Genomic DNA, 57,671 nt, shown 5'->3' on the forward strand with positions numbered 1-57,671 from the left:
CGAACGGCTGGCCTGGGAGCAGCCGCGCCGGCGCGGGCCACTGCGCGAGCAGCTCACCGAGTTCGCGCTGCGCGAGGCGGAGCAGGTGGGCATGACCGGGCTCGGGGCGCTGTCCGGGCACGGTCGAGCGCTGCTGTCCGGCGACGACGCGGCCGGTGCGCTGGCGCCGCTGCTGCCGGAGCCGGTCGACCACGTGCTGCTCCAGGCCGACCTGACCGCCGTCGCGCCGGGGCCGCTGACCAGCGAGCTCAACCGGTGGATGACGCTGGCCGCCGACGTCGAGTCGAAGGGCGGGGCGACCGTCTACCGGTTCAGCGACGAGTCGATCCGGCGGGCGCTCGACGCCGGGCAGGGCGCCGAAGAGCTGCTGGCCGCCCTCGCCCGCCACTCGGCCACGCCGGTGCCGCAGGCGTTGTCCTACCTGGTCGCCGACGTGGCGCGGCGCCACGGGCGGATCCGGGTGGGCACGGCCAGCGCCTACGTCCGCTGCGACGACCCGGCCCTGCTCGACCAGATCACCGCCGACCGCCGCTCGGCCGCGCTGCGGCTGCGCAGGCTCGCCCCGACGGTGATCGCCTCGCGCACGTCACGCGCGGCGCTGGTCGACTCGCTGCGGGCGATGGGCTACGCGCCGGTGGCGGAGTCGCTCGACGGCGACGTGATCATCTCGCAGCTCGACGGCAGGCGCACCGAGGGCATGCCCGCGGCCCGCCCGGCGCCGCCGGTCAACGGCCTCGACCCCGAGGTGGCGGTGGCGACCGTGCGGGCGCTGCGGGCCGGCGACGCCGCGCATCTGGCGCGCCGCGAGCCCGTCGACGCCCCGGCGGGCGCGGTCCCGCGCGGCCCGGCGACGACGACGATCTCGGCCCTGCAGGAGGCGATCAGGCAGGGCGAACGGGTGTGGATCGGCTACCTCGACTCGCAGGGCAACGCCACCTCCCGCATCCTGGAGCCCGCCCGGATGGAGGGCGGCTACCTCACCGCCTACGACGAGACGCGGGCGGCCGTGCACCGTTTCGCCCTGCACCGCATCACGGGAGTGGCCGGGCTGTCTTGACGCGCGGTCAAGATCGCGCGAGGTTGGGACCGTGAGCGAGCTGACGCTGGGCCGGCTGGCCGAGGAGTCGTGGGACAGGTTCGGCGACTACGACTCGATGTTCTACGAGGGGGTCTGGCATCGCAGCCACGCGCTCGCCGAGCGGGCGCGGCGGACCTGCGGCGGGTTCGTCGAGGCGGGGATCCGGCCCGGCGACCGGGTCGTGGTGATGATGGCCACCTCGCCCGAGGTGCCGATGGTCTACCAGGCGCTCTGGGCGGCCGGCGCGGTGGTGACGCCCGTGGTGTTCCTGGTGGGGGCGGAGGAGCTGCGGCACATCGTGACCGACAGCGGCGCCGTCGCGATCGTGACCTCGCCGGAGCTGCTGCCCACCGTCGAGGCGACCGGCCTGGCCGTGCGCACGTTCGTGGACACCGCCGAGCTGGAGCGGGCCGGCGAGCACGGCCCGGTGCCGCGCGACCCCACGGACCTGGCCGCGCTCATGTACACGGGCGGCACCACCGGCCGGGCCAAGGGCGTCATGCTCAGCCATCGCGGGCTCTGGCAGGTGGGCAGGGCGTCCTTCGAGCTGTCCCACCAGGAGGGGCTCGACCGGGCCATCGTCCCGGTGCCGCTGTCGCACGCGTACGGGCTGATCGTCTCGGTGGCCGGGATGCACGCGACGGAGCCGCAGCAGGCGGTGCTAATGCGCTGGTTCGACCCCAAGGCGTTCCTGTCGCTGGCCGCCGGGCAGCGGGTGCACTACGGCACGGTGGTGCCCGCGATGCTGCAGATGCTGCTGGCCGAGCCGCTGGAGGAGCATCCGCTGCCGGACCTGGCGTTCCTGACCTGCGGGGCGGCGCCGCTCGGGCGGGAGACACTGGAGGAGTTCGAGCGGCGGGTGCCCGGCACGCAGATCCTGGAGGGCTACGGCCTGACCGAGACCAGCGCGGTCACCTCGTTCAACCCGCCGGGCCGGCGGCGCGTCGGCAGCGTCGGGCTGCCGCTGCCCGGCTACGAGATCACGATCCGCGACTCCTCCGGCGAGGAGGTGGAGTGCGGCGACGTGGGCGAGATCTGCGTGCGGGGCGAGGCGCTGATGCTCGGCTACTGGGGCGAGCACGAGCCCGACGCGGAGGGCACCACGCTGGCGGGCGGCGAGCTGCGCACGGGCGACATCGGGTGCGTGGACGACGACGGCTACCTCTACGTCGTGGACCGGAAGAAGGACCTGATCATCCGGGGCGGCTTCAACGTGTTCCCGCGTGACGTCGAGGACGTGCTCAACCGGCATCCGGACGTCGTGATGTCGGGCGTCGTGGGCCGCCCGGACCCGCGGGTCGGCGAGGAGGTCGTGGCGTTCGTCCAGCTCAGGCCGGGTGCGACAGTGACGGCCGACGCGCTGGTCGGCTGGGCCCGGGAGCGGGTCGGGCGGGTGAGGTATCCGCGCGAGGTGACGTTCGTCGACGCGATCCCGGTCACCAGCGTGCTCAAGCTCGACCGCAAGGCGCTGCGGGCCAGACTCCGGTGACCTGTCGGGGTACGGGGCTTACGCGCATCGGGTGAGGCCATGGTCGTTCCGTGATAGATGTTGGGGATATGAGCCACGAGGACCCGCCCGGCGGCTACCCCTACCAGCCCTACGGCGCGCCCTACGGGGAGCAGCCACCGCCTCACCACGGCTACGGGCAGGATCATGGGTACGGTCCGCGCCCGTCCGGGCAGGGCCCGCAGGCCTCGGCCATCGTCGCCCTGGTGCTCAACCTGCTCGCGGTCGTCTCGTGCTGCAACCTGCTGGCCGTTCCCGGCTCGATCCTGGCCGGCCTGGCCATGGGCCGGGCGGGCACCGAGCCCGACAAGGCCCGCCGGCTGCTGGTGTGGAGCTGGGTGCTGTTCGGGACGGGCTTCGTGCTGACGATCGCCCTGTTCGTCTTCCTGGGCCTGATCGGCGCCTTCGACGATTGACGCGAGCTGATTGCCTGTTCGGGGACTGTTCCTGGCACCGGATGTGTTGGATAGGGGTCAGCCGTAGGAAGGAAAGTCCGTGAACGACGGCCCGCTCATCGTCCAGTCGGACAAGACCCTGCTTCTCGAAGTCGACCATGCCAGGGCCGACGAGTGCCGCAAGGCGATCGCGCCGTTCGCGGAGCTCGAGCGCGCCCCCGAGCACGTGCACACCTACCGCGTCACGCCGCTCGCGCTGTGGAACGCCCGCGCGGCGGGCCACGACGCCGAGCAGGTCGTCGACGCGTTGATCGGCTTCAGCCGCTATCCGGTGCCCCACGCGCTGCTCGTCGACATCGCCGAGACCATGGCCAGGTACGGCCGGCTCAGGTTGGAGAAGCACCCGGTCAGCGGCCTGGTCCTGACCTCCACCGACCGGGCCGTGCTGGAGGAGGTGCTGCGCTCCAAGAAGATCCAGCCGATGCTGGGCGAGCGCCTGGGCGCCGACTCGGTGATCGTGCACCCGAGCGACCGGGGCAACGTCAAGCAGGCGCTGCTCAAGCTCGGCTGGCCGGCCGAGGACCTGGCCGGCTACGTGGACGGCGAGCACCACCCGATCGAGCTGGCGCAGGAGGGCTGGTCGCTGCGGCCCTACCAGAAGGAGGCCGCCGACGCGTTCTGGCACGGCGGCTCCGGCGTGGTCGTGCTGCCCTGTGGCGCCGGCAAGACGATCGTCGGGGCGGCCGCGATGGCGCACGCCCAGGCCACCACGCTGATCCTGGTCACCAACACCGTCAGCGCCCACCAGTGGAAGCAGGAGCTGATCAAGCGGACCTCGCTCACCGAGGACGAGATCGGCGAGTACTCCGGCTCCAAGAAGGAGATCCGCCCCGTCACCATCGCCACCTACCAGGTGATGACGACCAGGCGCAAGGGCGTCTACAGCCATCTGGAGCTGTTCGACGCGCGCGACTGGGGGCTCGTCGTCTACGACGAGGTGCACCTGCTGCCCGCGCCGATCTTCCGGATGACGGCCGACCTGCAGGCGCGCAGGCGGGTCGGGCTCACGGCGACGCTGGTGCGCGAGGACGGCCGCGAGGGCGACGTGTTCTCGCTGATCGGTCCCAAGCGGTACGACGCGCCGTGGAAGGAGATGGAGCACCAGGGCTGGATCGCGCCGGCCGACTGCGTCGAGGTCCGGGTCACGCTCACCGACGAGGAGCGGCTCGCGTACGCGATGGCCGAGTCGGAGGAGCGCTACCGGTTCTGCTCCACGACGCCGTCCAAGACGCGCGTCACCGAGGCGTTGGTGCGCCGCCACCTGGGCGAGCAGGTGCTGGTCATCGGCCAGTACATCGACCAGCTCGACGAGCTGGGCGAGCACCTCAACGCGCCCGTCATCAAGGGCGAGACGCGGATCAAGGAGCGCGAGCGGCTCTACCAGGCCTTCCGCGACAAGGAGATCCAGGTGCTGGTCGTCTCCAAGGTGGCCAACTTCTCCATCGACCTGCCGGAGGCGTCGGTGGCCATCCAGGTGTCGGGCACGTTCGGCTCGCGCCAGGAGGAGGCCCAGCGGCTGGGCCGGGTGCTGCGGCCCAAGTCCGACGGCGGGGGCGCGCGCTTCTACACCGTGGTCAGCAGGGACACGGTGGACCAGGAATTCGCGGCGCACCGGCAGCGGTTCCTGGCCGAGCAGGGCTACGCGTACCAGATCATCGACGCGGACGACGTGCTCGACGGGGTGTGAGACAGGGTGTGAGCCGGGGCCTGCCGGACCCCGGGGCCCGGCCGCCCCGCTCCGAGCGGCCGGGCCCTGACGCCTGTCACGTCCAGGAGACTCCGCGGGCCGTCGACAATCGAACCACCCCCCTCACATCAGTGATTCCGCCGCCGCAACCGAAACCGCCTGCGACATACCCCCATGATCCGGCAATCCCACCTGCTATGCCCAAATTTCGCAGTTTTGTCAGGGATCTCCAAGGTTGGTCATTTTGCCAGAAGGCCGCCGACGAAGAGCACCCCCACGGCCACCACCCAGGCGGCCACGGCCGCCCCCATGACCCAGGCGAACACCCCCAGGTCCCGCCTGGCCCGCGGCACCAGCCACCCCCCGGCCGTGCAGCACGCCGCAAGCACCGCGAACAGCCCCGACACCGTCGAGACCGCGCCCAGCCGCCGCGAGCAGTCGGACGGCGCCTCCCCACCCGCGCAGAACGCCTCCAGCCCCCATCCGGCGAACACCGACAGCCCCCACAACGCGGCCAGCAGGAAGCTCGCGATCGTGGGGATGATCGGCGAGAAGCCCAGGCGGACACGTCCCACGGCCTTTCCCTACCCGGGGTAAATCCGGTGGAAGCCTGCCAGGGGCCCCACTAAACTGGCCGATTCGCTACCGGTTACCACCTCGTTCACTCCGCAGGGAGGCGCTTTCGCATGCCCGCACACCAGCTGGCACCCGACATACCCACCGACGTCCTCGCCGCCGAGCAGGCCCACCTGGCCGAGTCGCGCGCCGCGCTCCGGGCCATGCGCGCCCACGCCCAGTCGTTGTCCGCCGACGCCGCCGGCGACTGGGTCTCCCAGCAGATCCTCCAGTCGCTGCTCGACCAGCGGGTGGCCGCGCTGGCCGACCACCCCGACACGCCGCTGTTCTTCGGCCGCCTCGACCGCGCCGCAGGCGACGACCTGCCGGGCGTCATCTACGTCGGCCGCCGCCACGTGCACGACGGCAACAGCCGTCCCCTCGTCGTCGACTGGCGCGCCCCCGTGTCGCGGGCCTTCTACCAGGCCAGTCCGGCCGACCCGATGGACGTCGTACGGCGGCGCCGCTTCGGCTACCACGGCGGCGCGCTGACCGCGTTCGAGGACGAACCGCTCGCCGAGGGCGGCGAGATCGGGCCGTCCCGGATCCTCACCGAGGAGATCGAACGCCCCCGCACCGGCCCGATGCGCGACATCGTGGCCACGATCCAGCCTGACCAGGACGAGATCGTCCGCTCGACGGTGGGCCAGACCGTGTGCGTCCAGGGGGCTCCCGGCACCGGCAAGACCGCCGTCGGGCTGCACCGGGCCGCCTACCTGCTGTTCACCCACCGCGAGCGGCTGGCCCGCTCCGGCGTGATGATCGTCGGTCCCAACCGCGCGTTCCTGTCCTACATCTCCTCCGTGCTCCCCGCGCTCGGCGAGGTGAAGGTCGACCAGACGACGGTCGCCGGCCTGCTCGGCGAGCACGCCGCGCCCGAGGACCCGGCGGTGTCGACGGTCAAGGGCGACGCCCGGCTGGCCAAGGTGCTGGAACGGGCTCTTTGGCTGCACATCGTCAAGCCCGAGGAGGGGCTGGTCTACTCCAGGGGCGCCCACCGCTTCCGGGTGGCCGACTACGAGGTGCGCGAGATCGTCGCCTCCCTGCGCGGCACCACCCGCTACGGCCCCGGCCGGGCGGCACTGGCCCAGCGGCTGGCGCACCAGGTGCTGGTCCGGATGGAGCAGCGCGGCGACTCGCCCGACGACCGGGTGCAGGACTCCGTGGCCCGCTCCAAGCCGGTCAAGCAGCTCGTCGACTCTGTCTGGCCGAAGCTCGTGCCCGAGCAGGTGCTCTTCCGGCTGCTGTCCGACGCCGACTTCCTCGCCCGCGCGGCCAAGACGGACCTGTCCCCCGACGAGCAGCGGCTGCTGCTGTGGCCCAAACCGTACCGGGGGTGGAAGTCCGCGAAGTGGTCGGCGGCCGACGCGGCGCTCCTCGACGAGCTGGCCGACCTCATCGAGCGTCGGCCGTCGCTCGGCCACCTCGTCGTGGACGAGGCGCAGGACCTGTCGGAGATGCAGCTACGGGCGCTCGGCCGCCGCTGCCGCAACGGCTCCGCCACCGTGCTCGGCGACCTCGCCCAGGGCACCACGCCGTGGTCGGCCCGCTCGTGGCGGACCGTGCTGGAGCACCTGGGCCAGGACGGCGAGGTCACGGAGCTGACGCTGGGCTTCCGCGTGCCGCGCGAGGTGCTCGACTACGCCGCCCGCCTGCTGCCGTCGATCGCCCCCGACCTGGCCGCGCCCCGCTCCCTGCGCCCCGGCGCCGGCTCCCTGTCGGTACGCCAGGGCGGCGAGGTGACCACGGCCGTGCGCGAGGCGCTGGACCGTGAGGGATCCATCGGCCTGATCGTCCCGGACGCCATGGTGGCCGAGGTGTCCGGCGCGCTCGACGGCATCGCCCACGCCGTCCTCGGCCCCGACTCGGCCGAGGAGCACCGGCTGCTGGTCGTCCCGGCGAGCCTGGCCAAGGGTCTGGAGTACGACCACGTGATCGTGGTGGAGCCCGCCGACATCGTCGAGGCCGAGCCGCGCGGGCTGGCCCGGCTGTACGTGGTGCTGACCCGTGCGGTCACCACCCTCACGGTGCTGCACCACAAGCCGCTGCCGGCCCAGCTCACCGCCTGACGCCCAGCTCACCGCCTGACGCCGCGTTCAGCCCTCGGCGGCCGCGCCGATCGAGCGCAGGACCACGTCGGGCACCACGAGGTCCGCCCGGTCCTGGGTGGTGGCGACCAGATCGGCGTTGCGCTGGTCGGTCCCCATCACCCAGGCCACGGCCGCGTCGTGGTCCTTGCCGAACCTCTCGTGCCGGGCGATGAGGCGGCGCAGCCGCTCGCCGGAGTCGAGGGCGCAGAACCAGACCTCGTCCAGGCCGGCCCGCACCCGCTTCCAGTCGCCCTGGTCGAGCAGCAGGTAGTTGCCCTCCGTGACGACGAGCCGGGCGGCCCGGAACACCGGGATGCTGCCCGCGATCGGCTGTTCCAGGTCGCGCTCGAAGGCCGGGGCGTAGACCACCTCGTCCTCGTCCTCGCGCAGCCGGCGCAGCAGGGCCGCGTACCCCGCCGCGTCGAACGTGTCGGGCGCCCCCTTGCGGGCGCGCCGCCCGAGCCGGTCGAGCTCGACGTCGGCGAGGTGGAAGCCGTCCATCGGCACGTGGGCCACCCAGTCGGCGGCGTGCCCGGGCGGCGGCGCCTGCCGCAGCGCCGCGACCAGGTGCTCGGCCAGCGTGGACTTGCCCGCCCCGGGGCTCCCGGTGATGCCGAGCACGGCCCGCCCGCGGCCGGTGGCCAGGTGGCGGGCGCGGGCGGCCAGGTCGTCCAGGGTCATCGGGCGCGGCCCACCCGCAGGTGGCCGTCGATGAAGGCGCGGGCGTGGCGGGCCAGGTCCTCGCCGTCGGACCACAGGTTGCGCCAGATGGCCAGGTCGTTGGACAGGCCGCGCATCACGACCGCCGAGGAGAACGACTCGAACGTGATCGGCCCCGTGTAGCCGATGTCGCCCAGCGTGTGGAAGAACGCGGTGAAGTCGAGGTGCCCCGATCCGAGGTAGCCACGGTGGTTCTCGCCGACATAGACGTACCCTAGCCGGTCGCCGACCTCGTGCACCGGCCGGACGCGATCGTCCTCCTCGATCGAGGATGCCGGGCGCGGGCCCCTGGCCGCACGCGCGAGCCCACGGCGGGAACGTTGACCGTGAGCGTCGAGACCATCTCGCGGGCGCGGTCCCGCATCGCGCGCCGGTCCAGGAGGGCGACGGGGCCCGGCCTGCGGACGAGCTCGCGGTTGAGGAACAGGTTCTGCCACACGGTGAGGTCCTCGACGAGCGCGAGGTTCTGGTGGACGGTCTCGATGCCCGCCTCGCGGGCCTTCTCGGGCGAGTGGAACGCCCGCTCCTCGCCGTCGAAGAAGATCTGCCCGCGGTCCGGCCGGTGGATGCCGGAGACGCAGCGCACGAGGGTGGACCTGCCCGCCCCCGGCCCCGCCCCGGCACCCCCGTTCAGGGCACACCCGCTCCCGGCGCCCGCCCACAGCGGCCCCGCCCATGGCGCCCCCGCTGTCGGCGCCCCAGTTCTGGCGCGCCCGAATCTGGCTGCGCCCGTCCCGTCGTGGAGAACCGCCCGTACGGGGTCGGCGCTTCTAGGATGGCGGGAAAGACCACGCAAGGCCGCCAACGAAGGAGCAACGTCGTGCCCGCACCGCTGCCGCACGAACATCTGCCGTCGGTCCCCGCGCTCACCGTCGAGAGCGACGACATCATGGACGGGGAGAGGCTGGGAGACCTGCACGTCTTCAACGACTGGGGCATGACCGGCCAGAACCTCTCGCCCGCCCTGCGCTGGTCCGGCGCCCCGGAGGGCACCCGCGGCTACGCCGTCACCTGCTTCGACCCCGACGCGCCGACGGGCAGCGGATTCTGGCACTGGGTGCTGTTCGGCATCCCGGCCTCGGTCACCGAGCTGCCCACGGGCGCCGGCACCGCGCCGGAGTTCAAGGGGCTGCCGGAGGGCGCGGCCCACGCCCGCAACGACTACGGCGTCAAGGCCTACGGCGGCGCCGCTCCCCCGCCCGGCGACCCGCACCGCTACGTCTTCACGGTCCACGCCCTGGGCGTCGACGAGCTGGGCGTCGACACCGACGCCAGCCCGGCGGTGGTCGGCTTCAACATCACCGCCAACACCCTGGCCCGCGGCCACATCATCCCCCACTTCGGCGTCTGACCCCGCTCCACGGCCCGGCCCGCTCCCCGCCTCCCGGCGAGCGGGCCGCCCGCCGCGGCCCGCTTCCACCCGGCACCGCCAGGTGACCCGCCGCACGGTCCGCCTTCACGACCCAGTCCGCCTTCACGGCACAGCACCGCCGAACCCCACCCGCCGCACGGCCCAGTCCGCCTTCACGACCGCGAGCAGGCAGCCACACAACGAATCGGGCGACCCGGTGGTGCCGGGTCGCCCGATGGGTGCTGCAGGGTGCCTGGAAGGCGTCAGAAGTCCATGTCGCCGCCGCCGGGCATGGCGGGAGCGGCAGGGGTCTTCTCGGGCTTCTCGGCGATGACGGCCTCGGTGGTGAGGAAGAGCGCCGCGATGGAGGCGGCGTTCTGCAGCGCGGAGCGCGTCACCTTGGCCGGGTCGATGATGCCCGCCTCGAACATGTTGACGTAGTCGCCCGTGGCGGCGTTGAGGCCCTCGCCCGGAGTGAGGTTGCGGACCTTCTCCACCACGACGCCGCCCTCAAGGCCGGCGTTGACGGCGATCTGCTTCAGCGGCTCCTCCAGAGCCTTGCGCACGATCGCGGCACCGGTGGCCTCGTCGCCCGACAGCTCCAGCTTGTCGAACGCCTTGGCGCCGGCCTGCAGCAGCGCCACGCCACCGCCGGGGACGATGCCCTCCTCGACGGCCGCCTTGGCGTTGCGCACGGCGTCCTCGATGCGGTGCTTGCGCTCCTTGAGCTCGACCTCGGTCGCGGCGCCGGCCTTGATGACGGCGACACCACCGGCGAGCTTGGCCAGGCGCTCCTGGAGCTTCTCGCGGTCGTAGTCGGAGTCGGTGCGCTCGATCTCGGCGCGGATCTCGTTGACCCGGCCGGCGATGGCGTCGGGGTCGCCCGCGCCGTCGACGATCGTGGTCTCGTCCTTGGTGACGACGACCTTGCGGGCGCGGCCGAGCTGGTCGAGCGTGGTGCTCTCCAGCTTGAGGCCGAGCTCCTCGGCGATGACCTGGCCACCGGCGAGGATGGCGATGTCGCCGAGCATGGCCTTGCGACGGTCACCGAAGCCCGGGGCCTTGACGGCCACGGAGCGGAACAGGCCGCGGATCTTGTTGACGACCAGGGTCGCCAGGGCCTCGCCCTCGATGTCCTCGGCGATGATCAGGAGCGGCTTGCCGGACTGCACGACCTTGTCGAGCAGCGGCAGCAGGTCCTTGTTGGCCGAGATCTTGGAGTTGACGATCAGGATGTACGGGTCCTCGAGCACGGCCTCCATGCGGTCCGAGTCGGTGACGAAGTACATCGACGTCATGCCCTTGTCGAAGCGCATGCCCTCGGTGAGCTCGAGCTCCAGACCGAAGGTGTTGCTCTCCTCGACGGTGATGACGCCTTCCTTGCCGACCTTGTCCATCGCCTCGGCGATGAGCGAGCCGATCTCGGGGTCGGCGGCGGAGATGGAGGCGGTGGAGGCGATCTGCTCCTTGGTCTCCACGTCCTTGGCCAGCTTGGACAGCTCCTCGCTGACGCGCTCGACCGCGGCCTCGATGCCCTTCTTCAGGGCCATCGGGTTGGCGCCGGCGGCAACGTTGCGCAGCCCCTCGCGCACCAGCGCCTGGGCGAGCACGGTGGCGGTGGTGGTGCCGTCACCCGCGACGTCGTCCGTCTTCTTGGCGACTTCCTTGACCAGCTCGGCCCCGATCTTCTCCCACGGGTCCTCGAGCTCGATCTCCTTGGCGATGGACACACCGTCGTTGGTGATCGTGGGAGCGCCCCACTTCTTCTCCAGCACGACGTTGCGGCCCTTCGGCCCCAGGGTCACCTTGACGGCGTCGGCGAGCTGGTTCATACCGCGCTCGAGACCGCGCCGGGCGTCCTCGTCAAACGCAATCATCTTGGCTGCCATAAGGCTAGACCTCCCAGATACAGGGTGGCTTGGTAGTGGACCGAGCCGACGCCCGCGACGGCATGTGGGCCCGCGTCTCCGTTGGCGAACCCCATCGTCTCGATCCCCGTTGCTGGCACTCACGAACAGAGAGTGCCAACGAATTGTTTAGCACTCTACCCCGCCGAGTGCAAGCCAACTCCGCCCCTGCCCAGCTCAGACCAAGGGTTGTCCAGGACAGAACGGGACGATTACCCGAGAGGTCCCCGTGCGGCGGGCCTGCGAGAGGCCCGCCGCATCTCCGGTGGAGGGGGGAACGACAGGCCGCGCCGGACTGCGCTGCCGTACGGCCTGCCGATGCGCGCCAGTGAGGTGGATCAGACCGTGCGGACGGATTCCGCCTGCGGCCCCTTCTGGCCCTGTGTGATCTCGAACTCGACGCGCTGGCCCTGCTCCAGAGAGCGATAGCCGTCCATCATGATGGCCGAGTAATGAACGAATACATCCTTACCACCGTCTACCGCGATGAAGCCGTAGCCCTTGTCCGCGTTGAACCACTTGACGGTGCCCTGCGCCACTTCCGACTCCTCTTACTGGTCTCGCGGATCCCGCCCATTCCTCCGCGAGACCCGCAATCGTCACGACTTATGGTGAAATCAGGCGGACGATCGCCTCGACCATACCTGTGGCACGGCGTTTGGCAACAGTGTCAAAGAACGAACTGCGCAATTCATCCCAGTGGGCTCGTTCAAGTTTGAAATTCCCCAAAAAGCGGAAGGCGCCCACAAGGGGCGCCTTCTGGTGCTGCGTTGTGGCCGCGGCCTGCGATCCGGACGACCGCTTCAGCCGTCCGCGAACGGGATCGCGCCTCCCGCACCGGGATCGCGACCCGCACGCCGGCCGGGGCGCGAGTCCCGCATGCACGGGCCGGACGTCGGCCGGCCGGCTACGAACCGGCGAGCGGTCAGCCGCCCGCGACGGCCGGGATGATGGAGATCTGGACACCGTCGGGCGCCGGAGTGTCCAGCCCTTCGGCGAAACGGACGTCCTCTTCACCCACGTAAACGTTGACAAAACGGCGAATCTTGCCCGATTCATCCAAAATTCGCGCGCCGATCCCCGGGTAGTCGGAGTCGAGCTTCGCGAGAACGTCACGAAGAGTCGCGCCTTCGCCACTCACTTCCGCGTTTCCGCCGGTGTAGGTGCGCAGGATGGTCGGAATCCGTACCGAAACACTCATCTTTACCTCGCCTTTCCTGGTTGTCAGACAGCCGCGCGGAACGCGTCGAGAGAGGGCCGGATCACGGCCGTGGGCGCCGCGTCGCCGGACACCGCGTCGAGCGTCTTGAGCCCGTCGCCGGTGTTGAGCACCACGGTCTCCGCCTCGGGGTCGAGCCGCCCGCTCTCGACGAGCTTCTTCAGCACGCCGACGGTGACCCCGCCGGCCGTCTCGGCGAAGACACCCTCGGTCGAGGCGAGCAGCTTGATCGCGGCGACGATCTCGGCGTCGGTGACGTCCTCGACCGCCCCGCCGGTGCGGCGGGCGATGTCAAGCACGTACGGCCCGTCGGCGGGGTTGCCGATGGCCAGGGACTTGGCGATGGTGTCGGGCTTGACCGGCTGGACCACGTCGTGGCCCGCCTTGAAGGCGGCCGACACCGGCGAGCAGCCCTGCGCCTGCGCGCCGAAGACCTTGTACGGCCGGTCCTCGACCAGCCCCAGCGCGATCAGCTCCTTGAAGCCCTTGTCGATCTTCGTGAGCTGGGAACCGGAGGCGATCGGGATGACGATCTGCTCGGGCAGCCGCCAGCCGAGCTGCTCGGCGATCTCGTAGGCGAGCGTCTTGGAGCCCTCGGCGTAGTAGGGCCGCAGGTTGACGTTGACGAAGCCCCACTTGTCGCCCAGCGGGTCGCCGATCAGCTCCGAGCAGAACCGGTTGACCTCGTCGTAGGTGCCCTCGATGCCGATCAGCCTGCCGCCGAACACCCGCGCCATGGCGATCTTGGCCTGCTCCAGGTCGGCGGGGATGAACACGCACGCGTCCAGCCCCGCCCGCGCCGCGGCGGCCGTCACCGCACCGGCGAGGTTGCCCGTGGAGGAGCAGGACAGCGTGTGGAAGCCGAAGTTGCGGGCCGCCTCGACGGCGATGGCGACGACCCGGTCCTTGAAGGAGTGGGTCGGGTTGCCCGAGTCGTCCTTGACGTACAGGGACCTGATGCCCAGCGCCTTGCCGAGGTTGCCCGCCTTGACCAGCTTGGTCCAGCCCGGGTTCATGTTGGGCTTGGTGGCGACGTCGGCGGGGACGGGGAGCAGGGAGCGGTAGCGCCAGATGTTGGCCGGGCCCGACTCGATCTCCGCGCGGGTGACGTCGCCGAAGGAGTAGGCCGCCTCGAGCGGCCCGAAACACTCCAGACAGGCGAAGCTGGGGCCGAGGTCGTAGCGGGTGCCGCACTCGCGGCAGGACAGGGCGGTGGCAGGACCGAAGTCAAGCGACATGAAGCGAGGCCTTCCCTCATCTTCGCCCGCGGCCACCTTGACCGCAGACCGGAATTGGCACCTTGTCCCGGTCGGCCTCGCCAGGTCGCGAGTCTCAAGCCGGGAGGGTTGCCGGGGCTTCGCAGGGCCGGTCCCTCCACCCCTCTGGATGAGCAATATTCAGTTGTCGGATCGAACTCTACCCGGCGATGCCGGCCGGCTGACCAATCGTCTCACCATTCGAGACAGACGGTCTCACCGATAGTCCTCGCCGAGCGCCGCCTGGACGTACTTGCGCGCCTGGTGGATGCGCGACTTGGCGGTGCCGAGCGGGATGCCGAGCTGCTCGGCCACCTCGCTGTAGTCGAGCTGGACGATGTCGCGCAGCACCAGCGCCTGGGCCAGGTCGGGCTTGTCGGCCTCCAGCGCCTCCATGGCGTCGAGCAGGTCGAGCCGCGACCCGGCGATGACGCTGACCCGGCGCACGTCGGGCTTCTGCATGGGCAGCTCGTCGGAGCTCTGCTCGGCCGCCCGGCGCTTCAGCGACCGGTAGGTGGTGCGCGCGCAGTTGGCGGTCACGATGTGCAGCCACGTGCTGAACCTGGCGCGCCCCTCGAAGCGGCCGATGTTGCGGGCCACGGCGAGCAGGGTGTCCTGCGAGGCCTCCTCGGCGTCCTGCCGGTAGGGCAGGATCCGGCCGCAGTGCCGCATGACGTCGGGCTCGATCCGCCGCAGCAGCTCGCCGAGCGCGCGATGATCTCCGGCTGCGGCGGAACGTGCCAGTTCCTCGGTTAGCTCATCAAGCGCCATAGCTGGGATCCTATGGTTGGAGGGAGCGTAAATGAACAGCGTCCTGGTTGCGTCCAACAGAGGTCCCGTCTCCTTCACCGTCTCCGACGACGGTGTCCTCACCATGAAGCGCGGCGGCGGCGGCCTGGTCTCGGGGCTGTCCGGGGTGGGCAAGGACCTCGGCGTGCTGTGGGTGTGCGCCGCGCTGTCCGACGACGACCGCAGCGCGGTCCGCCAGGCGCCCGGCGGGCGGCTCGACCACGCCGGCTACGACACCGGCGCGCTGCGGATGCTCGACATCCCGGCGGCCACGTTCCACCGCGCCTACAACGCCGTCGCCAACTCGACCCTCTGGTTCGTCAACCACCTGCTCTACGACATCCCCAACACGCCGAGCTTCGGCTCGCGGTTCCAGCGCGAATGGGAGTCCTACCGCGACTACAACGGCGCGTTCGCTCTGGCGCTGGCCGAGGAGGCCGCCCACGAGGCGCGGGTGATGGTGCAGGACTACCACCTGACGCTGACCCCGGCGATGCTCCGGGCCGAGCGGCCCGACCTGCGCATCGCCCACTTCAGCCACACCCCCTGGGCCCCGCCCGAATACTTCTCGCTGCTGCCCGACGAGGTGGCCCGCGAGGTGCTGGAGGGCATCCTGGCCGCCGACCACGCGGGGTTCCTCACCGCGCGCTGGGCCCAGGCGTTCATGGACTGCTGCCGGGCGCTGCTGGGCGCCGACGTCGACGGCGCGGCACGGACGGTGACGCACGAGGGCCGCACCACCCGCGTCGGCGTGCACGCGCTGGGCGTGGACGGCGAGGCGCTGCGCCGGCGGGCCGGCGAGCCGGACGTCGAGTCGCACATGTCGGCGCTGCGCGAGCAGGTCGGCGACCGCCGGCTGATCGTCCGCATCGACCGCACCGAGCTGTCCAAGAACATCGTGCGCGGCCTGCTGTCCTACCGGGAGTTCCTGGCGGCGCACCCCGAATGGCACGGGCGGGTCGTGCACCTGGCCTTCGCCTACCCGAGCCGGCACGACCTGCCCGAATACCGCGAGTACACCGCGTCGGTGCAGCGCTGCGCCCAGGAGATCGAGCACGAGTACGCCACCGAGGACTGGGACCCGCTGATCCTCAACGTCGACGACGACTATCCCCGCTCGCTGGCCGCCTACCGGCTGGCCGACGTGCTGCTGGTCAACCCGATCCGCGATGGCATGAACCTCGTGGCCAAGGAGGGCCCGGTCCTGTCGCCGCGGGCCGCGCTGGTGCTGTCGCGCGAGGCCGGGGCGGCGGCCGAGCTGGGCGAGCACGCGCTCCTGGTCAACCCCTACGACGTCTGCGGCACCGCCGACGCGCTGCACCGGGCGCTGGTGATGCCCGACGACGAGCGCGCGCGCCGCCGGGAGCTGCTGGCCGCCGCGGCCACGGCCCTGCCTCCGCAGCGGTGGCTCGCGGAGCAGCTCGACGCCCTCAACTACGATCTGGGGTGATATTTCGCCATTCGCCATAGGGGTCGCCCGGATGTCCAGCACTGTGGAGCGCATCCGGCTCACCCGCGACCGGGCCACCTGGCTCGTCTACCTCCAGCTCGGCGTCTTCGCCACCTACCTGTACGGACTGAGCGCCGCCCTCCCCCTCCTCCGCCAGGACCTCGGCCTGTCCAACGCCGTCACCGGGCTGCACGGCACCGCCATGGCCGTCGGCACCGTGCTGGCCGGTCTCACCCTGCCCGCCCTGGCCCGCCGGCACGGCCGGCGCGCCGCCACCTGGGCCGGCCTGGCCGGCATGAACGCCGGCGTGCTGCTCGTCATGGTCCCCGCGCTGCCCGCCACCCTGCTGGGCTTCGCCCTGGCCGGCTGCTTCGGCTCGCTGGCGCTGTACGCCTCGATGGCGGCGCTGAGCGACCACCACGGCTCGGCGGGCCCCGCGGCGATCAGCGAAGCCAACGGGGTGGGCGTGGTGTTCGGCCTGGCGGCCTCGCTCGCGCTGAGCGTGGCGGCCCAGACGGTCCTCGGCTGGCGGGCGGCACTGCTGCTCACCCCGGTGCTGACCGTGGCGCTGGTGCTGGCCATGGGCCGGGTCTGGGTCCCCGTGACCGGCCGCGCCACGGCCCCCGCCGCTTCCGGGACGGCGACCCCGCGCCCCGGCTGGCGGTTCCACGTGGCCGGCGGGGTGCTGTTCTGCTGCGTGGCGCTGGAGTTCTGCTTCAACCTGTGGGCCGCCTCGCTCGTCAGCGTCAACACCGGGCTGAGCGCCGAGGCCGCCGCCACCGGCCTGACGGCGTTCACGGCGGGCCTGGCGGCCGGCAGGTTCGCCGGCGGGTGGCTGGCCCTCCGGCTGCCACCCGACCGGTTGTTCCTCGGGGCGCTGCTGCTGAGCGGAGCCGGCTGGCTGGTCTTCTGGCCGGCCACCCACCCGGTGCTCGCCTACGCCGGGCTGGCGCTGGCCGGGCTCGGCGTCTCCTTGCACTTCCCGCTGGCCCTGGCCGAGCTGATCGCCACCTCCGCCGGGCACCCCCACCGGGCCTCCGCGGCCGCTCCCATCTGCGCGGGAGCGGCCGTCGGGGTGGGACCGCTGGTACTGGGCGCGCTGGCCGACGGTTTCGGCACCCGCCAGGCGTTCCTCGTGGTGCCGGTGGCCATCGCCCTGGCCGTCGGCGGGGTGCTCACCGCCAGGTCGCGCGCTTGAGCACGCCCGACAGGCCGGGCGTGTCCCACTGGTCGACCACGAGCACCTTGGTCTGCGGCAGGAACCACTCCCGCTGGACGTACCTCGACTTCACCTTGCCGGTGGAGTAGGAGACGCAGGTGGCCTTCCACTCGCGGTAGTGGGCCTTGTGGCCGGGGCCGACCTGGCGCAGGCCCTTGACCGAGGCCCCGCCGAGGACCTGGCCCCACTTGCGGTTGTGCGGGCAGAGCTGCACGTCGGTGGCCGGGTAGTAGGGGTGCTCGGCGGTGTAGGGGTTGAACAGCTCCTGGCCGTGCTTGATGGCCTTGGGGCCGAGCACCCAGAAGCTGTCGCACTCGGGCTGCCCCCAGCCGCCCTTGGGCGAGACGCATCTGCCGGTGATGACCCGGATGTGGTCCCCCCTGCCGTACACCTTCCAGGAGGTCGGCAGGTGCAGGGTGAGACCGCCACGCAGGTGCAGCGGCTTGGTGGCGGCGGTGGGGGCGACGGTGGAGGCGGCGGCCGCGGCGGCGGGGACGGCGGGCACCAGGGCGGCCGTCGCGGCGAGGGCCGCGGCGGCGAAGGCTGTCTTCGGCATGCCGCGACCGTAGCGCCGGCCGGTTGCAGCGCGTTTAGGGACGGCTGACAGCCGAGGCCAGCTCCGAGAGCAGGGCGACGACGCCCTCCGGGCCGTCCACCACGATGTCGGCGCGTTCGGCGAGCAGCGTCACCTCGGCCGAGCCGCTGCACACGGTGACACCGGGCAGCCCGGAGTTCGCGACCGCGTCGAACGCCGCCAGGTCGCCGAGGTCGTCGCCGACGAACATCACCGACCTCGCGGCCCGTTCGGCCAGGAACAGGCCGAGCGCATGGCCCTTGTCCATGCCGGGCGGCCGGAGCTCCAGCACCATCCGGCCCGGCTCCAGCACCAGGTCGTGCTCGGCGGCCAGCTCGGCCAGCGGCTCGCGCAGCGCGGCCAGCGCGGCCTCGGGGTCGGCCGCTCGCCGGGTGTGCACGGCGACGGCCCGGCCCTTGTCCTCGACCGTGACGTCATGCAGGCCGAGCGAGGCGAGCAGCAGCGGCAGCTCGGCCTCGGCCCGGGGCACGCCGGCGGGGGGCGGCGGGGCGGAGATCCGGCCGCCCTCCCACCGTTCGAACCCGTAGTGGCCCAGCACCACCAGGCCGGGCACGTCGGCGAGGCCGGGCCCCAGCCGCACGGCGGTGGCGGCCGGGCGGCCGGTCACGACGGCCACCGCCGCCACGTGCGCGCCCAGCTCGGCCAGCACACCGGGCGCCTCGGGGTGGATCCTGGCGGAGGCGGGATCGGGCACGATCGGCGCCAGTGTGCCGTCGAAGTCGAGCCCGATCACGGCTCCGCCGGGATCCTTCAGGATGGCTTCCATTCCAGGGATGTTCTTCACGCGGCTGCACTACCCCACCGGTCAGGGGCGCATGCCCAGGCGGCGCGCGGCCCGGTCGCGCTGGCGGGTGGCACGCAGCCTGCGCAGCCGCTTGACCAGCATGGGGTCGTGCTCCAGCGCCTCGGGCCGGTCGATGAGTTCGCCGAGGAGCTGGTAGTAGCGGGTGGCGGAGAAGCCGAAGGTCTCCTTGATGGCGTGCTCCTTCGCGCCCGCGTGCCGCCACCAGTGGCGTTCGAAGGCGAGGAGCTCGAGGTCGCGTTCCGTGAGGGGCCGGGGCGATGGTTCATCGGGAGCATCGGGAGCATCGGCAGCACTGTCACCACTGTCACCGCTGATCGGTGCAGTGTCCATGGTTCCTCCTCGAAGGCCGCGCGCGACGATCACGACACGCGCGTGCGGCCCGTCGCCATCGTAATGTGCGGAGTGCGGCTGTTCACGGCGGATTGGGAGACGTACAGTCACTAAGTGTGACCTCAGTCATCACGCTTCTCACCGACTACGGGCTCGAGGACGGCTACGTGGCCGCCTGCCACGGGGTGATAGCCGGGATCGCGCCCGACGTCCGGGTGATCGACGTGTGCCACGCCGTCCCGTCAGGCGATGTCCGGCGGGGCGCCGCGATCCTCGCGCAGACCATCCCGTACCTGCCCAAGGGCGTGCACGTGGGCGCGGTGGACCCCGGCACGAGTGGGGCGAGGCGGGCGGTCGCGATCGAGGCGGGCGGGCGGGTGTTCATCGGGCCGGACAACGGCCTGCTGTCGTGGGCCGTGCACGCGGCCGGCGGTGCCGAGGCGGCGTACGAGATCAGCAACGAGGACTACTTCCTGCGACCCGTGTCGCCCACCTTCCACGGGCGCGACGTCTACGCTCCCGTCGCCGGGCGGTTGTGCGTCGGGCTCACCCCGGCCGACCTCGGTCCCGAGCGGCCGCCGTCGCGGCTGGTGTCGCTGCCGGAGCCGACGTCGCTGATGCGGGAGGACGCGGTGGAGGGGGAGGTCGTCTCGGTCGACCGCCACGGCAACACGCAGACGTCCATCACCGCGCGCGACCTGGAGGCGCTGGGCGTGCGGTTCGGCGACACGCTGGGGGTGTGGCTGGGCAGACGGCAGCTCTCGATGCCCTACCGGGAGACGTACGCCGCCGTGCCGCCGGGTGAGCTGGTGGCGTTCACCGACTCGGTGGGGCTGGTGGCGCTCGCGGTCAACTCGGGTGACGCGGCCCAACGGCTGGGCCTCCCCCCAGGCGCGCATATCCGGATTTGTCCGTCGCGCTAAGACGAACTCCACATAAGCCAATTACAGCTCGTATCGGACTGTTTACTGAAGCGTCGGACTACGGGCGTGAACGGCTGTCACAATCTCCGGCATCGGGTGGTCCCCTCCTGCCCCAGAGGTCGACATGTGTCAGATGTCCGTCGTGCTGCTCGCCCTCATGTCCACGGTCTCGCCGACCGTGCCGACCGTGCCCGCCGCCGCCGAGCGATGGCACGCCTCGCCGGCGCCGAGGCTCTTCCCCGCGGCCGTGCCCGGCACCAGCCCGTCCGGCGCCCGGGTGACCTACCTGCTGGCCGGCGCCCCCCGCGAGACGCCCTGCCGGCAGGCGTTCCGCCCTGCCGCCCTGCGCCTGCTGCGCGGGTGCGTGACCGTGCTGCGCGCCACGTACGCCGACAGCACGCAGACCTACGTCGTCACGGCCGCGGTCACCGTCCTGGCCGGCCCCGCCACGGCCGGGGTGACCGCCGGCATCCCGCCCGGCACGACCGTCGCGGTACGCGCGAAACGCACGCGGGCTCTCGTGCGGCCCCTGGCCGTCGCCGGCGGCCCCGCCGAGCGGTTCGGCTGGCGGCAGTGCTTCACCGGATTCGCCGTGGCCTCCGGTGACGGCCGCGTCGTGGCGACGTCGGCCGGGTACGCGGACGGCCGGCCGTACCGGCGGGGGTGGCCCGTCGTGCCCCGCCTCGCGCTCGGCGCGAGGCAGCTCGCCGAGGCGCTGCACCGGAACCTGGCGCGGTGATCGGCGTCAGGACGGGCCTGCTCGCCCTCTGCCTCACCGCGCCCCTGCTCCTGGCCGCGTCCCCGGCCCTGCCACCGGTCCCGCCCTCTGCCCCGCCACCTGCCCCGCCACCTGCCCCGCCACCGGGCGCGTCCCCCGCCGGGCCGGTCGGCACGGCGCACCGGCGCCCGGCGGACGCCGGGACGCGCGGTCCCGCCGCCCGCCCCGGCGCGCTCGACGGGCAGTGGCAGCTCTCCGCACTGCGGGTGCCCGAGGCATGGCGGCTCAGCACCGGCGAGGGCGTGCTGGTCGCCGTCCTCGACACCGGCGTGAACGGCCGCCACCCGGACCTCACCGGCACCGTCGTCCGCGGCCCCGACCTGACCGGCGTGGACCACGAGCCCGGCCGGTGGGGGCACCACGGCACCGCGATGGCCAGCCTCATCGCCGGCCACGGCCACGGCACCCCCGAACGCGCCTGGCAGCGCGGGCGGGTGGAGAGCACGAGCACCGGCGACCCGCGCGCCGCCGTGGCGGGCCCGGTGGGCGTGGTCGGCGTGGCCCCGTCGGCACGGGTCCTGTCGGTCCGGGTGACGCTGGAGAACGGCGACCCGCTGCGCACCGAAGGCCACCCGGGCAACCCCGGCGCGCTGGCCGCCGGCATCCGCTACGCCGCCGACCGCGGCGCCGACGTCATCAGCATGTCGCTGAGCGGCGGCGACGGCTCCTGGGAGGGCTCGGCGGCCGAGGAGGAGGCCGTGCAGTACGCGATCTCCCGCGGCGCCGTGCTGGTGGCCTCCTCGGGCAACGACGGCGAGACGACGAACCGCCGCAACTTCCCCGCCGCCTACCCCGGCGTGATCGCGGTGGGGGCGGTGGACCGGCGGCTGAGCGTTGCCCCGTTCTCCAACCGGCAGGACTACGTCTCGGTGGTCGCGCCGGGCACCGGGATCGTCACCGCCGACGGCCGCGAGTCCTACGTGGTGGGCGACGGCACCAGTTCCGCCTCGGCCCTGGTGGCGGGCATCGCCGCGCTGGTCAGGGGGCTGCGGCCGGATCTGTCGCCGTACCAGGTCCGCACCGCGATCGAGCGGGGCGCCTGGCGGCGGCCCGGCGGGGGGCACAGCCGCTCCTACGGTCACGGGATCGCCGACGCCCTGCGGGCGCTGCGGGAGGCCGAGCGCATGGCGGGCCCCGCGCGGGTGCTCCCCCCGCCGGCCGGCGGCTCCGGCCGGGAGCCGGCCGAGCGGCCGCTGTCGCGGCTGCCGGTGATCGCGGCCCTGCTGGTGCTCTCGGTCGTGATGGCGGCCCGGGTGCTCACGCGGAAGAGCCATTTTCCCTAGCAAGCGCTTGTGTAATACTGCTGGCTATGACACGGGCGATCGAGGGCTGGTTCACCGTCGAGGCGGACGGCACCCATCTGATCGGCACCAGGTGTGCCTCCTGCGGCACGATCGCGTTCCCGCCACGGGCCGGGTTCTGCCCCAACCCCGCCTGCCCCGGCGAGTCCATGGAGGAGACCAGGCTGTCGAGACGGGGCCGGATCTGGTCCTACACGGTCGCGCGGTACCCGCCGCCCGCGCCGTTCGTCGTCGCCGAGCCGTACACGCCGGTCACGCTGGCCGCCGTGGAGCTGGAGCGCGAGGGCATCGTGGTGCTCGGCCAGGTCAAGGACCTCGCGCCCGAGGAGTTGGAGGTCGGCATGGAGGTCGAGCTGACCTGCGGGCCGCTCGCCGACGGGCCGCTGGTGTGGATGTGGGGCCGGGCGTCGTGAGCGTCGTGGTGCTGGGCACGGGCATGCATCCGTGGGGCAAGTGGGGCCGGCCGTTCGCCGAGTACGGCGTGGCGGCGGCCCGCGAGGCGCTGCGCGACGCGGGTGTGGACTGGCGCGACGTCGGGTTCGCCGTGGGCGCCGCCACGATCAGGAACGGCTATCCCGGCTTCGTGGCCGGCGCCACCTACGCGCGGGCGCTGGGCTGGTCCGGGGCGCGGATCGCGTCCTGCTACGCCGCCTGCGCCTCGGGCGCCCAGGCGATCGACATCGCCCGCACCAGGATCCTCGCCGGCCTGTGCGACGTGGCGCTGGTGGTGGGCGCGGACGCCACGCCGAAGGGCTTCTTCACACCGGTCGGCGGCGACCGCCCCGACGATCCCGACTGGCTGCGCTTCCGGCTGCTGGGCGCCACCAACCCGGCCTACTTCGGCCTGTACGCGCGCCGCCGGATGGCACTGTACGGCTCCACGCCGGAGGACTTCGCCGCCGTCAAGGTCAAGAACGCGCTGGCCGGTTCGCTGAACCCGCTGGCCCGCTACCGCAAGCCCGTCACCGCCGAGGAGGTGCTGGCCTCCCCCATGGTGGCCGACCCGCTGCGGCTCATGGACATCTGCGCCACCTCCGACGGCGGGGCCGCGCTCGTGCTGGCCTCCGCGGCGTACGCCCGCAGGCGCGGCGTCTCCGGCGCGGTCCGCCTGGCCGCCGTGTCCACGGTGACCCCGGTCTTCCCGAGCACCGTGCTGGAGCTGCCGGAGTTCGCCACCGACTCGTCCGTGGCCGTGCCGCCTCCGGAGCGGCCGTTCCGGGCCGCCCTCGCGCACGCCGCCTACGAGGAGGCGGGGATCGGGCCCCGCGAGGTGTCGTTCGCCGAGGTCTACGACCTGTCCACGGCCCTGGAGCTCGACTGGGTGGAGGACGTCGGGCTCTGCCCGCCGGGCGAGGCCGGCAAGCTGCTGCGCTCGGGCGACACGGCGCTGGGCGGGCGGGTGCCGGTCAACCCCTCCGGCGGGCTCGCCTCGTTCGGGGAGGCCATCCCCGCCCAGGCGATCGCCCAGGTGTGCGAGCTGACCCGGCAGTTGCGCGGCCGGGCGGGCGCGCGCCAGGTGGAGGGGGCGCGGGTGGGCCTGGCCGTCAACCAGGGCCTGTTCGGCCACGGCTCGGCCGTCGTCGCCACCCGCTGAACCTGCCGGACAACAGGACGAGGCCCCCGCGACCAGCACGGGGACCTCGCTCCTCACCGTTCAGCCGGCGTGCGCGACGCCGCTAGCCGACGTGCACGACGTCGTGCGTCTCGGCGAAGTGGCACGCGCTCTCGTGCTGGGTGCCGGGCCGGATCTGCAGCAGCGGCTCCTCCTCCGCACAGATCTCCTGAGCCTTCCAGCAGCGGGTGCGGAAGCGGCATCCCGACGGCGGGTTGGCCGGCGAGGGCGGGTCGCCCTGCAGGATGATCCGCTCACGCTGCTCGCGGCCCTCGGGGTCGGGGACCGGCACGGCCGACAGCAGCGCCTGCGTGTACGGGTGAGCCGGCTTGTCGTAGATCTCCACGTCCTTGCCGATCTCGACGAACTTGCCGAGATACATCACACCGACCCGGTCGGAGATGTGGCGCACCACCGACAGGTCGTGGGCGATGAAGATGTACGCCAGGTTGAACTCGTTCTGCAGCCGCTCCAGCAGGTTGATGACCTGCGCCTGGATCGACACGTCCAGCGCGGACACCGGCTCGTCGCAGACGATGACCTCCGGCTGGAGCGCCAGGCCGCGGGCGATGCCGATGCGCTGCCGCTGGCCGCCGGAGAACTGGTGCGGGTAGCGGTTGATGTGGTCGGGGTTGAGGCCCACGACCTCCAGCAGCTCCTGCACCCGGCGGCTGCGGTCGCCCTTGGGCGCCACCTCGGTGTGGATGTCGAACGGCTCGCCGACGATGTCGCCGACGGTCATCCGGGGGTTCAGCGAGGTGTACGGGTCCTGCATCACCATCTGGATGTTGCGGCGCATCCGCTTGAGCTCGCCGCCCCTGGCCCGGGCCATGTCGCGCCCGTTGATCATGACCGAGCCCGACGTGGGCCGCTCCAGAGCCATGAGCAGCTTGGCCAGCGTCGACTTGCCGCACCCCGACTCGCCCACGATGCCCAGCGTCTCGCCCTTGTCGAGGGTGAACGAGACGCCGTCGACGGCCTTGATGGCGCCGATCTGCTTCTTGAACAGGATGCCCTGGGTCAGGGGGAAGTGCTTGACCAGATCGCGGACCTCGAGGATGCGCTCACCCTTGGTCGCCATCGAGGACCTCCCTCCAGTAGTGACACGCGCTGTTGCGCCTGCCGTTGATCTCGTAGAGCGGGGGGCTGTCGGTCACGCAGTTGTCCTGCCGGTACGGGCAGCGCGGGTGGAAGGCGCAGCCGGTCGGCATGTCGAGCAGGTTGGGCGGCAGGCCCTTGATGGCGTACAGCTCCTGGCCCTTGAGGTCGACCCGGGGGATCGACTCCAGCAGGCCCTTCGTGTACGGGTGGGCCGGGTTGCGGTAGATGTCGTGCACGGGCGCGTTCTCGACGATGCGCCCGCCGTACATGACCGCGATCTTGTCGGCGACGTCGGCGACCACGCCGAGGTCGTGCGTGATCAGGATCATGCCCATGTTGCTCTCGCGCTGCAGCTCCGCGAGCAGCTCCATGATCTGGGCCTGCACTGTCACGTCCAGCGCGGTCGTCGGCTCGTCCGCGATCAGCACCTCGGGGTCCAGCGCGATCGACATGGCGATCATGATGCGCTGCCGCATGCCCCCGGAGAACTGGTGCGGATAGTCGTTGACGCGCTGCTTGGCGGCCGGGATGCGGACCCGGTCCATCAGCTCGACGGCCTTGGCGAGCGCGTCGCGCTTGGACATGCCCCGGTGCACCCGGAACATCTCGCTGATCTGCCAGCCCACGGTGAACACCGGGTTCAGCGCGGACAGCGCGTCCTGGAAGATCATCGCGATGCGCTGGCCGCGCACCTGCGTGCGAGCCTCGTCCGACAGCTTGAGCAGGTCGGTGCCGCGGAAGCGGATCTCGCCCTTGGGGATGCGCGCCGGCGGCACGTCGAGAATGCCCATGATCGCCTGGGCGGTCACGGACTTGCCCGAACCCGACTCGCCCAGGACCGCGAGGGTCTCCCCCTGGCCGAGCGAGTAGCTCACCCCGTTGACGGCCCGGACGGTGCCGGCCCGCGTGGCGAACTCCACGTGCAGGTCGTCCACCGCCAGCAACGGCTCGTCGCCCAGCCCTCCCTCGGCGGGCAACGTGTCCAGCGATGTCTTCTTCATGGATCCCCCCTCCTACCTGAGCTTCGGGTCGAGCGCGTCGCGCACGGCGTCGCCCATCATGATGAACGCCAGCACGGTGATGCTCAGGAACACCGCCGGGAACACCAGCGGCAGCGGAGCCTCCAGGAACCTGCTCCGGGCGTCGGCGATCATCAGACCCCACGAGATGTCCGGGGGCTGCACGCCGACCCCGAGGAAGGACAGCGCGGCCTCGGCCGCGATGAACCCGCCCAGGTTGATGGTGGCGACCACGATGACCGGAGCCAGCGCGTTCGGCAGCAGGTGCCGGAACATGATCCGGCTCTGGCTCGCGCCGAGCGCCCGCGCCGCGACGACGAAGTCCTGACTTCGCGCCGTGATCACCGCGGCTCTCATGATGCGGAACGTCATCGGCCACGACAGCACCGCCAGCGCCATCACGACGATCCAGATGCCCATGTCCTGGCCACGGAAGGTGGCCGTGATGAGCAGCGCGCCCAGGATCATGGGGATGGCGAAGAACACCTCGGTGACCCGGGACGACACCGTGTCGACCACGCCGCCGCGGGTGCCCGCGATGAGGCCGAGCAGGCCGCCCACGATCGCCGTGATGATGGTGGTGGTGACGCCGATCAGGATCGAGTTCTTCGCGCCGTAGATGGTCCGGGCGTACACGTCGCAGCCCTGGTTGTCGCGCCCGAAGATGTGACCCGTACTCGGTCCCTGACGGGCGGTGGCGAGCTCGCACGTCCGGGCGTCCAGCGGGTTGATGGACGTGAACAGCGACGGCCAGAACGCCATGACCATCAGGATCGCGATGAGCACCACCGACACGATGAACATCGGCCGGCGCCGGAGGTCGTGCCAGGCGTCGCTCCACAGACTCGCCGGCTTGCCCTCCTTCTGCTTGCGGCGCTTGCCGGGCGAGGGTGCCGTCGCCACCTGGTCGGTGGTGACCGTCTGTGTCTCGGGCTGCACAGGTCCGACCTGTGGGGTGTCTCTACTCATAGCGGATCCTCGGGTCGAGCACTGCGTACATCAGGTCGACGACCAGGTTGGCCAGGATGTACACCAACACCAGGACTGTCACGATGCCTACGACGATGGGTTGCTCGCGCAGGTAGACGCCGTTGTAGAGCTGCAGGCCGATCCCCGGCAGGTTGAAGATCGTCTCGGTGATCACCGCGCCGCCCATCAGGTTGCCGAGGTCGGCGCCCAGATAGGTGACCATGGGGATCAGCGCGTTGCGCAGCCCGTGGCGGCCGATGACCCGGCGTCGCGACAGGCCCTTGGCGGTCGCCGTGCGGATGTAGTCGGATCTCAGCGTCTCCACCAGACTCGTCCGCGTGAGCCGGGTGAGGTACGCGATCGACACGCCCGCCAGCACGAACCCCGGGAGCAGGTACGACTTGAGTCCCTGCGTGGCGCCCGAGATCGGGAAGAACTCGGTGCCCGTGACGTGCTTGAGCCACACACCCAGCCACAGCTGCAGCACGAAGCCGCTGACCAGCGTGGGGATGGAGATGAGCAGCAGTGTCGAGGCGAGGATCGCCGTGTCGGTCGCCCGCCCGCGGCGCAGCGCGGCCCACAGGCCGAGCAGGACGCCGATGATGGCCTCGAGGGTGAGCGCCACGAGGGCGAGGTTGAGCGTCACCTGCAGCTTGCCGGCGAGCAGCTGGGTGACCGGGACTCCGGCGAAGGTCTGGCCGAAGTCCCCTTCGAGGACGATGCCCTTGATGTAGTGCCAGTACTGCACCAGCAGGGGATCGTTCAGGTGATATTGCTCGCGAATGATCGCGACGATGTTGGGGTCCTGCCTCTTGTCACCCGCCAGCGCCGCGACGGGGTCGCCGGGAAGCGCGAAGACGATGGCGAAGATGAAGAAGGTGGCGCCCAACAGCACTGGCAGCGCCTGGATCAGGCGCCGGAGGATGTAACGGCCCATTCAAGTCTCCCGTACATGCCAGAAGGCAGTGGCGCGGGCCGAAGGGGTGTTGCGGACCGCGCGACTGCCTTCCTAACGGCTCTCGAGGGGCGGGTGCACCTGCGCGCGCCCACCCCCGGGAACAACGTCAGGCCTTCTCGACGTCAACCCACTCAACCTGGTTGAGCAGGTTGATCTTGACGTTCTTGACCTTGGTGGAGTATCCGGAGTTGTTCCGGTAGAAGTACACCGGGATGTAGGGGAGGTCCTTGATCAGGATGTCGTCGGCCTGCTGGTAGAACTTCAGGCCCTCTTCGGCGGTCGGCGCCTGGTCGCCCTTGGCGACGGTCTTGTCGAACTCGGGGTTGGTGTAACCCGCGTAGTTGGAGCCCGTCTTGATGGCGCCGGTCGAGAAGATCGGCGTCAGGTAGTTCTCGGCGGACGGGTAGTCGATCGCCCAGCCCATCCGGAACATGCCCTTGTACTTCTTGGCGTCCAGGTCGTCCAGGATGCTGGCGAACTTCTCGAACGGCTTGACCGTCACCTCGACGCCGAGGTTGGCGCGGAGGTTGTTGGCGACGGCCTCGATCCACTCCTTGTGGCCGCCGTCGGCGTTGTAGCCGAGCTCCAGCATCTTGGGGCCGTTGGCCGCGGCGTACTGCTCCTTGGCCTTGCCGGGGTTGTAGGAGCAGGCGGCGCAGGCGCCCTGGCGGTAGCCCGCGATGGCCGGGTTGATGAAGTCGTCGGCCGGGGCGCGGGTGCCCGAGAAGACGGTCTCGGCGATCGTCTTGCGGTCGATGGCCATCGAGATGGCCTCCCGCATCTTGATGTCCTTGTACTCGTCGTTGTACTGCAGCGGGAAGCCGATGTAGCCGATGCCGGCGTCCGGCTGGTCCTGGTAGCGCTCGCCCAGCGCGGTCTTGGCGCTGGCGATCGCCGACGCGGGCAGCGAGTCGTGGATGTCGATGTTGTCGCCCTGGAGATCGTTGTAGGCGGTCTCCGAGCTGTTGTAGAGCTTGAACTGGAGCTTGGTCCAGCCGTTCGGCTTCTTGCCGGGGTACTTGTCGTACACCGTCAGGTCGATGCTCTGGTCGGTGCCCTTCTTGTAGGGCTTGTCGAGCTTGAACATGCCCTGGCCGATCGGCTGCTCGCCGTACGCGTCGGTCACCTTGCCGTCGGCGCCGAAGGCGGCCTTGGGCAGGGGGTAGAACGCGGTGTAGCCCAGCATCGTCTTGAACTGCGAGAACGGCGCCGTCAGGGTAACCTGGAGGGTCGTGTCGTCGACCGCCTTGAGACCCTTCATCTCCTTGGTGGAGGGCGTCTTGCCCTCACCCGGGTTGAGGTCGGCGTAGCCGTCGATCCGGCCGAAGAAGTAGCCGGCGCCCTGGGCGTTCTCCTGGTTGGCGGCGAAGTTCCAGGCGTCGACGTAGTTCTGGGCGATCATCGGCTCACCGTTGTGCCAGGTATAACCCGACTTGAGCTTGATCGTCCAGACCTTGTTGTCGTCGCTGGTGATCGACTCGGCGGCAGCCTCGACGGCTTCCTTGTTCTCGTTGTAGTTGACCAGCGGCTCGAAGACGGCGGCGAGGGCCTCGGCGCCCTCGGACTCCGTGGTGTTCGAGGGGACCAGCAGGTTCTGGGGCTCACCGAGCTCCATGCGGACCGGCGTGTCGGCACTTGTTCCGGAGTTGCCGGTCTCAGTGCCACTGCCGCCGCCACACGCGGCAACCGCGACGGCCAGCAGCGCGGTACTGGCGACGATCTGTGCGCCCTTAGTAACACGCATGGTAAGAAGATTCCTCCCTCTACAAGTGGGCGTTAGCGCTGAGCTGCGATGAACGTGAGCAGCCTGACGGGGAATCTGGTAATCCCCCGGGTTTGGCTGACATGGTCAAACCAGCCGACGCCCTGCCAGTCGATCGCGACTATCCCTCACTACGTGCCACCAGCGAGTCTCTGGCGCGTTGCAGTTCGGTCACACAAGCGACTATCCAGCTTCACCGACATATGCCATAGAAGGCCCAACGCTCCCCAAATCGGCCAGACGGCACACCAGCGGACGTGGACAGTCGAGCAAAAATACCTCTTACCGAACCGTGCTCACGCCCTTGCCCGCCGCGCACCGGGGGTCTGGGTTACGGTTGTTCGAGTCTTGGCAACGCCTTGGGAACCAAGCGCTCCAGGACACCGTCCAACTGACTGCCACACGACCCCGTGACAGGCATCCCAACGACCCGGATCCAATAGAGTCCTAGCCATGAGTCAGCCGGAATCCGCTGTGGCGGACGCCCAGGCGGGCGGCCGGAGCGGGCAGGAGCCGCTGGCCAAGCTCGCCGCGAGATATGGGCTTCGCCGTGCCATCGCACGGCCGAGATTCCCCGTCTACGTGCGCCAGCTCTGGGAGCGACGGCACTTCATCCTGACCTACGCGACCTCGCGGAACGTCTCGAAATACTCCAACTCGGCCCTCGGCCAGCTCTGGCAGGTCCTGACCCCGCTGCTCAACGCCGGCATCTACTTCGTGATGTTCGGCATCATCCTCGGGGGCAGGGGCAACATCGCGAACTACCCCGCGTTCCTGCTGACCGGGATGTTCGTCTTCACCTACACCCAGCGCACCGTCACAGCCGGGGCCAAGTCGATCTCCGGCAACCTGTCGCTGATCCGCGCGCTGCACTTCCCGCGCGCCTCGCTGCCGCTCGCCTACGCCATCCAGGAGCTGCAGCAGCTCGCCATCTCCATGGGCGTGCTGCTGGTGATCGTGCTCATCACCCAGGAGCCGATCACCTGGTTCTGGCTGATGATCCCCATCGTGCTGCTGCTGCAGACGATGTTCAACGTCGGTGCCGGGCTCATCATCGCCCGGCTCGGCGCCTCCATGCGCGACCTCAACCAGCTCCTGCCCTTCATCACCCGCACCTGGCTCTACGCCTCGGGCGTCTTCTTCTCGATCCAGGAGAAGGTCGTGGGCAGCGCCGAGCTGCCCCAGTGGATCGCCGACGTGATGTACTACGCCAACCCCGCGGCCTCCTACATCGAGGTCATGCGCGACATCCTCATCACCAAGGTCGATCACGTCCCGCCGCAGTCCGTGTGGATATCTTGCGTATTCTGGGCAGTGTTCACACTCGGCTTCGGCTTCTGGTACTTCTGGCGTGCCGAGGAGAGGTACGGGCGTGGCTGAACTGACCGAGGAGCTGTCACTGGTGAAGGGCGAGGAGCCCGCCGTCCCCGCCAAGGCCGGCACGAACGGCAAGGCCGACAAAGCCGGTAAGGACGGGAAGGCAGACCCCGAGCCGGCCACGAACGGCGGCAAGGCCCCGCTCGACGTTCCCACGGGCACCCCCACCGTCATCGTCGACGACCTCCACATCGTCTACCGCGTCTACGGCGCGGCCACCGACGCCGAGAAGGGCAACGCGGTCAACGCCCTGACGCGCATGCTGAAGCGCCAGGGCCGCCCGCAGATGAAGGAGGTCCACGCCGTCAAGGGCGTCTCCTTCGTGGCCTACCACGGCGACGCCATCGGCATCGTGGGCCGCAACGGCTCGGGCAAGTCCACGCTGCTGCGCGCCATCGCCGGCCTGCTGCCGCCGCACGCCGGCGCCGTCTACACCGACGGCCAGCCGTCGCTGCTGGGCGTCAACGCCGCGCTCATGCGCGACCTGACCGGCGAGCGCAACATCGTGCTCGGCTGCTATGCCATGGGCATGACCCCCGCCGAGGTCAGGGAGAAGTTCCAGGAGATCGTCGACTTCTCCGGCATCGACGAGTTCGTCCAGCTCCCGATGTCCACCTACTCCTCCGGCATGGGCGCCCGGCTGCGCTTCGCCATCTCCTCCGCCAAGACCCACGACGTGCTCCTCATCGACGAGGCCCTGGCCACCGGCGACCGCGAGTTCCGCAAGAAGAGCGAGAAGCGCATCCGCCAGATCCGCGAGGAGGCCGGCACGGTCTTCCTCGTCGCCCACGACCTCCGGGTCATCGAGGAGACCTGCAACCGGGTCATCTGGCTGCACAAGGGCAAGATCAAGATGGACGGCGACCCCAAAGAGGTCCTCGCCGCCTACAACAAGGGCTGACCTCCCCTTTCTCCTCCGCGCGACCTCAGCGACACGAGTGGCGAGCGCCTGACAGGGTGACGCGTGTTCGGATATGATTCGAACGTTGTTTCGATCCACTGAGGATTGATGGAGTGGAGGCGCGATGCGAGAGCTTTCGGCCGCGATCGACCACCTGGCCATCGAGGACGTGTCAGAGATTCCCCGGACCGAGCTGACGGCCCAGCTCATCGAGCTCCACTGGCAGATGGCCAGGCTGCAGGCCCAGATCGGCCGCCGCACCGGTGTCCGCCTCCTCTGACGCTCCCCACCCCCGAGCCCACTGCCGCCCCCGCACCGGGAGACAAGGCGGAACCCCCGCGACACACCACAGCGTCAGGCACCACCCACAGCCGCGAGCACACGTGCCGGACGCTCGCCCACAGCCAACCCCGATGTGCCGTCCTCAACCCGGGGACATGGGAGGCCCCTCATCCCATGTCCCGCAGACCCGCGGGTGCCTGCCCGCGGACATGCGAATGCCGTCGGTCCCCACTGGGGACCGACGGCAGGCTGCACCCCGCGCCGCGCCGCCGCCCTGCGGTGGCGGCGCGACGCGCGAGCGCGACCCGGGTGGCGGCCCGGGCCCGGGTGTCGGTGACCGGTTCGGGCGCGTCCGCCCGTACCGGTCACCGGACCGCTCGCGTCCGCGAGGGCCTCTCACCCACGTGACCCGCCCGCCGGGCACCCGGGCACCGTGGGCGCCCGCGAGCCGGTCACGTCTGTTCTGTTCGGCGGTGCCGCGATGGCGTGGCGCACCGCCGGATGCGGTGCCGGCACCACCGGCTGCGATCCGGCGCCCTCCCGCGGGCCGCCTCGGACCGCGGCGACAGGCAGTCGAGGCGTCGGCACCTTGTGACGCCCTCTCCCATCACCACGACCCCTCGGCCGCCCGCGGCGGACGCCGCGATCACGTCTGGAGGCCGGTCCTCGGCAGACCGGAGTCGCGCAGCCCGGCACCAGGCAGCCCCACACCGGGGAGACCGGCACCGGGCAACCTCGCGCCCGGCAACCCGGCATTCGCCAGCCCGGCGCGCGGCAGACCCGCGTTCGGGAGGCCGCCGCCCGGCAGGACGGCGCGGGAGACGCCGATGCTCGGAATACCGGTGCCCGGCAGGACGGTGCCGGGGAGGACGACGCGGGAGGCGCCGGCACCCGGTCGGTCGAGGCCGGACGCGAGGTGGCGACGGACCCGGCGCAGCTCATCGGTCTCGCGGAGGACGGTCTGGCCGCCCCCTCTCGGAGCGTTGACCGCGTGCGGCACACCGGGGACCCGCGGCGGCCGCGAAGCACCAGGCACCGCGCCGGCGGCACCCTTGACCTCCGGCACCGCACCCCGGACGTCCCGCACCGCAGGCACCGCACCCCGGGCATCCCGCACCGCAGACACCGCACGCCCGGCATCGCGCCTGACCGGGAGGCCCGAAACGCCGCTCACCGCGGCCGCTCCGCGAGGCTCCGCGAGCTTCGCCCCAGCGGCGGGACCTCCCGCCTTGGCGGGCTTCACCCCGGTGGTCCAGGTACGGAGCTTGGGTGCCGCGCTCTCGGCCTTGGCGGTCTTCGTGCCGGAGGTCCGGATGGCGGTGTTCGGGCGTCCGGAGGTGCGGTCGGTACGGCCCCTCACGGAGCCCGGCGTCACGGGCGTCCCGGCGGTGGTCCGCACCCCCTCCCCGGCAGACGGCCGACGGGGCCGCCGGACCGCGCCGGTCTCGGCACCGGAAGCGGCAGGACGAGCCGTCGTAGCAGTCCCGGTGCCGGAAGCGGCAGGACGAGCCGTCGTAGCAGCTCCTGGCCTGGTTCCGGCGGGTCGAGTCCCGGCGGGACCCCGCGTCCCCGCCGTGCCCGTGCCCGCGGCACCCGTTCCGGCCACGCCGGTCGTACCGGGGAGCGCTGCGGGAGCGGCAGGGACGACCGGCAGGCCGGGCGCGGGCGCACCCGGCAGGACCGGGCCGGACTCGGGCGCGCCGACCACGAGCGGGCCGGCCGCCGGCGCGCCGGGAACGCTCACGGGACCGCCCTGCACCGACGTGCCGGGACCACTCCCCGGCCCGCCCGGCGCACCGGCGACACCGGCCACGGCGGGGGCCGCACCGGACGCGCCGGGGGCGCCCGCGGCGTCTCCCGCGACACCACCGGCCGGGACGCCCGCCACTCCCCGGTCCGCGGCGCCCGGAAGGTCGCCGGGTGCGGCGCCGAGCGGAGTCCCGTCGGCCCGGCCGAGGAGCCCGCCGCCGCCGCCCGGCTCGTCACCGGGGACGACGGCGAAGCGTTGCTCCATGGCCTGGGCCGGAGCGGCCGCAAGGGCCACCGCCAACCCGAATGACGCAGCGGCCACGGCCGCCTTGACTACACGATCCATGATTGCCTTCCCGGCTCGTGATCCGACCGCTCCGAAACCAATCGGAAAAGCGAATCGGATGACCCCCGAATACCAAGCCGGACGCGTTATGGGCACCACACGCGACGCGCCGGCCCGGCTGAGCTACCGGCGAAGTTCTATCACCCCGTCCGGGACGCTCGCAGGCCACGCCGATCCAGCGTGACGAAGGTTTGACGGCCCGGCCGAGGGATGGAGCAGAGGGCTCGGCCGGCCGACAAGTCGGGAAATAGCAGGAGGCGATTTCGGATATTCCGGTGGCGTTCCCACGTGACTGCGCAGCGCCCGGACAGCCCGCGTGCAGGAGCCGGGAAAAGCGAATGCCACGGGCCGGGGGCACAGATTTTCCGGTCGCGGGATACGCGCTTGAACCGCTCAGGGGAGCAGCAGCGACTCCTCGGCCTGGAAGGGGAACCGGTCAGCGAAGGCCGGGCGCAGATCGGTCAGCCACACCGCCTCCGGGTCGTACTTGGCGAAGAACGGCCGGCCCACCAGTGAGGGGTCGCGCGCCTGGATGAGATGCAGCATGAAGACGCGCTCACCGGCGATCTCGGTGACGCCGTCGACGCAGACCTTGCCGGGCGTGGCCGACATGGAGGGCCCGCGGACCGTACGGCAGAGCCCGGACACCGAGGCGTAGGCGTCGCGGAAGAGCTCGTACGCCCGGGCGAGCGGGACCGCGAAGTAGTCCTGCGGCCCGGTGTCGCGCTCGACGAACATGTAGTAGGGGATCATCCCCATCCGCAGTTGCCGGCGCCACATGCCCGACCACACTCCGGTGTCGTCGTTGATGGACCTGATCAGCGGCGCCTGGGTCCTGATCGTGGCCCCGCTGTCGAGGATGCGCCTGACCGCCGACTCGACCAGCGGGGACTCCAGCTCGCGCGGATGGGTGAAGTGGGCCATGAAGGCGAGGTTCTTGCCGGCGGCCACCACCTGCGAGAACAGCTCCAGCGTGGAGTCGGCGTCCGGGTCGGTGGTGAAGCGCTGCGGCCAGTAGGCCAGCGCCTTGGTGCCGATCCGGATGGACTCGAGCTGCTCCAGTTCCAGGAGCGGCTCGATGTAGCGTCTGATCACCGGCTCACCCATGATCATGGCGTCGCCGCCGGTGATCAGGACGCTGGTGACCTCGGGGTGCCGGCGGACGTAGTCGACCATCTGGCCGATGTCGTCGGAGGCGAACTTCAGGTCGGCGTCGCCGACGAACTGTGCCCAGCGGAAGCAGTAGGTGCAGTAGGCGTGGCAGGTCTGCCCCTGCTTGGGGAAGATGAGGACCGTCTCCGGATATTTGTGCTGCAGGCCCGGCACCGGCTCGTCGCCGATGCGGGGCACGTTGAGCTCCTTCTGCCCCGCGGGGTGGGGGTTGAGCTGCGCGCGCACGCGGTTGGCCTCGGCCTGGATCTCCGCGTTGGGAGCCTCGGCCTTCAGCAGGTCGGCCAGCCGGGCGACGTCGGATTCGGGCAGCATGTCCGCCTGAGGGAAGACGAGGCGGTACATGGGGTCGTCGGGCGCCGCCGACCAGTCTATGAGTTCGTCGACCACGTAGGCGTTGGTCCGAAAGGGCAGCACGGTGGCGACGGCGCGTACCTTCAGCCGTTCGTCGTCACCGAGGCCGGCCCGCTGCAGGAGCTCGTCGAGATGCTTGGACGTGTACGCCCGGAAGCGTCGCGTGCCTGCCTGGTTCAAGATCACTAGGCCTTTCCCATCTTTTTTGTTCGATCGCCGGTAAACCTCACGGCCGTGTCGCGCGTCTAGGGTTCTTATATCGGGACGCGGCCCGCGGGGGCTACGGTTCCGTGGGGCTCCAAGTTTTTCCTGAGGATTCTTGGCTCTCGCGACATATCGCGTCTTTACGTAGACTGACACATGTGACCGACGACACTCCCCTGCGCGCCTCCGACGCCGACCGCGACCGGGTGGCCGCCGTGCTCGGCGAGGCGCTCGCCTCCGGACGACTCACCAGCGTCGAGCACGCCGACCGCCTCGACGCCGCCTACACGGCCAGGACGGTCGGCGAGCTCGTCCCCCTCACCAGAGACCTCCCCGACGTGACCGTCTCGCACGTCCCCGCCGCGGTCGAGCGGCAGACGATCGACTCGACGTTCAGCAAGGTGATCAGGAAGGGCCGCTGGGTCGCCTCGCGGCACACACGGCTGTCGGCCAGGTTCGGCGCGCTGATCGTCGACCTGTCCCAGGCCGTGCTGCCCGGCCGCGAGATCACCATCGAGGCCGACGCCCGCTTCGCCAAGCTGATCGTGCGCGTCCCCGACGACGCCCGGGTGATCGACGAGGGCGGCTCCATGTTCGGCAAACGCGACGTGACGGGCGGCTCCGAGGGCGACGGGCCGCTCATCCGCATCGTCGGCAGGTCGATGTTCGCCAAGGTGGTCGTCTCCCGCGGTGTCTCCGACTGGAACCTGGCGTAGGGCCATCTCGGGCACCGGTTAGCCTTGGCATGCATCCCGCCTGCGATGCGGACACACCCGCGCCCGCGTTCCGGCCACTCGATGATGGAGGCGGCAGCGGGCTCGCACACCGTACGAGGTGACCAGTGTCCGACAGCAAGCCGATCGCGCTCGACGCCATGGGCGGCGACCACGCACCGCACGAGATCGTGGCGGGCGCGGTGCACGCCGTCCGCGAGCGCGGGCTGCCGGTCGTGCTCGTCGGCTCCCCCCGCGTGCTGTACGAGGCGCTCGCCGACCACGACGCCACCAGGGAGATCCCGATCGTCCGGGCCGAGGAGGCCCTGGCCATGGACGAGGGCGCGCTGGCCAGCCTGCGCCGCCCCCGCTCCAGCATCGCGATCGCCGATCATCTGGTCCGGCGGGGCGACGCGTGCGCCGTGGTGTCGGCCGGCTCGACGGCCGGCATCGTGGCCACCGGCAGGCTCCGGCTCAAGGCCCAGCAGGGTGTGCTCCGCCCCGCCATCGCCGTCGCCCTGCCCACCCTGCCGCATCCCACGCTGCTTCTCGACGCGGGCGCGAACGCCGAGGTCAAGCCGGAGATGCTGGTGCAGTTCGCGCACCTGGGCTCCGCCTACGCCGAGCTGGCCTTCGACATCTCCAAGCCCCGGGTCGGCCTGCTCACGATCGGCAGCGAGCCCGAGAAGGGCACCAAGCTCATCAAAAGGGCGCACGAACTGCTGCACGCCTCCGCCGGCATCGACTTCACCGGCAACGTCGAGGGCTACGACCTGCTGAACGGCGTCGCGGACGTGATCGTCACCGACGGCTTCACCGGCAACGTGGCGCTGAAGACCATGGAAGGCGCCGTCCGCTACGCCTTCCAGCAGCTCAAGGAGACGATGTCCGACACCGCGGCGGCCCGGCTGGGCGCGTTCCTGCAGCGCTCGCGCATCCGCGACCTGCACCGCCGGCTCGACGCCGAGGCCCACGGCGGCGCGGTGCTGCTCGGCCTCAACGGCACCGTCGTGATCGCCCACGGCTCCTCGCGCGCCCAGGGCATCAGCGCGGCCTGCCAGCTCGCCGCCGACCTGGCCGCCGGCGGCATCGTGACCAGGATCGGCGAGCGGATCGCCACGACCCAGCGCGCGAACAAGCGACGATAACCCCCACCGTGTGGCAGTCTTGGGCGGTCCACACAAACGGGGGGATGGGTGGAAGGGCTCACCTCGGCACAGGCTGCCCAGGCGCGGAAGAACGTCGTACCACGCCGCTCCAGCAGGTCGTTCGGCGCGATCGTCAGGGCCAACGTCCTCACGCTCTTCAACCTGGTCATCGGCGTCCTCTGGGCGCTCATCCTGATCTTCGGGCACTGGCAGGACAGCATGTTCGGCCTGGTGATCGTGGCGAACGCGCTGATCGGCATCGTCCAGGAATGGCGCGCCAAGCGCACGCTCGACCGGCTGGCCGTCATCAACGAGGCACCGGTCACGGTCCGCCGCGACGGCCGCGACCAGGAGCTCCTGCCGCACGAGGTGGCGCTCGGCGACCTCGTCCTGCTCGGCCCCGGCGACCGGCTGCTGGTGGACGGCGAGGTCGTCCACTCCGACGGGCTGGAGATCGACGAGTCGCTGCTCACCGGCGAGGCCGACCCGGTCCACAAGCGGCCGGGCGACCAGGCGCTCTCGGGCAGTTTCGCCGTCGCCGGCTCCGGCGCGTTCGTCGCCACCCGGGTCGGCACCGACGCCTACGCCGTCCGGCTCGCCGAGGAGGCCAGCAAGTTCCACCTCGCGCGCTCGGAACTGCGCGACGGCGTACGCAACTTCATCAAGTACATCACCTGGCTGGTCCTGCCGATCGGCGCGCTGCTGACCTACAGCCAGCTGCGCAACTCGGCCGACTTCGGCACCGCCATCACCGGCGCGGTCGCCGGCATCGTCACCATGATCCCCGAGGGCCTGGTGCTGATGACCTCGATCGCCTTCGCCGTCGGCGTCGTCCGGCTGGGCCGGCGCAGGTGCCTGGTCCAGGAACTGCCCGCGATCGAGGGCCTGGCCCGGGTGGACGTGCTCTGCCTGGACAAGACGGGCACGCTGACCGCCGGCGGCATGGACCTCGACCGGGTGCTGCCGTTAGGGGACGACCGGCCGGTGCGCGAGGCGCTCGCCGCCCTGGCCAACGTCGACCACCGGCCCAACGCCACCGCCCAGGCCATCCAGGTCCGCTACCCCTCGACGCCCGACGGGTGGCTGGCCACCGAGACCGTGCCGTTCTCCTCGGCGCGCAAGTGGAGCGGCGCCGACTTCGGTCCGCACGGGGCCTGGGTGCTCGGCGCTCCCGACGTGCTGCTCGACGAGGACCACGACGGATACCGGCGGGCCGCGAAGCTGGCGGCCACCGGGGCCCGGGTGCTCGCCCTCTGCCGTACCGGCGGCCTGGCCGCGGTCACGGACGGCGGCGGACCCGGCGCGACGGGCGGGCCGGGCGCGGAGATCGAGTGTGTGGCACTCGTCACCCTCAAGCAGCGCATCAGGCCCGACGCCCACGAGACCCTGGAGTACTTCGCCCGGCAGGGCGTCACCGTCAAGGTCATCTCCGGCGACAACCCCGAGGCGGTCTCCGCCATCGCCACCGGCCTCGGAATCCCCGACGGCCACCGGGCGATCGACGCCAGGACCCTGCCGGAGGACGACCCGGACAAGCTCGCCGAGATCCTCGACACCAACGCCGTCTTCGGCCGGGTCACCCCGCGCCAGAAGCGCCAGTTCGTCGCCGCCCTCCAGGCGCGCGGCCACACCGTGGCGATGACCGGCGACGGCGTAAACGACGTGCTCGCGCTCAAGGACGCCGACCTGGGCATCGCGATGGGCGCGGGCAGCCCCGCCACCAAGGCGGTCGCCCAGGTGGTCCTGCTCGACAACAAGTTCGCGACGCTGCCGCACGTCGTCGGCGAGGGCCGCCGCGTGCTGGCCAACATCGAGCGGGTCTCCAACCTCTTCCTCACCAAGACCTTCTACGCGATCGTGCTGTCGCTGCTCACCGGAGTGCTCGGGATGATGTTCCCGTTCGCGCCGCGGCACTCGACGCTGGTCAACGCCCTCACCATCGGGGTGCCGGCGCTCTTCCTGGCGCTCGCGCCGACCCTGGAGCGGGCGCGGCCCGGCTTCGTGCCGCGCGTGCTCCGCTTCGCCGTACCGGCCGGGGTCGTGTGCGCGGCGGCGGTGATGCTGTCGTTCTGGGCGGCGCACAGCGACACCTCCACCCTGAACCAGGACCGCACGGCCGCGGTGATCGCACTGTTCCTCACCACGTGGTGGGTGCTCGTGCTCATCGCCAGGCCGCTCAACTGGTGGCGGGTCGTGCTGGTCGCCTCCATGGCCGCGCTGTTCGCGGTGGCGCTGGCGCTGCCGTTCGTCCGCGAGTTGTTCGCCCTCGAACCCGCCGGCACGGCCAGCGATCTGACCGCCGTCGGCATCTCCGCGGTCGCCGCGATAACGATCAGCGTCGCGGTCAGGCTCGCCGGTACCCTTAGAGCATGACCGACCCGCAGATTGTGCTCACCGAGCGCGTGCAGCAGGCCCTGGCCGCCGCGTTCGGTGCCGAGCACGCCGACGCAGACCCGCTGATCCGGCCCTCCCAGTTCGCCGACTTCCAGGCGAACGTCGCGATGAGCCTGGCCAAGCGTCTGCGACGGTCGCCGCGGGAGGTCGCCCAGGCACTCGCCGCCGAGCTGTCCGACTTCCCCGGCACGGTCGAGGTCAGCGGCCCCGGCTTCCTCAACATCACGCTCGACGACTCGTGGATCGCCGCCGAGGCCACGAGCATGCTGCGCGACCCGCGCGCCGGCGTCGGGACGGTCACCCCGCCGCAGACCGTCGTGATCGACTACTCCGCGCCCAACGCGGCCAAGGAGATGCACGTCGGCCACCTGCGCACGACGATCGTCGGCGACGCGCTGGCCCGCGTCCACGAGCACGTGGGCAACACCGTCATCCGGCAGAACCACCTCGGCGACTGGGGCACGCCGTTCGGCATGCTCATCGAGCACCTGCTCGACATCGGCGAGGAGGCCGCGGTCGAGCAGCTCGAGGCCGGCATGGGCACCGAGTTCTACCAGGCGGCGCGCGCCAAGTTCGACGGCGACGACGACTTCAAGGCACGCTCCCGCACCCGGGTGACCACGCTCCAGTCAGGCGACGCCGACACGCTGCGGCTGTGGCACGTCTTCATGGACGCGACCGTCCGCTACTTCAACAAGGTCTACGGCATGCTCGGCGTCACCCTCACCGACGCCGACCTCGCCGGCGAGAGCATGTACAACCCGATGCTCGCCAAGACCTGCGACGACCTGGAGGCCGCCGGGGTCGCGGTGCTGAGCGAGGGCGCGCTGTGCCTCTTCCCGCCCGGCTTCACCGGCTCCGACGACAAGCCGCTGCCGCTCATCATCCGCAAGAGTGACGGCGGCTACGGCTACGCCTCCACCGACATGGCGGCGATCCGCTACCGGGTGCACGACCTCAAGGCCGACCGCCTCCTCTACGTCGTCGGCGCCGACCAGGCGCTCCACTTCCGCATGGTGTTCGCCGCCGCCCAGCAGGCCGGCTGGCTGCCCGACACCGTCTCGGCCGAGCACGTCCAGATCGGCATGATGCTCGGCAAGGACGGCCGCCGGTTCAAGACCCGGTCCGGCGAGTCGGTCAAGCTGATGGCCCTGCTGCAGGAGGCCGTCGACCGGGCCGGGGCCGCCATCGCCGAACGCGGTTACGACGAGGCGACCCGGGCCGAGATCGCGCAGGACGTGGGCATGGGCGCGGTCAAGTACGCCGACCTGTCGGTCAGCCACGACAGCGAGTACGTCTTCGACTTCGACCGCATGCTGAAGTTCACCGGCAACACCGGGCCGTACATGCAGTACGCCACCGCCCGGATCCGGTCGATCTTCCGCAAGGCCGGCATCACGCCTGCCGACGCCGACGGCGCCGTCGTGCCGGCCCAGCCGTCCGAGCGGGCGCTGGCCCTGCACCTGCTGCGCTTCGGCGTGCTCGTCGAGCACGTCGCGACCGCCTCCGAGCCGCACACGCTGTGCGCCTTCCTGTTCGAGACCGCGAGCCTGTTCAGCACCTTCTACGAGGAGTGCCCGGTCATCAAGGAAGGCGTCGACGCCGAGACGAAGCAGCAGCGGCTGGCGCTGTGCGCGCTGACCCTGCGCGTGCTGGAGACCGGCCTCGACCTGCTCGGGATGCCCGTTCCCGAACGCATGTGACCCTCGGCGGTGACCCGCACCGGCCACCGCGCCGTACCTCTTGTCGTGGGCGCGCCTCCACCTGGTTGGCGCGCCCCCCGGTTAGGCTTTACGCGGTCATGAACCGAGGCCGTACATGGGGGAGTTCTCTGCCTTGAGCACGGATCTGACTGCGGACCCCCAGGCAGCGGCAGAGCTGCACCGCTATGCCGAGGCCCTGCTGGCACACCTGGCCGCCAACGGCGCCGCCCCTCCGTCCCCGCCCGGCTTCCGCGACATCCCGGGCTACTGGCTCTCCCCTGCCGTTCACGCGCTGGTCGCGATCCTGGCCGGCGACGACCCCCTCGAACCCCTCAGCCGGGCCGCCGGCCGCGACCAGCAGCAGACCGCGCTCTTCCTCTGCCTGGCGCTGGCCGTCGCCGGCCACGGCAGCCGCATCCACGCCTCCTGGCTCGGCACCGCCTTCGGCGAGCTCTCCCTCGACCAGCCCGTCACCCACGGCCAGCGCGCGCTCTGGCTGGCCGCCGCCCGCGGCGCCTACGGCCCGGCCGGCAAGATCTTCGTTCTGCGCAGGCTCGACACGCTCGCCGTACCTGACCATGCCGACCACCCGGAGTGGGTGCAGGCCCTCGCGCCCGGCGAGCCGACCGTGGTCGTGCCTGCCTCGCTCGTCGACTTCCCGGAGATGGCCGAACTACCCGAGCTGGCCAAGCCCGCCCAGGCGGCGGCCCGCCTGGCGCGGCTGCGCGCCCGCTGCCTGGAGATCACCTCCACCCGGCAGGCCGACCAGAGTTCCGCCGCCCCGCTCACCAACAGCACCGCGAGCCCCGCCACGGCCTGGCACGAGGACGAGCCGATCGCCGTGCTCCGCTCACTGATCGGCCTGGGCGGCCCAGCCGGCCCGCTGGCCTCGCTCACCTCACACCTGCTCGACGACCTGCGCCCCACCGCCGACCCGCACCTGGCGGCCATCGCGCTGCACGTGGCCGCGCCGATCCTGCGCGGCGTGGCCGAGGAACTGGAGGCCGACAGCCGCCTGGAGCCGCCCGCCACACTGACCGTGACACTGCTCGGCCACCCCATCGAACTCCACCCCGAAGGCCCCGACGAGGCCTCACTCGCCGAGGCCGAGGCCGCCATCGTCGCGGAGGGCACCCTGCCACGCCCCACCCCGTGGGCCGTCATCCTCCTGATCGTGGCCGGTGTCGGCTGCCTGGCGGGAGCCGTGGCGGCTGGGTGGCTGCTCGCCGGGGTGGGGGTGGCCCTGCTGGGGGTCGCGGGCTGGCAACTCTGGCGGCGCCGCGACGCGATCGCCTCGGACGCGCGCTTCGTGGCCGCGCGCGTGGCCGAACTCCGCGAACTCGCCGACGGCGCCGTCTGGGCCCTGCACGCGTACGCCCGCGAATCCGACACCCGGGCCAAGCAGGCCGCCGACGACGCGGCGGAACTCACCCGCCTCATCCGCCGCGGCCCCCGCGCCGCATGACACCCGAACCGGCCTCACCACTCACCGCGGATCCGACCAGCAACCACGTCCGCCACCTCACCCAACCGGAGTCGCTCCCCACATCGCACGACCAGAGCGTCCACCGCACCGCACGGCTAGCAGGCTGGCGGTGAAGCCTGCCGTCGGCGCCTGGTTCGACCCGCCGCCCGAGCGGCAGGACCTCTCGCGACCCGCGCCACACAGCCGGGATCAAGACCCCGTCACCGGCGCACGCGCAGAAGTCCATGACCCGTCACTGTTGACCCCCGGGGGTGATCGCAGGTCACGAACCCGTGGGCCCGCACCCGCTTGGCGTCTCCCAGGCCGCGAGCGGCACAGTCATCCTCGCGTGACCAGAGTCGGCGACGTTCCTCAGACCAGCGCCGTGAGGCGCTGGGAGGTGCCATGCCCGGGGACGACCGCCCCTCATGCAGCCGCCCACCGGTTAGGCGCCCCCGCGCACGACCGGTGAGCGTGACCGCGAGGCCGGCCCCGACTGGCCCCTCGGTCCACGACCGGTAAGGCCGCACCCTCGTCCGGAGGGTACGACCGAAACGGCCGCGCTCGTCCGGCCGAGGAGGTGGACCGGTCCGCCGCAGCTCATACGGCATGGCTCGCCTGGATCGGCCCGTCGCAAGCATGCGACGGACCAGAGCTCTCGACCGGCTCCTCGGCCTCGCGCGCGGCCTAGGTGGTCTCGATCTCTACGTGGGCCGGCGCGAGCAGGAAGACGCGGTCGGCGATGCGCTCGATCCGCCCTTCGCACCCGTACGCCAGACCTGCCGCGAAGTCGACCATCCTGGTCGCCTCCGGCATCGGCATGCCCGTCACATCCATGATCACCGTCTGGCCGTCACGGAAGTGCTGCCCGATCATCGGCGCGTCGTTGTACTTGAGCGGCTGCACCATCACGATCCGTGACGAGTCAACGGTCGCCCGCCACCTCCTCGCGGCCCGCTCCGACGCCGGCATGTACTCTTCTTCGTACTGCTCGTCGTCGTAGTGGTCGTCGTAATGATCGATCCCGCCCAGGCCAAGGTAGCCCGCCACCTTGCGCACTGCCCCCATCGGCTTGTCCTTTCCTCAGGAACTCACCGTAATCGGCACGTCCCTACACATTGGACGGTAACCGACGATTCCGTGTTCGCCATGCGACACGCCCACGACTAATTCCATTTTGTACGGCTTGCAGTCTGCTTTCATCTGGATAACTGTCTCCCCAGATAGCATCGAGTCATGCGCGTGTTCACTGTAGACGCCTTCACCGACAGTCCGTTCAAGGGTAATCCGGCCGGCGTCTGCCTGCTGGAGTCTCCGGCACCCGACTCATGGATGCAGGCGGTGGCCACCGAGATGGGCCTGTCGGAGACCGCGTTCCTGCTCGGCGAAACGCTGCGCTGGTTCACTCCGGCGGTCGAGGTCTCGCTCTGTGGCCACGCGACGCTGGCCACCGCCCACGTTCTCTATTCGACGGGCGCGGCGACCGGTCAGCTCGATTTCCTGACCGCCAGCGGAACGCTCAGGGTGAATCGAGCCGCCGACGGCATGATCACTATGGATTTTCCGGCCAAGGAAGTGACACCCACCACAGTTCCACCCGGACTGGAAAAAGCGCTCGGCGCCACCCCCGTGAGCGTGGGCCGAAGCACCCTCGACCTGCTGGTGGAGCTGCGGTCGGAGGACGAGGTGCGCTCCCTCAGCCCGGACATCCAGGCACTGGGCGCGGTCGACGCGCGGGGCGTCATCGTGACGGCCGCGGCCACGACGGAGGGCCACGACTTCGTCTCCCGCTTCTTCGCCCCGAACGTCGGCGTCCCCGAGGATCCGGTGACAGGCTCGGCGCACTGCGCCCTGGCCCCTTACTGGTCCCAGCGCCTCGGCCGCACCGAACTGGTGGGTGCGCAACTGTCCGCCAGGGGCGGCCTGGTCCGCGTCACTGCCGCCGGCGACCGGGTCCACCTGGCGGGCCACGCGGTGACGGTCCTCTCCGGCGAGCTGTACATCTAGCGGTGCCCGATCGCAGACGGGCCCGCCGCGCAGGATCGGGAGCACCACTGAGACGGCGACCCCACGAGCGCCGAGGGCAAACGAGAGCACGGCCTCCGCGAGAGCCCGGACCCCACCACCTGACAGCGTCCGCCCCACACCACCACCCCGCTGCAACGGCACGGGCTCCGCGAGAGCCAGGGTGCGTGACGGGATCGGGCACTGTCCAGCTGCGGCTCCTCCTGCTGCCTTTGGCCCGCCACAGTTCTGCTTACGCGCGCTCAGACAGAGGGTGTAGCCGCCCGGCTGGCGTGGGTCCCGCCGCCGGGCCCCGCGACCGCTCCGACCCCCGCCCAGCGCCGCAGGAAGACAGGGGCGGCGAACGGTCGGCGGCGGCGAGGCTACCAGGGTGCCGACGACACCGTCCTCGCCTCCCTCAAGCGAAACCCGCACCGACCGTGCCGCCTGTCCTGCGACCAGAAGTCCGTCAACCACGCTCATGCCGGGCCGCCGCCATCGGCGAAGGCGCCGTCGCCCCCATCACGGCCAGGAAGCGCTGGCTGCCCCTGTGACCGGGCCGGTGCAGTCGTGTGATCACCCTGGTGATCGGGTCCCGGCTCCGAACGTGACGTGATCTGCGGCCGAACCCGCATCAGGTTCTGCATGGGATGGGGACGTGGCTTGGGGCAGAACCTCAGCGGGCCTCGCTCGAGGGTGCTGCTAGCGTGTGCTCGTGCCGAAGACAGACAAGGTGCGCCGTCGCTGAGAGCGGCGGCGCAAAACCTCAGTTCTCGCCGTCGCTCCTGACCCTGGGCCAGGAGCGCCTATGTGGCGCTCGGATTTCCCTTGCTCCGGAGCGCATCCATGTTCGCCTTGTCTCGTCGCCAACGTCGGCGTGTCCTTGTCGCTGACCTCATCTCGACCGCGGTGTTCCCGCTCGCAATCACCGGCGCGACAGCAATCGTCCCCGATGTGACCGCGCAACTGCCCGGTGCGGGCGCCCTGGGTCCGTGGATCGTCCTCGCCTACAACGGGCTCTTCGCTGCAGCCCTACTGCTGGCGGGGGCGACAGCGGACCGCACCGCCCGGACCCGGTTCTTCGCCATCGGCAACATCGTTGTCGCAGTCACCGGGGTCTTGTCCGCCCTCGCTCCAGACCTGATGTCTCTGGTAGCCCTCCGCGTGGTCGCCGGCGTCGGGGCGGCCATGTGCGCCGCCGGTGGATCATCGATGATCTTGGCTGTGTACCCGCCGGACGAACGGCGTCGGGTGTACGGCTACGCGGGCGCCGTGCTGGGCAGCAGTCTGGCACTGGGCCCGGTCGTTGCCCAGACCCTCATGGCCATCGGAGGCTGGCCCCTGGTCTTCGTCGCGCCGGCGGCTGTTGCCGGCCTCGCGGCCTTGGCCACGCTCGGGCTTCCGGGTCTTCGCAGTCCCGAGGTGCCCGACAACTTCGACCTTGCCGGCGCTGTCCTCTTCGGGGTGACCATCGCCGCCGCGGTGACCGCACTCGGGCTGGGCCTTGGGGTCGGAGTCCCGTGGTGGGGGCCGGGAGTACTCGTCCTCGTCGCGGCAGCCGGCGCCACGGGGCTCGTCCGCGTGGAACGGCGTGCATCTGATCCCGCGATCCCCGTGGACCTGTTGCGGATCCCCGCCTATCGCGCGTACGCCGTGGCGACGGGTGCCTTCATGGGGATGCTCGTGGTGGGGTTGGCCGCGCTCCCGCAGCTTGGCTCTGCCCAGAGCATGGGTCCAGGCGAGGCAGCGGTCATGCTCAGCCTGCTGACCGTGCCGTCAACGGTCCTACCGCTTCTTGCCGCGCGGCTCGCGCGCCGACGGGCACGGCCGCTGGTGACAACCGCCCTGTTCGCCTGCGCCGTCACCGCGCTCATCCTGCAAGTCACCGACCAACCTGCCGCTCTTCTCGGCGCGGCCGGGGTCATCGGGCTGTGTCTTGGGCTGACCGAAGGCGTCCCAGACGGACAAGCACTCAAGTACGTGCCCTCCCAGCGCGGAGGGGCGGGCGCCGCGCTGTTCAGCACGACGCGGATGAGCTTGGAAACGCTCACCCTGGCGGCTGCCACCGGGGTGATGGCGGCTCTAGGTCCCTCATCCGGAATGGCGGTCGCTGGAGCCGTGTGCCTCGCCGCCGGCGTCATCGTCCATCAAGCCGTCCCCCTTCGCGACGCATAGTCCCGGGCTGCACTCTCCTGCCGCCGACATGGCACGCGTGGCCGCTGGCACGCTCGTCACCGTCCGTGTCGGCGGTCCGGCGCTTACTACTGCAACGGCACTCATATGGTGGTGTGGCCGCGTCTTCGACAGCAGGAGCGGTGGGCTTGGGCTTGTCGCCGACGGTGCCAACATGACCAGGCGGGGACATGAGACGCTGAGTGGCGCGGCTGCGGGAGTAGACCGATCAGCAGGCGCCGGGTCTCGTGGGTCTTCGCATGTGACCCGGCTGCGCTGTCCCGTGAACACCTTGCGTGATCGGACTCCGGCTCCGGAGCGTGACGGTGGTCGGCGGTTCACCCGCGTCGTCGGTCGTTCCCGAACCCCGGTCCAAAGAGTCTTTTCCATCTTGATCAACGGCCGTCTTCTGCGTTCAGAAGGACGAGGCCGGCCTGCACGATCACGATCGCCCGGCGACCGCCGAGCAACGCAGCCGACCGGCCGTCTTGAGCGGGTTGAAGGATCCGTCGACGGCACGCCAAAGCGCCGCCGGAGCACAGGACCAGCCCGGCTCCCCCCCGCATGGAGCTGTCCATCAGCCTAGTGGTGCCCGGGAGCACGGCGCCGGCGGGCCGGTCAGACGTCGAGGAGCTCGACGGTCACGCTCGCCACGTCACCCGCGCCGAGCCCTTCGGCCTCGCGCACAGTCCGCTTGATCGGCAGCGCGTAGCAACCGCGCCGCTTGTCCGGGAAGATGGAGGTCTTCCAGCTGCTCCCGCCGATCGTGACCCGCACCCGCAACGAACCGAACCCACGCCGCGATCCGCCGGTCATGTCCTGAATCGCCTCGGACTCCTCGACGGGCAGGCTGACGAAGGTCCAGCTGTCAGCCCGTCGAGCATCCCAGATCCACAGCTCGGCATCGAAGACGACCATCACGGGCACAGCATGGCACGCGGGTCCGACATACCTTCGGCATACTGCCGCGTCCAAGAATGGTGATCACGACCTACGGGAGGGACACCATGAAGATCCTGCGCAACGTGGCTGTAGTCGCCGCCCTGGGCCTGGCCACGTCGATCACGGCGACGCCTGCCATGGCATCCGCCGACCAGTACCTCATCGCACGCTGCAAGAGCGGCAACTTCGGCATCGAGATCAGCGCGCGCTACCGGACGACCGGGACACAGCACCTGTTCAACCAGCTGTCCTGGCGAATCACCGGCAATGTCGGCAGCAAGAACACCGTCCGCTTCTACTTCATGCAGGACGCTCAGCCGGACTTCGTGTTCAAAGCCTTCAACTACACGGGCGGCAAGACGGGCTCGCGGAACATCTGGGTGACCAGGCCGAAGCCGCACAAGGTGTTCGTGAGGTTCGGTGCGCGGTTCGACACGAGCGCCTCCTCCGACCCGGGCTGCGCATACCAGACCCGGGGCATCTAGCGTGATGGGCCGGTCACCCCGAGAGTGTGACTGGCCCGGGGTGACCCTGTTCGACGGCGTCGGGCACACGGCATCGCCGTCAGCCCTGGCTGTCAGGTGGACAGCGGGACGTCAATTGCTCGCGCCCTCTTACGGGAGTCTCCGGGCATACGAAAAAGGGGCCCCACCCGAAGGTGAGACCCCCTAATCAAAAATTGTCCGGCGGTGACCTACTCTCCCACACCCTCCCGAGTGCAGTACCATCGGCGCTGAGAAGCTTAACTTCCGGGTTCGGAATGTAACCGGGTGTTTCCTTCCCGCCATAACCGCCGTAACCCCACGAGACCACACAAACACAACTGTTTGCTGTCTCAGAATTGCCTAGTGGACGCAAGCAAAAACCTTGTGGTCAAGTCCTCGGCCTATTAGTACCGGTCAGCTCCACACGTTACCGTGCTTCCACCTCCGGCCTATCAACCCGGTCGTCTACCGGGAGCCTTACCCACTCACGTGGTGGGAGACCTCATCTCAAGGCGAGCTTCCCGCTTAGATGCTTTCAGCGGTTATCCCTTCCGAACGTAGCCAACCAGCCGTGCACCTGGCGGTACAACTGGCACACCAGAGGTTCGTCCGTCCCGGTCCTCTCGTACTAGGGACAGCCCCTTTCAAGTCTCCTGCGCGCGCAGCGGATAGGGACCGAACTGTCTCGCGACGTTCTAAACCCAGCTCGCGTACCGCTTTAATGGGCGAACAGCCCAACCCTTGGGACCTACTCCAGCCCCAGGATGCGACGAGCCGACATCGAGGTGCCAAACCATCCCGTCGATATGGACTCTTGGGGAAGATCAGCCTGTTATCCCCGGGGTACCTTTTAGCCGTTGAGCGACACCGCTTCCACACGCCGATGCCGGATCACTAGTCCCAGCTTTCGCTCCTGCTCGACCCGTCAGTCTCACAGTCAAGCTCCCTTGTGCACTTACACTCAACACCTGATTACCAACCAGGCTGAGGGAACCTTTGGGCGCCTCCGTTACCCTTTAGGAGGCAACCGCCCCAGTTAAACTACCCACCAGACACTGTCCCCGATCCGGATCACGGACCAGAGTTAGACGTTCAAAACGACCAGAGTGGTATTTCACCAATGACTCCACCCGAACTAGCGTCCGAGCTTCCCAGTCTCCCACCTATCCTACACAAGACGCTCCAAACGCCAATGTCAAGCTGTAGTGAAGGTCCCGGGGTCTTTCCGTCCTGCTGCGCGTAACGAGCATCTTTACTCGTAATGCAATTTCGCCGGGTCTGCGGTTGAGACAGCGGGGAAGTCGTTACGCCATTCGTGCAGGTCGGAACTTACCCGACAAGGAATTTCGCTACCTTAGGATGGTTATAGTTACCACCGCCGTTTACCGGCGCTTAAGTTCTCACCTTCGCCAACCGAAGTCAGCTAAGCGGTCCCCTTAACGTTCCGGCACCGGGCAGGCGTCAGTCCGTATACATCGTCTTACGACTTCGCACGGACCTGTGTTTTTAGTAAACAGTCGCTTCCCCCTGGCCACTGCGACCCCCACCAGCTCCAAGCGCAAGGCCTATCACCAGCAGAGGTCCCCCTTCTCCCGAAGTTACGGGGGCAATTTGCCGAGTTCCTTAACCACAGTTCACCCGATCGCCTTAGTATTCTCTACCTGACCACCTGAGTCGGTTTAGGGTACGGGCCGCCACAACACTCGCTAGAGGCTTTTCTCGGCAGCATAGGATCATCCACTTCGCCACAATCGGCTCGGCATCACATCTCAGGATATCCACGAGGCGGATTTGCCTACCTCGCTCCCTACATGCTTACCCCAGGACAACCATCGCCTGGGCTGGACTACCTTCCTGCGTCACCCCATCGCTTACCTACTACCCGATCGGATCGAGCGTTCAGCCTAACACCGCTTCCGAAGAAGCAGCTGACTTAAGGACTCTTAGCATCACGAGGTTCAATATGGGCGCGTTGAAGCGGGTACGGGAATATCAACCCGTTGTCCATCGACTACGCCTGTCGGCCTCGCCTTAGGTCCCGACTTACCCTGGGCGGATTAGCCTGCCCCAGGAACCCTTGGTCATCCGGCGCGAGGGTTTCTCACCCTCGATTCGCTACTCATGCCTGCATTCTCACTCGCACACCCTCCACCACTCGATCACTCGGCGGCTTCACCGGATGCACGACGCTCCCCTACCCACCAACAGATCCAAAAACCTGTCAGTGCCACGACTTCGGCGGTGTACTTGAGCCCCGCTACATTGTCGGCGCGGAATCACTTGACCAGTGAGCTATTACGCACTCTTTCAAGGGTGGCTGCTTCTAAGCCAACCTCCTGGTTGTCTCTGCGACTCCACATCCTTTCCCACTTAGCACACGCTTAGGGGCCTTAGTCGGTGATCTGGGCTGTTTCCCTCTCGACTACGAAGCTTATCCCCCGCAGTCTCACTGCCACGCTCTCACTTACCGGCATTCGGAGTTTGGCTGACGTCAGTAACCTTGTCGGGCCCATCGGCCATCCAGTGCTCTACCTCCGGCAAGAAACACGCAACGCTGCACCTAAATGCATTTCGGGGAGAACCAGCTATCACGGAGTTTGATTGGCCTTTCACCCCTACACACAGGTCATCCCCCAGGTTTTCAACCCTGGTGGGTTCGGTCCTCCACCCAGTCTTACCTGAGCTTCAACCTGCCCATGCGTAGATCACTCCGCTTCGGGTCTACAGCATGCGACTCAAACGCCCTATTCAGACTCGCTTTCGCTACGGCTCCCCCACACGGGTTAACCTCGCCACACACCATAACTCGCAGGCTCATTCTTCAAAAGGCACGCAGTCACATCACAGCCGCTCCGAAGAACGACTACGCTCCTACGGCTTGTAGGCACACGGTTTCAGGTACTATTTCACGACCCCTCACCGGGGCACTTTTCACCTTTCCCTCACGGTACTCGTGCACTATCGGTCATCAGGGAGTATTTAGGCTTACCAGGTGGTCCTGGCAGATTCACACAGGATTCCTCGAGCCCCGTGCTACTCGGGAACACCCCAAAGAGTCCATCCGATTTCGCCTACCCGGCTCTCACGGTCTACGGCGCCCCTTCCCAGAGGCTTCAACTATCAGACAGATTTATCACTCTTCACAGTCCCGGCAGAGACTGAAAGGAGGTCCCACAACCCCGAACATGCAACGCCTGCCGGCTATCACACACGCCCGGTTTAGCCTCATCCGCTTTCGCTCACCACTACTCACGGAATCACTGTTGTTTTCTCTTCCTACGGGTACTGAGATGTTTCACTTCCCCGCGTTACCACCAACCGCCCTATACATTCAGGCGGAGGCAACACCACATGACTGGTGCTAGGTTTCCCCATTCGGACATCCCCGGATCAACGTCTGGTTGGCGACTCCCCGAGGCTTAACGCAGCCTCCCACGTCCTTCATCGGCTCCTGATGCCAAGGCATCCACCGTGTGCCCTAAAAAACTTGGCCACAAAGATGCTCGCGTCCACTATGCAAATCTCAAACAACAACCAGCGACCAACCCACCCCACCACCAACACCCAGCAAACACTGGACTGGTATGACAGGAGGCCGGCCCTGACTGAGGACCAACAAACCACGAGCCCGCCGAAGCAGGCCCGTCGCATGTCCGTTCCCTCAGGACCCAACAGTGTGTTCAGACCCAGACCCAACCCCCGAAACCCCGTTCCCACTCCCCCGAAGGGGCGGTACTAACGGCCCGGCAACCCGGTCCAGCTGACTAGCCAGTGCTCCACTAATGAGCCGCCACGCATCGGACATTCGCCGATGACCGTGACATTGGACCCTGCTCTCACGAACAGGACCGATGCTCCTTAGAAAGGAGGTGATCCAGCCGCACCTTCCGGTACGGCTACCTTGTTACGACTTCGTCCCAATCGCCAGCCCCACCTTCGACCGCTCCCCCCAGCAAGCTGGTTGGGCCACGGGCTTCGGGTGTTGCCGACTTTCGTGACGTGACGGGCGGTGTGTACAAGGCCCGGGAACGTATTCACCGCAGCGTTGCTGATCTGCGATTACTAGCGACTCCGACTTCATGGGGTCGAGTTGCAGACCCCAATCCGAACTGAGACCGGCTTTTAGGGATTCGCTCCGCCTCACGGCTTAGCAGCCCTCTGTACCGGCCATTGTAGCATGTTTGCAGCCCAAGACATAAGGGGCATGATGACTTGACGTCATCCCCACCTTCCTCCGAGTTGACCCCGGCAGTCTCCCATGAGTCCCCGGCCGCCCGAAGGCGCCGCTGGCAACATGGAACAAGGGTTGCGCTCGTTGCGGGACTTAACCCAACATCTCACGACACGAGCTGACGACAGCCATGCACCACCTGTCACCCAGTCCGAAGAGGGCTCCATCTCTGAAGCTTTCCGGGTGATGTCAAACCTTGGTAAGGTTCTTCGCGTTGCGTCGAATTAAGCAACATGCTCCGCCGCTTGTGCGGGCCCCCGTCAATTCCTTTGAGTTTTAGCCTTGCGGCCGTACTCCCCAGGCGGGGCGCTTAATGCGTTAGCTCCGGCACGGAGATCGTGGAAGATCCCCACACCTAGCGCCCAACGTTTACAGCGTGGACTACCAGGGTATCTAATCCTGTTCGCTCCCCACGCTTTCGCTCCTCAGCGTCAGGTAAGGCCCAGCAAGCCGCCTTCGCCACCGGTGTTCCTCCTGATATCTGCGCATTTCACCGCTACACCAGGAATTCCACTTGCCCCTACCTACCTCTAGCCGGCCCGTATCCACCGCAGACCCGCAGTTAAGCTGCGGGCTTTCACGGCAGACGCGACCAGCCACCTACGAGCTCTTTACGCCCAATAATTCCGGACAACGCTTGCGCCCTACGTATTACCGCGGCTGCTGGCACGTAGTTAGCCGGCGCTTCTTCTGCAGGTACACGTCAACTTCGTCCCTGCTGAAAGAGGTTTACAACCCGAAGGCCGTCATCCCCCACGCGGCGTCGCTGCGTCAGGCTTTCGCCCATTGCGCAATATTCCCCACTGCTGCCTCCCGTAGGAGTCTGGGCCGTGTCTCAGTCCCAGTGTGGCCGGTCGCCCTCTCAGGCCGGCTACCCGTCGTCGCCTTGGTAGGCCACTACCCCACCAACAAGCTGATAGGCCGCGAGTCCATCCCCAACCGAAAAGACTTTCCACCAGCATCTCATGCGAGAGCCGGTCGTATCCGGTATTAGACCCAGTTTCCCGGGCTTATCCCAGAGTCAGGGGCAGGTTACTCACGTGTTACTCACCCGTTCGCCGCTCGAGTACCCCGAAGGGCCTTTCCGCTCGACTTGCATGTGTTAAGCACGCCGCCAGCGTTCGTCCTGAGCCAGGATCAAACTCTCCAAAAAAGGTCTGATCTAGCTATAAAAGGAATCCGTCACCGAAATGACGGGGTTGTGCATCATGCACTGGCTTTTAACACACTGTTGAGTTCTCAAGAAACGGACGCGTACTTCCTTACTCGAACCCTTCCAGGTCCTCGCTCGGAGGCGTTCATTTCGTTTTCCGTGCTCTTATTCTTTCAGCCCTTCCGATTCGTGTCAAATTGACTCGATCCGGTCCGGAAGAAAGAAATCGGAGACGTCTTTCAAGTTACCAGCCTCCAGACGGTTCAGCGAACCGATCTTGGCGGCGCCTCCGAGCACAGCACAGCCACATCAGCTTGGGAGAGATGGGTTGCGCCGCACTGCGTCGGCTCCACAAGATTAGCAGCGCTCCCGACTGCTCGAGACCCGTTCGCCCATCGCGAGGCCACAGTCGGATCACGACCGCCCCTAATCCACCGCCATAGACTCCACACGTGAGCAGCATCAAGCCGCCAGTGGCGAAGAAGGTCCCGGCCGAGCGCACACACCACGGCGACACCGTGGTCGACGAATACGCCTGGCTCACCGACAAGGAAGATCCCGACACGATCGCCTACCTGGAGGCGGAGAACACGTTCCTCAAACAGCAGACCGCGCATCTCGCCGATCTGCAGGAGCAGGTCTTCCAGGAGATCAAGGGCCGCACCCAGGAGACCGACCTGTCGGTGCCGAGCCGCAAGGGCGCGTGGTGGTACTTCGCCCGCACCGAGGAGGGCAAGCAGTACGCCGTCTCCTGCCGCGTGCCGGCCGACGGCGACACCCCGCCGAAGATCGAGCCCGGCGGCCGCCTCGACGGTGAGCAGGTCATCCTCGACGGCAACGAGCTGGCCGGCGACAGCGCGTTCTTCTCCGTCGGCGTCAGCGCGATCTCCCCCGACGGCAGGATGCTCGCCTACTCCACCGACTACAAGGGCGACGAGCGCTTCACCCTGCGCTTCAAGAACCTGGAGACCGGCGAGCTGCTCGACGACCGGATCGAGGGCATCTTCTACGGCGGCGCCTGGTCCGCCGACGGCTCGGCGTTCTTCTACACGCGCGTCGACGACGCCTGGCGCCCTTGCCAGGTCCACCGCCACCTCCTCGGCACCCAGGACGACGTGCTCGTGTACGAGGAGTCCGACGAACGCTACTGGGTGGGCATCGGCCTCACCCGCAGCGAGCGCTACCTCGTCCTGGGCGCGGGCAGCAAGATCACCAGTGAGATCCGCATCCTCGACGCTAACGACCCGACCGGCGAGTTCAGGGTCGTGCGCCCGAGGAAGGTCGGGGTCGAGTACGGCGTCGAGGACGCGGGCGACTTCTTCTACGTGCTGCACAACGAGAACGCCGAGAACTTCGAGCTGGCCACCGCCCCGCTCGACGACCCGGGCACGTGGACGCCGCTCATCGCGCACCGCGACGACACCAGGCTCCTGGAGATCGACGCGTTCGCCGGCCACGCCGTCGTGCACTTCCGGCGCGAGGGGCTGACCGGCATCCGCATCCTCCCGTACGCGCGGTCCGGGGCGGACGGCTGGCGCGAACGGGTGGAGACCGCCTGCGCCGCCGACTCGTACGAGATCGAGTTCCCCGAGCCGCTCTACGACGTCAGCCCGGCGGGCAACCCCGAGTTCGCCACCAAGCGGCTCAGGCTCAGCTACACCAGCATGATCACGCCGCCGAGCGTCTACGACTACGACCTGGCGACCCGCGAGCTGATCCTGCTCAAGCAGCGTCCGGTGCTCGGCGGCTACGATCCGGGCGACTACGAGCAGTTCCGCGAGTGGGCCACCGCCGAGGACGGCACGCGGGTGCCGATCTCCCTGGTCAAGCGCAAGGACACCGCCATGCCCGCGCCGACCGTCCTGTACGGCTACGGCAGCTACGAGACCTCGATCGACCCGGGGTTCTCGGTGCCGCGACTGTCGCTGCTCGACCGCGGATTCGTCTTCGCCGTGGCGCACGTCAGGGGCGGCGGCGAGATGGGCCGGCGGTGGTACGAGGAGGGCAAGCTCACCCGCAAGCGCAACACCTTCACCGACTTCGTGGCCGCGGCCAGGCACCTGAAGCAGGCCGGCTGGAGCGAGCGGATCGTCGCCAGGGGCGGTTCGGCGGGTGGGCTGCTGATGGGCGCGGTCACCAACCTGGCGCCGGAGGAGTTCGCGGGCGTCGTGGCGGAGGTGCCGTTCGTCGACGCGCTCAACACGATCCTCGACCCGTCGCTGCCGCTGACCGTGATCGAGTGGGACGAGTGGGGCGACCCGCTGCACAACGCCGACGTGTACGCGTACATGAAGGGCTACTCGCCGTACGAGAACGTCGACGGCCGGGCGTACCCGCCGATCCTGGCGATCACCAGCCTGAACGACACGCGCGTGCTCTACCACGAGCCCGCCAAGTGGATCGCCCGGCTGCGGGCGACGGCGGAGGGCGGCCCGTTCCTGCTCAAGACCGAGATGGGGGCCGGGCACGGCGGCCGCAGCGGGCGCTACGACGCCTGGCGCGAGGAGGCCTTCGCGCTGTCGTGGATCATCGAGAGGGGAAGCAAGGCATGACCTACCAGCCCGACGGCGGCCGCTACGAGCGCCAGCCGTACAACCGGAGCGGGCGCAGCGGCCTGCGGCTGCCGGCCGTGTCGCTGGGGCTGTGGCACAACTTCGGCGACAGCCGGCCGCTGGACAACTCCCGCGCCATCCTGCGCCGGGCGTTCGACCTGGGTGTCACGCACTTCGACCTGGCCAACAACTACGGCGTGCCGTACGGCTCGGCCGAGCGCAACCTCGGCCGGATCTTCCGCGAGGACTTCGCCCCCTACCGCGACGAGCTGGTCATCTCCACCAAGGCCGGCTACGACATGTGGCCCGGCCCGTACGGCGAGTGGGGGTCGCGCAAGTACCTCCTGGCCAGCCTCGACCAGTCGCTGGAGCGGATGGGGCTCGACTACGTCGACATCTTCTACAGCCACCGGTTCGACCCGGACACGCCGCTGGAGGAGACGATGGGCGCCCTCGACCGGGCGGTGCGGTCGGGCAAGGCGCTGTACGCGGGCGTCTCCAACTACCCGCCCGAGCAGACGGCCCAGGCGGCGCGGATCATGCGCGAGCTGGGCACGCCGCTGCTCATCCACCAGCCGTCCTACTCGATGATCAACCGGTGGATCGAGGGCGGGCTGCTCGACACCCTGGAGGAGGCGGGCATGGGCTGCATCGTCTTCTCCCCGCTCGCGCAGGGGTTGCTGACCGACCGCTACCTCGACGGCGTGCCCGCCGACTCGCGGGCGGCGACGAGCAGGTTCCTGAACTCCGACCAGATCGACCGCGAGCTGGCCCGCGACCTCGACGAGGTGGCCAGGGGCCGGGGTCAGACGCTGGCGCAGATGGCGCTG

General features: G+C 69.7%; 47 protein-coding genes, 3 rRNA genes and 1 riboswitch (2 of these 51 cut by a window edge). Of the genes, 26 read left to right on the top strand and 24 right to left on the bottom strand.

The window, feature by feature from the left end:
* The 4 genes from FHU36_RS09250 to FHU36_RS09265 form a co-directional block, all read left to right on the top strand.
* Positions 1 to 1,057: the end of a helicase-associated domain-containing protein gene (locus FHU36_RS09250; protein WP_185083327.1), read on the top strand. The gene continues 1,301 nt to the left of window position 1, outside the view; the window shows 1,057 of its 2,358 coding nt (coding positions 1,302-2,358); the start codon falls outside the window, past its left edge; its stop codon occupies positions 1,055 to 1,057.
* Between the two features lie 31 nt (positions 1,058 to 1,088).
* Positions 1,089 to 2,567 (top strand): AMP-binding protein, encoded by a 1,479-nt coding sequence (locus FHU36_RS09255; RefSeq protein ID WP_312891507.1) that lies wholly within the window; start codon positions 1,089 to 1,091, stop codon positions 2,565 to 2,567.
* Between the two features lie 68 nt (positions 2,568 to 2,635).
* Complete coding sequence (locus FHU36_RS09260; protein WP_185083328.1) at positions 2,636 to 3,001, top strand: hypothetical protein; 366 nt, start codon at positions 2,636 to 2,638, stop codon at positions 2,999 to 3,001.
* 79 nt (positions 3,002 to 3,080) lie between these two features.
* A complete protein-coding gene (locus FHU36_RS09265) occupies positions 3,081 to 4,727 on the top strand; it encodes a DNA repair helicase XPB (RefSeq protein WP_185083329.1) in 1,647 nt (548 codons plus the stop codon).
* Positions 4,728 to 4,966: 239 nt separating this feature from the next.
* On the opposite strand, the gene FHU36_RS09270 is transcribed toward FHU36_RS09265, so the two are convergent.
* The gene (locus FHU36_RS09270) at positions 4,967 to 5,302 is read right to left on the bottom strand and encodes a hypothetical protein (protein ID WP_185083330.1); all 336 of its coding nucleotides are present in this window, start codon (positions 5,300 to 5,302) and stop codon (positions 4,967 to 4,969) included.
* 111 nt (positions 5,303 to 5,413) lie between these two features.
* Here FHU36_RS09270 and FHU36_RS09275 point away from each other — a divergent pair, with 111 nt between their 5' ends.
* The gene (locus FHU36_RS09275; RefSeq protein WP_185083331.1) at positions 5,414 to 7,411 is read left to right on the top strand and encodes a HelD family protein; all 1,998 of its coding nucleotides are present in this window, start codon (positions 5,414 to 5,416) and stop codon (positions 7,409 to 7,411) included.
* 27 nt (positions 7,412 to 7,438) lie between these two features.
* On the opposite strand, the gene FHU36_RS09280 is transcribed toward FHU36_RS09275, so the two are convergent.
* Genes FHU36_RS09280 through FHU36_RS44250 form a run of 3 tightly spaced genes read right to left on the bottom strand, consistent with a single transcriptional unit; the run spans position 7,439 to position 8,999 of the window.
* Positions 7,439 to 8,113: a nucleoside/nucleotide kinase family protein gene (locus FHU36_RS09280; RefSeq protein ID WP_185083332.1), complete on the bottom strand. Its 675-nt coding sequence runs from the start codon at positions 8,111 to 8,113 to the stop codon at positions 7,439 to 7,441.
* Entirely contained in the window at positions 8,110 to 8,391 is a 282-nt protein-coding gene (locus FHU36_RS09285; RefSeq protein ID WP_221495815.1) for a TIM barrel protein, read from the bottom strand. Before FHU36_RS09285 ends, FHU36_RS09280 begins: the two co-directional genes overlap by 4 nt.
* Entirely contained in the window at positions 8,367 to 8,999 is a 633-nt protein-coding gene (locus FHU36_RS44250) for an ATP-binding cassette domain-containing protein (protein WP_246502007.1), read from the bottom strand. The genes FHU36_RS09285 and FHU36_RS44250 overlap by 25 nt, the downstream gene beginning before the upstream one ends.
* Between FHU36_RS44250 and FHU36_RS09295 the strand changes: the two genes are divergently transcribed.
* Complete coding sequence (locus FHU36_RS09295; protein ID WP_185083333.1) at positions 8,928 to 9,503, top strand: YbhB/YbcL family Raf kinase inhibitor-like protein; 576 nt, start codon at positions 8,928 to 8,930, stop codon at positions 9,501 to 9,503. The genes FHU36_RS44250 and FHU36_RS09295 overlap by 72 nt on opposite strands.
* Positions 9,504 to 9,766: 263 nt before the next feature.
* On the opposite strand, the gene groL is transcribed toward FHU36_RS09295, so the two are convergent.
* The 5 genes from groL to FHU36_RS09320 all read right to left on the bottom strand — a co-directional run bounded on the left by groL (position 9,767) and on the right by FHU36_RS09320 (position 14,656).
* Complete coding sequence (gene groL / locus FHU36_RS09300; RefSeq protein WP_185083334.1) at positions 9,767 to 11,392, bottom strand: chaperonin GroEL; 1,626 nt, start codon at positions 11,390 to 11,392, stop codon at positions 9,767 to 9,769.
* A gap of 356 nt (positions 11,393 to 11,748) precedes the next feature.
* Positions 11,749 to 11,949: a cold-shock protein gene (locus FHU36_RS09305; RefSeq protein ID WP_106250594.1), complete on the bottom strand. Its 201-nt coding sequence runs from the start codon at positions 11,947 to 11,949 to the stop codon at positions 11,749 to 11,751.
* Between the two features lie 386 nt (positions 11,950 to 12,335).
* Positions 12,336 to 12,611 (bottom strand): MoaD/ThiS family protein, encoded by a 276-nt coding sequence (locus tag FHU36_RS09310; RefSeq protein WP_101789288.1) that lies wholly within the window; start codon positions 12,609 to 12,611, stop codon positions 12,336 to 12,338.
* A 23-nt stretch (positions 12,612 to 12,634) separates the two neighbouring features.
* Positions 12,635 to 13,867: a threonine synthase gene (gene thrC / locus FHU36_RS09315; protein WP_185083335.1), complete on the bottom strand. Its 1,233-nt coding sequence runs from the start codon at positions 13,865 to 13,867 to the stop codon at positions 12,635 to 12,637.
* Between the two features lie 13 nt (positions 13,868 to 13,880).
* A riboswitch (SAM riboswitch) is annotated at positions 13,881 to 14,022 on the bottom strand.
* 79 nt (positions 14,023 to 14,101) lie between these two features.
* Entirely contained in the window at positions 14,102 to 14,656 is a 555-nt protein-coding gene (locus FHU36_RS09320) for an RNA polymerase sigma factor (RefSeq protein WP_185083336.1), read from the bottom strand.
* A 31-nt stretch (positions 14,657 to 14,687) separates the two neighbouring features.
* Between FHU36_RS09320 and FHU36_RS09325 the strand changes: the two genes are divergently transcribed.
* Complete coding sequence (locus FHU36_RS09325) at positions 14,688 to 16,124, top strand: alpha,alpha-trehalose-phosphate synthase (UDP-forming) (RefSeq protein WP_185083337.1); 1,437 nt, start codon at positions 14,688 to 14,690, stop codon at positions 16,122 to 16,124.
* A gap of 31 nt (positions 16,125 to 16,155) precedes the next feature.
* Positions 16,156 to 17,322: an MFS transporter gene (locus FHU36_RS09330; protein ID WP_185083338.1), complete on the top strand. Its 1,167-nt coding sequence runs from the start codon at positions 16,156 to 16,158 to the stop codon at positions 17,320 to 17,322.
* Here FHU36_RS09330 and FHU36_RS09335 read toward each other — a convergent pair.
* The 3 genes from FHU36_RS09335 to FHU36_RS09345 are packed head-to-tail and all read right to left on the bottom strand — an operon-like array spanning position 17,300 to position 19,073.
* Positions 17,300 to 17,899 carry a hypothetical protein gene (locus FHU36_RS09335; protein ID WP_185083339.1) on the bottom strand — a complete coding sequence of 200 codons (600 nt, stop codon included), beginning with the start codon at positions 17,897 to 17,899 and terminating at the stop codon, positions 17,300 to 17,302. The genes FHU36_RS09330 and FHU36_RS09335 overlap by 23 nt on opposite strands.
* Before the next feature lie 34 nt (positions 17,900 to 17,933).
* Positions 17,934 to 18,704, bottom strand: coding sequence for a trehalose-phosphatase (otsB, locus tag FHU36_RS09340; protein WP_185083340.1), 771 nt, complete (start codon positions 18,702 to 18,704; stop codon positions 17,934 to 17,936).
* A 39-nt stretch (positions 18,705 to 18,743) separates the two neighbouring features.
* Complete coding sequence (locus tag FHU36_RS09345; protein ID WP_185083341.1) at positions 18,744 to 19,073, bottom strand: DUF3263 domain-containing protein; 330 nt, start codon at positions 19,071 to 19,073, stop codon at positions 18,744 to 18,746.
* 116 nt (positions 19,074 to 19,189) lie between these two features.
* Here FHU36_RS09345 and FHU36_RS09350 point away from each other — a divergent pair, with 116 nt between their 5' ends.
* The 5 genes from FHU36_RS09350 to FHU36_RS09370 all read left to right on the top strand — a co-directional run bounded on the left by FHU36_RS09350 (position 19,190) and on the right by FHU36_RS09370 (position 23,669).
* Complete coding sequence (locus FHU36_RS09350) at positions 19,190 to 19,996, top strand: SAM hydrolase/SAM-dependent halogenase family protein (RefSeq protein WP_185083342.1); 807 nt, start codon at positions 19,190 to 19,192, stop codon at positions 19,994 to 19,996.
* Between the two features lie 133 nt (positions 19,997 to 20,129).
* Positions 20,130 to 20,735, top strand: a complete 606-nt coding sequence (locus FHU36_RS09355) for a hypothetical protein (RefSeq protein WP_185083343.1) — start codon at positions 20,130 to 20,132, stop codon at positions 20,733 to 20,735.
* Positions 20,732 to 22,057: a S8 family peptidase gene (locus tag FHU36_RS09360; RefSeq protein WP_185083344.1), complete on the top strand. Its 1,326-nt coding sequence runs from the start codon at positions 20,732 to 20,734 to the stop codon at positions 22,055 to 22,057. The genes FHU36_RS09355 and FHU36_RS09360 overlap by 4 nt, the downstream gene beginning before the upstream one ends.
* A 26-nt stretch (positions 22,058 to 22,083) precedes the next feature.
* The gene (locus FHU36_RS09365) at positions 22,084 to 22,488 is read left to right on the top strand and encodes a Zn-ribbon domain-containing OB-fold protein (RefSeq protein WP_185083345.1); all 405 of its coding nucleotides are present in this window, start codon (positions 22,084 to 22,086) and stop codon (positions 22,486 to 22,488) included.
* 23 nt (positions 22,489 to 22,511) lie between these two features.
* Positions 22,512 to 23,669 carry a lipid-transfer protein gene (locus FHU36_RS09370; RefSeq protein WP_221496201.1) on the top strand — a complete coding sequence of 386 codons (1,158 nt, stop codon included), beginning with the start codon at positions 22,512 to 22,514 and terminating at the stop codon, positions 23,667 to 23,669.
* 82 nt (positions 23,670 to 23,751) lie between these two features.
* Here the strand turns inward: FHU36_RS09370 and FHU36_RS09375 are convergent, their stop codons facing one another.
* From FHU36_RS09375 to FHU36_RS09395, 5 genes are all read right to left on the bottom strand, one after another.
* A complete protein-coding gene (locus tag FHU36_RS09375; protein ID WP_185083347.1) occupies positions 23,752 to 24,768 on the bottom strand; it encodes an ABC transporter ATP-binding protein in 1,017 nt (338 codons plus the stop codon).
* Positions 24,752 to 25,789 (bottom strand): ABC transporter ATP-binding protein, encoded by a 1,038-nt coding sequence (locus FHU36_RS09380; RefSeq protein WP_185083348.1) that lies wholly within the window; start codon positions 25,787 to 25,789, stop codon positions 24,752 to 24,754. The genes FHU36_RS09375 and FHU36_RS09380 overlap by 17 nt, the downstream gene beginning before the upstream one ends.
* Positions 25,790 to 25,801: 12 nt before the next feature.
* Positions 25,802 to 26,776 carry an ABC transporter permease gene (locus tag FHU36_RS09385; protein ID WP_185083349.1) on the bottom strand — a complete coding sequence of 325 codons (975 nt, stop codon included), beginning with the start codon at positions 26,774 to 26,776 and terminating at the stop codon, positions 25,802 to 25,804.
* On the bottom strand, positions 26,769 to 27,713 hold the full coding sequence (locus tag FHU36_RS09390; protein ID WP_185083350.1) for an ABC transporter permease: 945 nt from the start codon (positions 27,711 to 27,713) through the stop codon (positions 26,769 to 26,771). The genes FHU36_RS09385 and FHU36_RS09390 overlap by 8 nt, the downstream gene beginning before the upstream one ends.
* Before the next feature lie 127 nt (positions 27,714 to 27,840).
* Positions 27,841 to 29,478, bottom strand: a complete 1,638-nt coding sequence (locus tag FHU36_RS09395; RefSeq protein ID WP_185083351.1) for a peptide ABC transporter substrate-binding protein — start codon at positions 29,476 to 29,478, stop codon at positions 27,841 to 27,843.
* Positions 29,479 to 29,949: 471 nt separating this feature from the next.
* Here FHU36_RS09395 and FHU36_RS09400 point away from each other — a divergent pair, with 471 nt between their 5' ends.
* From FHU36_RS09400 to FHU36_RS09410, 3 genes are all read left to right on the top strand, one after another.
* The gene (locus tag FHU36_RS09400; protein WP_185083352.1) at positions 29,950 to 30,876 is read left to right on the top strand and encodes an ABC transporter permease; all 927 of its coding nucleotides are present in this window, start codon (positions 29,950 to 29,952) and stop codon (positions 30,874 to 30,876) included.
* Entirely contained in the window at positions 30,869 to 31,774 is a 906-nt protein-coding gene (locus FHU36_RS09405; protein ID WP_185083353.1) for an ABC transporter ATP-binding protein, read from the top strand. Before FHU36_RS09400 ends, FHU36_RS09405 begins: the two co-directional genes overlap by 8 nt.
* Before the next feature lie 124 nt (positions 31,775 to 31,898).
* Positions 31,899 to 32,054, top strand: coding sequence for a hypothetical protein (locus FHU36_RS09410; RefSeq protein WP_185083354.1), 156 nt, complete (start codon positions 31,899 to 31,901; stop codon positions 32,052 to 32,054).
* Positions 32,055 to 32,702: 648 nt separating this feature from the next.
* Here FHU36_RS09410 and FHU36_RS09415 read toward each other — a convergent pair.
* Both FHU36_RS09415 and FHU36_RS09420 read right to left on the bottom strand, forming a co-directional pair.
* Positions 32,703 to 34,151 carry a hypothetical protein gene (locus FHU36_RS09415; RefSeq protein WP_185083355.1) on the bottom strand — a complete coding sequence of 483 codons (1,449 nt, stop codon included), beginning with the start codon at positions 34,149 to 34,151 and terminating at the stop codon, positions 32,703 to 32,705.
* Positions 34,152 to 34,544: 393 nt separating this feature from the next.
* Positions 34,545 to 35,861, bottom strand: coding sequence for a KamA family radical SAM protein (locus FHU36_RS09420; protein ID WP_185083356.1), 1,317 nt, complete (start codon positions 35,859 to 35,861; stop codon positions 34,545 to 34,547).
* Positions 35,862 to 36,037: 176 nt separating this feature from the next.
* Here FHU36_RS09420 and FHU36_RS09425 point away from each other — a divergent pair, with 176 nt between their 5' ends.
* The 5 genes from FHU36_RS09425 (at position 36,038) to FHU36_RS09445 (ending at position 43,302) form a co-directional block, all read left to right on the top strand.
* The gene (locus FHU36_RS09425) at positions 36,038 to 36,595 is read left to right on the top strand and encodes a DUF1707 SHOCT-like domain-containing protein (RefSeq protein WP_312891508.1); all 558 of its coding nucleotides are present in this window, start codon (positions 36,038 to 36,040) and stop codon (positions 36,593 to 36,595) included.
* Positions 36,596 to 36,720: 125 nt separating this feature from the next.
* On the top strand, positions 36,721 to 37,740 hold the full coding sequence (gene plsX, locus FHU36_RS09430) for a phosphate acyltransferase PlsX (protein WP_312891509.1): 1,020 nt from the start codon (positions 36,721 to 36,723) through the stop codon (positions 37,738 to 37,740).
* A gap of 48 nt (positions 37,741 to 37,788) precedes the next feature.
* Positions 37,789 to 40,113 carry an HAD-IC family P-type ATPase gene (locus FHU36_RS09435; RefSeq protein WP_185083357.1) on the top strand — a complete coding sequence of 775 codons (2,325 nt, stop codon included), beginning with the start codon at positions 37,789 to 37,791 and terminating at the stop codon, positions 40,111 to 40,113.
* Entirely contained in the window at positions 40,110 to 41,837 is a 1,728-nt protein-coding gene (gene argS, locus FHU36_RS09440; RefSeq protein ID WP_185083358.1) for an arginine--tRNA ligase, read from the top strand. The genes FHU36_RS09435 and argS overlap by 4 nt, the downstream gene beginning before the upstream one ends.
* A gap of 133 nt (positions 41,838 to 41,970) precedes the next feature.
* Positions 41,971 to 43,302, top strand: a complete 1,332-nt coding sequence (locus FHU36_RS09445; protein WP_246502008.1) for a hypothetical protein — start codon at positions 41,971 to 41,973, stop codon at positions 43,300 to 43,302.
* A gap of 687 nt (positions 43,303 to 43,989) precedes the next feature.
* Here FHU36_RS09445 and FHU36_RS09450 read toward each other — a convergent pair.
* Positions 43,990 to 44,370, bottom strand: a complete 381-nt coding sequence (locus FHU36_RS09450; RefSeq protein WP_185083359.1) for a cell division protein SepF — start codon at positions 44,368 to 44,370, stop codon at positions 43,990 to 43,992.
* A gap of 168 nt (positions 44,371 to 44,538) precedes the next feature.
* On the opposite strand from FHU36_RS09450, the gene FHU36_RS09455 reads away from it, so the two are divergent.
* Together FHU36_RS09455 and FHU36_RS09460 are read left to right on the top strand one after the other, a co-directional pair.
* Positions 44,539 to 45,309 (top strand): PhzF family protein, encoded by a 771-nt coding sequence (locus FHU36_RS09455; RefSeq protein WP_185083360.1) that lies wholly within the window; start codon positions 44,539 to 44,541, stop codon positions 45,307 to 45,309.
* 807 nt (positions 45,310 to 46,116) lie between these two features.
* Positions 46,117 to 47,481, top strand: a complete 1,365-nt coding sequence (locus FHU36_RS09460; RefSeq protein ID WP_312891510.1) for an MFS transporter — start codon at positions 46,117 to 46,119, stop codon at positions 47,479 to 47,481.
* A gap of 615 nt (positions 47,482 to 48,096) precedes the next feature.
* Here the strand turns inward: FHU36_RS09460 and FHU36_RS09465 are convergent.
* Positions 48,097 to 48,396 carry a DUF1905 domain-containing protein gene (locus FHU36_RS09465; RefSeq protein ID WP_246502303.1) on the bottom strand — a complete coding sequence of 100 codons (300 nt, stop codon included), beginning with the start codon at positions 48,394 to 48,396 and terminating at the stop codon, positions 48,097 to 48,099.
* Positions 48,397 to 48,485: 89 nt separating this feature from the next.
* On the opposite strand from FHU36_RS09465, the gene FHU36_RS09470 reads away from it, so the two are divergent.
* On the top strand, positions 48,486 to 48,905 hold the full coding sequence (locus FHU36_RS09470) for a hypothetical protein (protein WP_185083362.1): 420 nt from the start codon (positions 48,486 to 48,488) through the stop codon (positions 48,903 to 48,905).
* Between the two features lie 196 nt (positions 48,906 to 49,101).
* Here the strand turns inward: FHU36_RS09470 and rrf are convergent.
* The 3 genes from rrf to FHU36_RS09485 all read right to left on the bottom strand — a co-directional run bounded on the left by rrf (position 49,102) and on the right by FHU36_RS09485 (position 54,289).
* A 5S ribosomal RNA gene (gene rrf / locus FHU36_RS09475) occupies positions 49,102 to 49,218 on the bottom strand.
* 71 nt (positions 49,219 to 49,289) lie between these two features.
* Positions 49,290 to 52,398: ribosomal RNA gene (locus tag FHU36_RS09480) — 23S ribosomal RNA — on the bottom strand.
* A 369-nt stretch (positions 52,399 to 52,767) separates the two neighbouring features.
* Positions 52,768 to 54,289: ribosomal RNA gene (locus FHU36_RS09485) — 16S ribosomal RNA — on the bottom strand.
* Together the 16S, 23S and 5S rRNA genes form the textbook arrangement of a ribosomal RNA operon.
* 452 nt (positions 54,290 to 54,741) lie before the next feature.
* Here FHU36_RS09485 and FHU36_RS46275 point away from each other — a divergent pair.
* Together FHU36_RS46275 and mgrA are read left to right on the top strand one after the other, a co-directional pair.
* A complete protein-coding gene (locus tag FHU36_RS46275) occupies positions 54,742 to 56,841 on the top strand; it encodes a S9 family peptidase (RefSeq protein ID WP_185083363.1) in 2,100 nt (699 codons plus the stop codon).
* A protein-coding gene (gene mgrA / locus FHU36_RS09495; RefSeq protein ID WP_185083364.1) for an L-glyceraldehyde 3-phosphate reductase crosses the window boundary here: on the top strand, positions 56,838 to 57,671 show its 5' portion. It continues 156 nt past the right edge of the window; the window shows 834 of its 990 coding nt (coding positions 1-834); the start codon lies at positions 56,838 to 56,840; its stop codon lies off the right edge, out of view. Before FHU36_RS46275 ends, mgrA begins: the two co-directional genes overlap by 4 nt.

The organism is Nonomuraea muscovyensis (assembly GCF_014207745.1).
GTDB classification, from domain to species: Bacteria; Actinomycetota; Actinomycetes; order Streptosporangiales; family Streptosporangiaceae; genus Nonomuraea; species Nonomuraea muscovyensis.

Coding starts and splice junctions, on each gene's coding strand:
- FHU36_RS09260 (WP_185083328.1), top strand. CDS start 2,636: ATGAGCCACGAGGACCCGCCCGGCGGCTACCCCTACCAGCCCTACGGC.
- FHU36_RS09275 (WP_185083331.1), top strand. CDS start 5,414: ATGCCCGCACACCAGCTGGCACCCGACATACCCACCGACGTCCTCGCC.
- FHU36_RS09280 (WP_185083332.1), bottom strand. CDS start 8,113: ATGACCCTGGACGACCTGGCCGCCCGCGCCCGCCACCTGGCCACCGGC.
- FHU36_RS09295 (WP_185083333.1), top strand. CDS start 8,928: ATGGCGGGAAAGACCACGCAAGGCCGCCAACGAAGGAGCAACGTCGTG.
- FHU36_RS44250 (WP_246502007.1), bottom strand. CDS start 8,999: ATGTTCGTGCGGCAGCGGTGCGGGCACGACGTTGCTCCTTCGTTGGCG.
- groL (WP_185083334.1), bottom strand. CDS start 11,392: ATGGCAGCCAAGATGATTGCGTTTGACGAGGACGCCCGGCGCGGTCTC.
- FHU36_RS09310 (WP_101789288.1), bottom strand. CDS start 12,611: ATGAGTGTTTCGGTACGGATTCCGACCATCCTGCGCACCTACACCGGC.
- thrC (WP_185083335.1), bottom strand. CDS start 13,867: ATGTCGCTTGACTTCGGTCCTGCCACCGCCCTGTCCTGCCGCGAGTGC.
- FHU36_RS09320 (WP_185083336.1), bottom strand. CDS start 14,656: ATGGCGCTTGATGAGCTAACCGAGGAACTGGCACGTTCCGCCGCAGCC.
- FHU36_RS09325 (WP_185083337.1), top strand. CDS start 14,688: ATGAACAGCGTCCTGGTTGCGTCCAACAGAGGTCCCGTCTCCTTCACC.
- FHU36_RS09330 (WP_185083338.1), top strand. CDS start 16,156: ATGTCCAGCACTGTGGAGCGCATCCGGCTCACCCGCGACCGGGCCACC.
- FHU36_RS09335 (WP_185083339.1), bottom strand. CDS start 17,899: ATGCCGAAGACAGCCTTCGCCGCCGCGGCCCTCGCCGCGACGGCCGCC.
- otsB (WP_185083340.1), bottom strand. CDS start 18,704: ATGGAAGCCATCCTGAAGGATCCCGGCGGAGCCGTGATCGGGCTCGAC.
- FHU36_RS09345 (WP_185083341.1), bottom strand. CDS start 19,073: ATGGACACTGCACCGATCAGCGGTGACAGTGGTGACAGTGCTGCCGAT.
- FHU36_RS09355 (WP_185083343.1), top strand. CDS start 20,130: ATGTCCGTCGTGCTGCTCGCCCTCATGTCCACGGTCTCGCCGACCGTG.
- FHU36_RS09365 (WP_185083345.1), top strand. CDS start 22,084: ATGACACGGGCGATCGAGGGCTGGTTCACCGTCGAGGCGGACGGCACC.
- FHU36_RS09370 (WP_221496201.1), top strand. CDS start 22,512: ATGCATCCGTGGGGCAAGTGGGGCCGGCCGTTCGCCGAGTACGGCGTG.
- FHU36_RS09375 (WP_185083347.1), bottom strand. CDS start 24,768: ATGGCGACCAAGGGTGAGCGCATCCTCGAGGTCCGCGATCTGGTCAAG.
- FHU36_RS09380 (WP_185083348.1), bottom strand. CDS start 25,789: ATGAAGAAGACATCGCTGGACACGTTGCCCGCCGAGGGAGGGCTGGGC.
- FHU36_RS09385 (WP_185083349.1), bottom strand. CDS start 26,776: ATGAGTAGAGACACCCCACAGGTCGGACCTGTGCAGCCCGAGACACAG.
- FHU36_RS09390 (WP_185083350.1), bottom strand. CDS start 27,713: ATGGGCCGTTACATCCTCCGGCGCCTGATCCAGGCGCTGCCAGTGCTG.
- FHU36_RS09395 (WP_185083351.1), bottom strand. CDS start 29,478: ATGCGTGTTACTAAGGGCGCACAGATCGTCGCCAGTACCGCGCTGCTG.
- FHU36_RS09400 (WP_185083352.1), top strand. CDS start 29,950: ATGAGTCAGCCGGAATCCGCTGTGGCGGACGCCCAGGCGGGCGGCCGG.
- FHU36_RS09410 (WP_185083354.1), top strand. CDS start 31,899: ATGCGAGAGCTTTCGGCCGCGATCGACCACCTGGCCATCGAGGACGTG.
- FHU36_RS09415 (WP_185083355.1), bottom strand. CDS start 34,151: ATGGATCGTGTAGTCAAGGCGGCCGTGGCCGCTGCGTCATTCGGGTTG.
- argS (WP_185083358.1), top strand. CDS start 40,110: ATGACCGACCCGCAGATTGTGCTCACCGAGCGCGTGCAGCAGGCCCTG.
- FHU36_RS09450 (WP_185083359.1), bottom strand. CDS start 44,370: ATGGGGGCAGTGCGCAAGGTGGCGGGCTACCTTGGCCTGGGCGGGATC.
- FHU36_RS09455 (WP_185083360.1), top strand. CDS start 44,539: ATGCGCGTGTTCACTGTAGACGCCTTCACCGACAGTCCGTTCAAGGGT.
- FHU36_RS09465 (WP_246502303.1), bottom strand. CDS start 48,396: ATGGTCGTCTTCGATGCCGAGCTGTGGATCTGGGATGCTCGACGGGCT.
- FHU36_RS09470 (WP_185083362.1), top strand. CDS start 48,486: ATGAAGATCCTGCGCAACGTGGCTGTAGTCGCCGCCCTGGGCCTGGCC.